This window comes from Pseudomonas aegrilactucae, from assembly GCF_019168305.1.
Classification (GTDB): Bacteria; Pseudomonadota; Gammaproteobacteria; order Pseudomonadales; family Pseudomonadaceae; genus Aquipseudomonas; species Aquipseudomonas aegrilactucae.
In genome coordinates, this window is the sequence record NZ_JAHTBI010000015.1 from 1 (window position 1) to 57671 (window position 57671).

Genomic DNA, 57671 nt, shown 5'->3' on the forward strand with positions numbered 1-57671 from the left:
CGCGGCGCTTCGCTGGCAAGGCGAGTCGTCGCACCGCAGCTCCCACATTTGCTGCAACGTGCCAGGGCCTGCAGGATCGGCGTTGTCAGCCTTTGTTTGCTCGGCTTCAGAGCTGCATTGCACCCATCAAAGCACCGCCAGCAACTCAGCCACCCCACCAAACTCCCGATCCACCCCCACCAACACCGGCCGCTTCAATATCAACACCGGCACCCCGCGCTCGCGCGCTACCTCCAATTTTGGCTCGGTGGCGCTGCTGCCACTGTTCTTGCTGATCAGCACATCCACCTGCCGACGCTCGAACAGCGCCCGTTCATCCTCCAGCCGAAACGGCCCACGCGCGCCAATCACCTCGCAACGCGCATTCCCCGCGCACGCCTCCAACGCCCGCAAGGTCCAGAATTGCCCCGCCGGTATCTCGTGCAGATGCTGCAACGGCTCGCGGCCCAAGGTGAACAACGGCCGGTGAAACGCCTGCAACGCCCTCATCAACTCGGCCCAGTCCGCCACCTCGCGCCAGTCATCCCCCGCCTGGGCCTGCCACGCCGGCCGGCGCAAGGCCCAGCACTCAACCCCGGCCAACCGCGCCGCCTGCACCGCATTGGCGCTGATCTGCGCAGCATACGGATGGGTGGCATCGATCAGCAGGCCGATGTTCTCTGCACGCAGATAGGCAGCCAGCCCCTCGGCCCCCCCATACCCGCCAACCCGCACCTGGCACGCCAGGTCGGTCGGCACCCGGCCGATGCCCGCCAGGCTGTAGACATGCTGCGGGCCCAGGTCACGGGCGATGAGCATCGCTTCGGTCACGCCGCCCAGCAGCAGGATGCGCCGGCTCATTGCACACCCGCCCGGCCGACGATGCCGCCCTGGCGATCGATGGCAAACACCTCTACCTGCACCTGCGCCGGGACCACGCTGCGGGCAAATGCCAGGGCGTGCTCGCACACCGCATCACCCAGCGCCACGCCGGCCGCGCTGGCCAGCGCCAGCGCCTGCTGGCTGGTGTTGGCGCCAATGATCGCGGCCTGCAACGGCGCATCGGCACCCACCGCCGCAGCCCATTCGGCCAACTGCGGCAGGTCGATGCTCGAGTGTCGACTGTGCAGGTCCATGTGCCCGGCGGCCAGCTTGCTGATCTTGCCAAAGCCGCCACAGATGCTCAGCTTGCCCACCGGCACCTTGCGCAGGTGCTTGAGCACCGCACCGACAAAGTCGCCCATCTCGATCAGGGCAATGTCCGGGATGCCGTAGACCCGGCGCATGGTGTCTTCGCTGGCATTGCCGGTGCACGCGGCAATGTGCTCGTAGCCGTTGGTACTGGCCACGTCGATGCCCTGGTGGATCGAGGCGATGTAGGCCGCGCAGGAGAACGGCCGCACGATGCCGCTGGTGCCCAGGATCGACAGGCCACCGAGGATGCCCAGGCGCGGGTTCATGGTTTTCAGCGCCAGGCTGGCGCCGTCCTGCACGTTCACGGTCACTTCAAAACCGCCCGCATAACCGCACTCCAGCGCCAGGCGCTGCAAGTGTTCGGTCATCATGCGCCGCGGCACCGGGTTGATCGCAGGCTCACCCACCGCCAGCACCAGCCCCGGCCGGGTCACGGTGCCGACGCCGATGCCCGCGACAAAACGTACGCCGGGTTCCTCAAGCAGGCGCACGTGGCTGTAGAGCAACGCGCCATGGGTCACGTCAGGATCGTCACCGGCATCCTTGAGCGTGCCGGCTTCGGCACCGCTGTCGGTCAGGCGGCAGAACTCCAGGCGCATCTGCACCTGCTTGCCCTTGGGCAGGGTGATCTGCACCGCGTCGTTGTGCTGCCCGCTCAGCAGCAGGCGCGCCGCAGCCAGGCTGGTGGCGGTGGCGCAGCTGCCGGTGGTCAGGCCGCTGCGCAGCGGCGCCGGCTGTTCGGCGCTCTCGTCACGCATCAAGGGGCTTGACCACGTCGAGCAGGGTGATCGGCAGCGCCTGGCGCCAGGTATCGAATTCGCCCAGCGGCTGCGCCTGGGCCACGTGGATGCGCGTCAGCTCGCCGCCATGCTGCGCACGCCAGCTCATCAGCAGGGTCTCGCTCTGCAGGGTCACGGCATTGGCCACCAGGCGCCCGCCCGGGCGCAACTGCGCCCAGCAGGTGTCGAGCACGCCTTCACGGGTGACGCCGCCGCCAATGAAGATCGCATCGGGCCGCTCCAGACCCTGCAAGGCCTCGGGGGCCGCACCACGTACCAGCTGGAGGCCGGGCACACCGAGTGCCTCGCGGTTGCGTTCGATCAACTGCTGGCGCCCCGTGTCGGCCTCGATAGCCAATGCCCGGCACGCGGGGTGGGCACGCATCCACTCGATGCCGATCGAACCGCTGCCGGCACCCACGTCCCACAGCAGTTCGCCGGGCTGCGGGGCCAGGCGGGCGAGGGTGATGGCGCGCACGTCGCGCTTGGTGATCTGGCCGTCATGGCAAAAGGCGCTGTCCGGCAAGCCGGCCAGGGGGGACAGGCGTGGCGCCTCGGGTGCGGCCTGGCAGTCGACCGCCACCACGTTGAGCGCTGCGATGTCGTCCGCCTTCCAGGCATCGGCCACGCCGTCGATACGCCGCTCGGCAGCGCCCCCCAGGTGCTCCAGCACACTCAGGCGGCTGGGGCCGAAGCCGCGCTCGCGCAGCAGCGCGGCAATGGCGGCGGGGCTGTCGCCATCGTTGCTCAGCACCAGCAGGCGCTGGCCGGTATAGAGGTGGGCGGCGATGGCCGCAACCGGGCGCGCCACCACCGACAGCGTGACCACGTCCTGCAACGGCCAGCCCAGGCGTGCGGCGGCCAGCGAGCAGGACGAAGGCGAGGGCAATAGGTGCATGTGTGCCGCATCGAGCTGGCGCGCCAGGCTGGCGCCGACCCCGTAGAACATCGGGTCGCCGCTGGCCAGCACGCACACCGCCTGGCCCTGCAGCGCCAGCACCGGGGCCAGCGCAAACGGGCTCGGCCAGGCCAGGCGCTCGGCCTTCAGGCAATGCGGCAGCAGGGCCAGCTGGCGCGGGCTGCCGAACACCTTCACGGCCTGCAGCAGGGCGCGCCGCGCCTGTTTGCCCAGGCCGTTGAAGCCGTCTTCGCCAATACCTACTACCGTCAACCAGGGCGCCATGCCGTTCCTCTTTTACTCGCCTATCCGACCGGCAGGCTTATCCTGCCGGCGGACAAAGCAGGCATAATACCGCGCCTTTGTGCTACCAGCGCCTTTTGACGATTGCCGGGTGATCCCTTGAGCCAGTCCCAGCCCCCAGTTGCCCTTCGCCCCTCGGCTTGCCCGGGGTTGTGGCGCATCGTCCAGGCGCTGGACGGCGGTATCTCGCGCATCAAGCTCGATGCCGGCACCTTGAGCGCGGCGCAGGCCGAGGCGGTGGCCCATGCCGCGGAGCGCTTTGCCGGTGGCGTGATCGAGGTGACCAACCGCAGCAACCTGCAGATTCGCGGTATCGGCAGCGACCACGCCGGGTTGATCGAGTGCCTGCTGGGCGCCGGCCTGGGCCCGCGCCAGGCGGCCGGCGACGATGTGCGCAACCTGATGCTCAGCCCCACGGCGGGCCTGGACCGCGCCCAGTTGTTCGATTGCCGCGCGCTGGCCGGGCAGGTTCTCGAGTCGCTGCAGACCACGGAGCGCTTCCACCAGCTGTCGGCCAAGTTCGCCGTGCAACTGGACGCCGGGGAAGACCTGGCGATGCTCACCCACCCGCACGACCTGTGGCTGTCGGCGCTGCGTCTGGACGGCCAGGTGTGGCTGGCGTTCGGCCTGGCCGGCTGCCCGGCCCACAGCGCGCCGCTGGGCGCGGTGCCATTGGCCGACGGGCATGCGCTGGTGCTGGCGGCGTTGCAGCGCTTTCTCGACCTGGCCAGCCCGCAACAGGCACGCATGCGCCAGTTGCTGGCCGACTGCACCGGCGAAGCGTTCGTGCAGGGCCTGGGGCTGGCGGTACGGCGCGATGACGCGGTACTCGGCTGGCGCCGCCCGCTGCGTGACCTGGCGCTGCATCTGGGAGTCTACCCACAGTTGCAGCCGGCCACGGTCGCGGTCGGCGCCGCCGCCCCGCTGGGCCGCCTGAGCGCGGCGCAACTGCGTGGCGCGGCACGGCTGGCCGCGACCCTGGGCGATGGCAGCCTGCGCATGACGCCCTGGCAAAGCCTGTTGCTGCCCAACATTGCAGCCCGCCGGGCCGACACGGCGCTGCAGGGGCTGCATGCGCTGGGCCTGTTGTGCGACCCGCGCCAGGCACTGGCACGCATGGTCGCCTGCACCGGCTCAGCCGGGTGCGCCAAGGCCCTGGCCGACACCAAGGCCGACGCCCTGCAACTGGCCGCGCTGCTGCGTGAGCCGGGCGCGGTGGCGGGCATTCACCTCAGTGGCTGTGCGCGCTCCTGCGCGCTGGCCCACAGCGCCCCGGCCACCCTGCTGGCGGTCGGGCACGCGCGTTACGACCTGTATTTTCACGACCCGGCGCAGCCGGGCCTGGGCGTCCTCACCGGGCGCAACCTGACATTGAAAGAAGCGGGCACGCAACTCGACGCCCGCCCACGGAGCAACCCCGATGATTGATTACATCCGCGACGGCCAGGAGATCTATCGCAACTCCTTCGCCATCATTCGCCAGGAGGCTCGCCTGGAGCGGATCCCGGCCGACCTGGAAAAACTCGCGGTGCGGGTCATTCATGCCTGCGGCATGGTCGAGGTGGTCGATGCGCTGCGTTTCAGCGACGGCGCCGGCAAGGCCGGACGCGAGGCGCTGGCCAACGGTGCGCCGATCCTGTGCGATGCGCGGATGGTCGCCGAAGGCATCACCCGCGCCCGTCTGCCGGCCAACAACCCAGTGATCTGCACCCTGCGCGACGACAGCGTGCCGGCGCTGGCCAGGGAGCTGGGCAACACCCGCTCGGCGGTGGCGCTGGAGCTGTGGCGGCCGCACCTGGAGGGCAGCGTGGTGGTGATCGGCAATGCGCCCACCGCCTTGTTCTACCTGCTCGACATGATCGACGCCGGTGCCCCGAAGCCTGCGTTGATCCTCGGCTTCCCGGTGGGCTTCGTCGGCGCCGCCGAGTCCAAGGCGATGCTTGCGGCCGACAGCCGCGGGGTGCCGTTCGTGATCGTCGAAGGCCGCCTGGGCGGTAGCGCGATGGCGGCAGCGGCGGTCAATGCGCTGGCCACGGAGGTCGAATGATGCAGGCACGCGGACGACTGCTTGGCCTGGGCGTGGGCCCCGGCGACCCGGAACTGATCACCGTCAAGGCCCTGCGCCTGCTGCGCGAAGCCCCGGTGGTGGCCTACTTCGTGGCCAAGGGCAAGCGCGGCAATGCCTTCGGCATCATCGAGGCGCACCTGCAGGATGCACAGACCCTGCTGCCGTTGGTGTACCCGGTGACCACCGAGGTGTTGCCGGCGCCGCTGTCGTATGAACAGGTGATCAGCGACTTCTACGACCAGGCCAGCCTGGAAGTGGCCACGCACCTGGATGCCGGGCGCGACGTGGCGGTGATCTGCGAAGGCGATCCGTTCTTCTATGGCTCCTACATGTACCTGCACGACCGCCTGGCCGAGCGTTACGAGGCCCAGGTGATTCCCGGCGTGTGCTCGATGCTCGGCGGCGCGTCGGTACTCGGCGCGCCGCTGGTGTACCGCAACCAGAGCCTGTCGGTGCTGTCCGGCGTACTGCCGGCCGAGGAGCTCAAGCGCCGCCTGGCCGATGCCGACGCTGCGGTGATCATGAAGCTGGGGCGCAATTTTCCCAAGGTACGCGACGTGCTGGCCGAGCTGGGCATGGCCGAGCGAGCGCTGTACGTGGAGCGCGCGACCATGGCCAACCAGAAGATCGTGGCGCTGGACGCGGTCGACCCGCAGTCCTCGCCGTACTTCTCGTTGATCATCGTGCCGGGTGAAAGGTGGCAGGGGTGATGAGGCACAACGCACCGGCCATCGTCATTCTGGGCAAGGGCAGCCTGGCCACTGCGCGCAGGCTCCAGCAACTCTACCCCGACGCGCTCATCCATGGCCTGGCCGGGCGTGTCGAGGGCGTGGACCGCAGCTATCAGGCGTTCGGCGCCACGTTGCGCCAGCTGTACCAGCAGGACACCCCGATCATCGCCCTGTGCGCCGCCGGCATCGTGATCCGCAGCCTGGCCAGCGTGCTGCTGGAAAAGGGCGCAGAACCCCCGGTGCTGGCCGTGGCCGAAGATGGCAGCGCCGTGGTGCCGCTGCTCGGCGGGCTGGGCGGGGTCAACACCCTGGCCCGCGAAATTGCCGCCGGGCTTGGGGTCGCCCCGGCCATCACCACCAGCGGCGAGCTGCGTTTCGGCACCTGCCTGCTCAACCCGCCCAGCGGTTATGCGCTGGCCGACCTGGAGCTGGGCAAGCGTTTCGTCTCTGACCTGCTGGCCGGTGAGCCGGTGCGTATCGACGGTGACGCGCCGTGGCTGGCGCAGGCACAGTTGCCGCACAGCGAGCAGGCGCAACGAGCGATTCACGTCGGCTGCGATGTACGCGAGGCCGACGCCAACGAGCTGGTGATCTACCCGCGTTGCGTACTGGTGGCGGTGAGTGCCCAGGTGCCGGCGCTGGCCACGGCAGTACGTGAGGCGCTGCGCAGCGCCAGGATCGCCGAACCTGCCCTGGCCTGCCTGCTGGCGGCCGACAGCGAGATGGCCAGCCCGGTGTTGCACGCGGCGGCGGCCGAGCTGGGCGTACCGCTGCGCTTTGCCCCGGCGGGCGGCAGTGTCGCCGAGCTGGCGGCGCAGGCCTGGCCGCAATTGCTGGCGCCACAGTGCGTTGGCGAAGGTGTGGCGATTGCGGTGGCCAACCAGCCCATCGACCCGCAGCAGATCGGTTGCGCGCGCGGGCGTCTGGCCGTGATCGGCCTCGGGCCGGGGGCTGCCGACCTGATGGTACCGGCGGTCAAGGCCGAGCTGGCGCGCGCCGACGATGTGCTGGGCTATGAAACCTACGTGCGCATGGCCGGCCCGTTCCGGGCTGACCAGGTGCTGCACTGCACCGACAATCGCGAAGAGATGCAGCGCGCCCGCCACGCCTTCGAGCTGGCGGCGCAAGGTCGCTCGGTGGTGGTGGTGTCGTCGGGCGATCCGGGTGTGTTCGCCATGGCGGCCGCCGTGCTGGAGGCCCTGCACGAATCGACGGACCCGCAGTGGCACAGCGTCGACCTGCAGATGCTGCCGGGCGTGTCGGCCTCGCTGGCCACTGCCGCGCAAGCCGGTGCGCCGCTGGGGCATGACTTCTGCGTGCTGTCGCTGTCGGACAACCTCAAGCCCTGGGACATCATCGAAAAGCGCCTGGACCTGGCCTGCCAGGCCGACCTGGCGCTGGCCTTCTACAACCCGATCTCACGCTCGCGCCCCTGGCAACTGGGGCGTGCGCTGGAGATCGTGCGCCAGCACCGCACGCCAGATACCCCGGTGGTGCTGGGGCGTGATATCGGCCGCCCCGGTCAGACCCTGCGCACCACCTCCCTGGGGGCGCTGACGCCGGAGCAGGTCGACATGCGCACCATGGTGCTGGTGGGGTCGTCCACCACCTGTACCTTCCCGCGTGCCGCAGGCGGGGAGTGGGTGTATACGCCACGTTGGTACGGGACCCGGCCGGCGTAGCCAGGGACAGCCCGATGGGTGCAAAGGTTGCGCTTGGGTGCGAGTGCAACTTTTCTCGCTGGCCGAGGGTAAGTTGCTGGCGGTTTGGCCCGGGGCCATCTGTGCGGTGCGTGTAGGCAGTATCCGTTGTTCAGGCCAATGAGTGGCGGTGTGCAGGTGTTACCTGGCGCAGCGCCAAGTAAGAAGAATGCAAAGCTGTTGTTTTTAAACGAACCTGAATGTCCGCGGGTGTCACGTAATCTGTTTTCAACGAAATGCCTTGTTTCATCTGGCACGGCGTTCTGTCGTGGTGCGGTGATAGTTTTAAGTTGCCTGGCTGTACAGCGGCAAATTAAACCTGAACAAGGATGATGTTATGGATAACGTGAACCTGTTTCCCTGTGCGGAAAAAAGCGAAGAGTTTTTCAGCAAACTGCAAGTGCCTGAGCGCCAGCCTGTTCCGATGTCGATGCTCGGCTTGATGTCGGCTGAGGGGCTGGACGACGAAACGGGCGAAGTTGCGCTGATGACCAGCGAAGGCCCGACGATTCTGACGTTTGCCGACAAGCTGTCTGCGGACAAGCGGCAGATGGCCAAGGATGCCACTCTATTCGCCGAGATGGTGGCAAACACCTCGGGCAACATCCAGGAGCAGCCCCTGCAATGGCTGGCGGCCTACCGGGAAGCCATGCTGCATGCCGGCTGGTTCATGGCCAGTTCCGATCGCCAGAGCTACAACACCAGCAAACGCGACATCACCATGGACAGCGTGGTGTTGGAGATTGTCGCTTCGGTGTCCGGTGGCAACGCCGCGGCAATGATCCCGCTGGTCTCCAGGGCCCTCGACAAACTCAAGGGTGACGAGGACATGATTACCCTGTTCAACAACAACAGCACGGGTGCAACCAAGGACAGTTGCCGCATTCTGCCGTGTCTTGAAACACCCAACGGCGAGGCCGTGACGCTGTTTATCGGGCTTGAATACAACAGGCGTACCGATAACGGCGGTGCGCTGTTCTGGAAGTGGGATGTCGAAACAATGGACATTACTCAAGTTGCCACGATGGTGAATTGGAATGAGCGCGTCTATCAACGCAACAAAGAGGAAATCCATGATTACATGGGTGTCTCTTCGGATAACTTCTTCAAGAAAATAAAGAGGAAGTAACTTCTCATCGGCATCGGTGCCATGGCGCCGGTGTCGCTATCCTCAAGGAGTCGAGGTATGGAAACGCAGTACCAAACATGGGTCAACGGCGCGCAACTGATTTCATTTCCAGCAGGCGTGAGCGCGTCGGCCGCCAATGATGTCTTGAACTCTCACTTGCTGGCGCAGGTCTGCGCCAATCAGGATGGCGTCGTCACGGCCAATCCCCGGGCGTGGTTCCAACGCAGTGTGGACGGGCTGGCTCAGCTCATGTGGAGTACCCAGAGCACGCAATCCGATGTTTCCAGGTTCGGCAATCTGGATGACCTGAGCATCGTTGCGCTGGTGGCAAAACACCTCAGGAAAAAGTTGCCCACGGTCATCTTCAAGCAGATGACCGGCATGCTGGAACAGATTTGCGAGTTGGACTACGAGCATCCGGCCCGTCAGCTGTTCCGCACCCAGGTGCTCGACCGCAACGTCGGCGCGCATGGCACGAAACGAACGGCCATCAACTTCCAGCTGAGTGCGTGCACCGCGCCAGACCAGGTGTTCAGCCTGTTTGTAAGCCTGACACTGGCCGTGCCGCTGCAGCAGGACTTCCTGCACCAGGCGTTCTACGGCGTTGACAGCCCAGGCGACGGCCTGTTTTTCTACAGCCACAAGGAGCTGTCCGTTGCACGCTATGCGCGACTGCGCGAGATGACGGTCGCTGCCCTGGCGGGCGATGCCGTTTCGCTCAGGCAGCGTTTGCCCGTCGTCACGGCAACACCCGCCACGCTGGAAGGGGGCGCCAATGGCCGCGTATGAACGCTCACAGATGGTCGGCGACAACCGCGTTTCTTTTGCTGATGGCATGGCCCCTGGTGACAGGCAGGACATGATGGACTTGATGGTGTACGCCGAGATGTACGCCAGCAAGGCGGTTGGACAAGACGCGCAGCCTGAAGCCTGGAACGAGTTTCACCATGCTTGCCTGCTCAGGCACGGTTGCCGCCTTATCAGCTTTCTGTCCTCGGTCACCCGCCCTGCTCATGACCTGGCAGAGGTACGCGCATTCGAGGTCACGGTGGTGCAGCGCGACGCCGAAGCGTTGTTTCACGACGTGATCAGCCAGTCGCTGCGTGATCTCGATCTGGAGGCGAAGGCCAAGCGCCACTTCGACTCGTCAGCCATGCCCAGGCGTGAGTCCGATAAGGCAACGCACTGCAAGGTCACGCCTTGCTTTACCGACCGGCGCAACCAGCCATTGCTGTGTTTCTGCGGGCTGGTGATGCGCTTTGAAGTCGACGTGGAGCACGGCTTGCTGACCGACACCTACCGGCGCTATGTGACCTTGACCCCCCATGGTGGCTGCTACCTGTTCGACCGCCAGGCGTATGCAAGCCATCGCGCATTCGTGCTGGAGCAGACCAGGGTGCTGTCGCAAGCGTTTTTCAGGGACAACTAAGGGCTACAGCACCAGGTAACCCTTGATCCCGGTAAAGATGATCTGCGCCGCCAGAGCGCAGACGAACAGGCCCATCAGGCGGCTGACGATCTGCAGGCCCTGATCGCCCAGAATGCGTTCGATACGGTGCGAACCGTACAGCACCAGGCCGACGGTGAAGCTGGCCAGCGCGATACTGATGATCGCCAGCAGCTTGTCGTCCCAGTGCGGCTGACTGACGCCCATCACCAGCAGTGCGCCGATGGTGCCGGGGCCGACGGTCAGCGGGATGGTCAGCGGCACGATGGTCACGTCCTGCTGCACATTGTCGGTATTGACCGCCGACTTGCCCTGGGCCATGCCCAGCGCCGAAATGAACAGCACGCTGCCGGCGCCGATGCGAAAGGCGTCGGCGGTGATGCCGAAGATGCCGAAGATCGCCCGCCCGAACAGGTACAGCAGCACGCTGGCGATCAACACCGCCAGGGCCACGCGCCAGGCCAGTTGCTTGCGCTCCTTGCTGGAGTGGCCACGGGTCAGGCTGATGAAGCACGACAGGACGAAAAAGGGGCTGTAGAGCACGAGCATTTTCAGGTAGACGCTGAACAACTCATGAAGCATGGCGTGGGCTCGCGGCAAGTAGGGGCGTTGGGCAAGTGTATCAGTGGGTGATCGGGGTGTTCAGCGGTTGCTCGGCGGGCACGCGGTGCGCGACCCAGTACTCGATCAGATCGCGCAGTTGCGACAGCTCCACCGGCTTGGCCATGTGGCCGTCCATGCCGGCCTGGCGTGCACGTTCCTTGTGTTCGGCGAGGATATGCGCCGTCAGGGCCACCACCGGGGTGTGCGGGCACTGGCTCTCGGCCTCCCAGGCGCGCAGCTGCTGGGTGGCCGAGAAGCCGTCCAGCACTGGCATCTCGCAGTCCATCAGCACCAGGTCGTAGCGCCGCGCCTTCATGGCCTGCAGTGCTTCTTCGCCGTTGCTGGCGGTGTCGGGCTCAAGGTTGAGCTTGCCGAGCATGCCGCGGATCACCTTGGTCGAAATGCTGTTGTCTTCGGCCACCAGGATGCGGAAGTCGCCGGGCAGGTCCAGTGGCGCCGTGAGGTTGGGCGCCGGGATGCTCACGGTGTGGCCTTTGCTGCGCTGGGCCAGCTCTTCGGCCAGGGTGGTCTTGAGGGTGTAGCCGGCCACCGGTTTGGCGAGGATGCGCTTGACCCCGGCGTTGCGCGCGATGACCTTGCTGGGGGCGTTGGTGATGCCGGTGAGCATGACGATCAGGATGTCATGGTTCAGGCTCGGGTCTTCCTTGATCTTGGCGGCCAGCTGCATGCCGGTCATGCCGGGCATGTTCTGGTCGAGCAGCACCGCATCGAAGTAGTCGCGCAGGTGCGCCTTGGTGCGCAGCAGGGCCAGCGCCTCCTTGCCCGAGGGCACCGCGCTGACGTTCATGCCCCAGGCGCTGCATTGCTGCACCAGCACCTTGCGGCAGGTGTCGTTGTCGTCCACCACCAGTACCCGTGCATCGCGCAATGGGCCGTCCAGGTCGGTGGCGGGTTGTTCGAGGCGCTGCGGGTCCAGCGGCAGGGTCATCCACAGGGTATTGCCCTGGTTGTGGCTGGTCTTGATGCCGAACTCGCCCTGCATCAGTGCGATCAGTTGCTTGGCGATCACCAGGCCCAGCAGCCCGCCGAGCTTGTTGTTGGAGAGAAAGTGCTGGCTGTGCAGCTCGGCCTGCAGCAGCGCGTCGCGCTCGCTGGCCGGGATCGGTTCGCCGCTGTCCTGCACTGCCAGGCGCAGGCGCGGGCTGCTGCCGCGCTGGTCCAGTGCCACCACCAGCAGGATTTCGCCCTGGTCGGTCTTCTTCAGGGCGTTTTCCAGCAGGCTGAGCAGGGCCTGGCGCAGGCGCGTGGGGTCGCCGCTGATCACTCGTGGCACTTGCGGCTGGGTGAAGCTGATCAGTTCGATGTTCTGCTGCTCGGCCTTGGCGCGGAAGATGCTGAGGCAGTCTTCGATCAGGGCATTGAGGTCGAATTGCACGTCGTCGAGTTCGATCTGCCCGGATTCGAGCTTGGAAATGTCGAGAATCTCGTTGATCAGGGTCAGCAGCTCGTTGCCGGCGCTGTGGATGGTCTGCACATAGTCGCGTTGCTTGACCGACAGCGGGGTGCCCAGCAGCAGCTCGGTCATGCCCAGCACGCCGTTCATCGGGGTGCGGATCTCATGGCTGATGCGCGCCAGGAACTCGGCCTTGGCGTTGATCTCGGCGTTGCTGGCGGCCAGCTCGCGGCTGGCACTGACGTGCGCTTCGTTGATGCTGCGCAGGCGCTCGCTCAGGGCCAGGTTGAGCAGCGTGCCACTGAAGGCGGTGAGTGCCAGCAGGATGAACAGCAGCCATTCGGTGGGCGTGCGGGTCAGCCCCAGCAGCGCTGGCAGCACCACCAGGCAGCCGAGGTTGAACACCAGCATGGCCAGGCTGAACAGGCGGGCCGGGGCAAAGCCCCTGAACCAGTGATAGCCGGCCACCAGCAGCATGCTCAGGCTGCCCAGGGCGACCAGCGCATAGGTCACCAGGTTCAGCGGCAAGGTGTCGACGAACAGCAGCACCAGGCCACAGATACCGATCAGCAGGATCTCGCCCTGCAGCAGGCGCGCCAGCCGCGGTTGTGCCAGCGGGGCGAAGAAGCGCAGGGTGAAGGCCAGCCCGCACAGGCTGGCCAGCAGCGCCACCAGGTAGGCAGCCGGCGTCTGCGCGGCATGCCACAGGTTCCACGGGCCGCTCAGGTTGAGCAGGATCATCGCGCTGAACAGCATCAGGCTGTGATAGCCGGCCAGCCACAGGCTGCTGGCCGAGCGCGAGTAGGCAAAGCGGACCAGGTTGTGCACCACCAGCATGCCCAGGCAGCCGAACAGCAGGCCGAACAGCAGCGGCTGGCGCTGGTCGGCGGCGGCGGTCACGGCGGGCATCAGGCTGACGCCGGGGCGCAGTTGGTGTTCGGAGACCAGGCGCAGGTACACCTCCTGGGCCTGGCTGCTGCCGGGTACGGCCAACACGTGGTTGTTCAGGCTCAGGTCCAGCACGCCGCGCTCATCCTGGCGCCCGTGATGGGTCTGCTGGCTCAGTGTGCCGCCTGCGAGCACGTACAGGTCCAGGCGCGACAGGTCCGGTGCGAACAGGCGCAGCACGTGCTCAGGCTGGTTGGGGGGCAGTTGGTAGTGCAGCCAGAGCGCCTGGTTGGGCTCGGCGGCATCGAGCTGGTCGAGCTCGATGGGACTGAATTGGTTGCGATACCGCTCGGAACGCACATCGCTCAGTTGCAGGCTGGCCTGATCGTCGAGCAAAACCGCCCAGCCACTGCCAGAGTCGGCGGTTGCCGGCAACAGGCAGAGCAGGGTCAGCAGGCTGACGGTGAGACCAATGGCAATCCTGAGCCAACGCACGACGATATCCCTTCTTAGCTGAATGCCGGTGTACCACTATGCGCGGCGCGCCAAGCCGAAGGCAAGGCCCCGTGGGGGCCTCGCCGTGGCTGATTACTCGTGGTGCTCGCCACGTTCGCGGGCGATGGCGCGATAACCGATGTCGGTACGGTAGAAGCTGGCGTCCCACGCGATCTCGGCGGCCAGGCGATAGGCCTGCTGTTGCGCAGCCTCGACGGTTTCACCCAGCGCGGTGGCGCACAGTACGCGGCCGCCGCTGGTCACCACCTGGCCATCCTTGAGCGCGGTGCCGGCATGGAAGACCTTGCCGGTCAGCTTGGCTGCTGCGTCCAGGCCGTTGATCGGGGCGCCCTTGGCGTAGTCGCCCGGGTAGCCACCGGCCGCGAGCACGACGCCCAGGCTCGGTTGCGGGTTCCACTGGGCTTCGACCTTGTTCAGGGCCTTGGCGAACGCTGCTTCGATCAGCAGCACCAGGCTCGACTCAAGACGCAGCATCACCGGTTGGGTTTCCGGGTCGCCGAAGCGGCAGTTGAACTCGATGACCTTGGGGTTGCCGGCCTTGTCGATCATCAGCCCTGCGTACAGGAAGCCGGTGTAGACGTTGCCTTCGGCGGCCATGCCGCGCACGGTCGGCCAGATCACCAGGTCCATCACGCGCTGGTGCACTTCGGCGGTCACCACCGGGGCTGGGGAGTAGGCACCCATGCCGCCGGTGTTCGGGCCGCTGTCGGCGTTGCCGACGCGCTTGTGGTCCTGGCTGGTGGCCATGGGCAGCACGTTTTCGCCGTCGACCATGACGATGAAGCTGGCTTCCTCGCCGTCGAGGAACTCCTCGATCACCACGCGCGAACCGGCTTCGCCGAACGCATTGCCGGCGAGCATGTCGCGCACGGCGTCTTCGGCTTCGGCCAGGGTCATGGCCACGATCACGCCTTTGCCGGCGGCCAGGCCGTCGGCCTTGATCACGATCGGTGCGCCTTTTTCGCGCAGGTAGGCCAGGGCCGGCTCGACTTCGGTGAAGTTCTGGTAGTCGGCGGTCGGGATCTTGTGGCGGGCCAGGAAGTCCTTGGTGAAGGCCTTCGAGCCTTCCAGCTGGGCGGCGCCGGCGGTGGGGCCGAAGCAGTCCAGGCCGCGGCTGCGGAACAGGTCGACGACGCCGGCCACCAGCGGGCCCTCGGGGCCGACGATGGTCAGGGCGACGTTCTTTTCAGCGAAGTCGGCCAGTTGTTCCAGGGCGCTGACGTCGATGTCGACGTTCTCGCACTTGGCTTCGGTGGCGGTGCCGGCGTTGCCGGGGGCGACGAAGACTTTCTCGACGCGTGGGTCCTGAGCGACTTTCCAGGCCAGGGCGTGTTCACGGCCGCCGCTACCGATGATCAAAACGTTCATGTCAAAACCTCGATGACGCTAATTCTTCAATCAGGAGGCAAAGCCTCCTGCGCTTGTGCTGTCTACGCACTGCAGCAGACGCCTGCTTCAGTGCGGCCGTTGTCGGTCAATGACGGAAGTGGCGCATGCCGGTGAAGACCATGGCGATGCCGGCTTCGTCGGCCGCGGCGATGACTTCGGCATCACGCATCGAACCACCCGGCTGGATCACCGCAGTGATACCCACTTTAGCCGCATTGTCGATGCCGTCACGGAACGGGAAGAACGCGTCCGATGCCATGACCGCACCCTGTACCTGCAAACCGGCGTGTTCGGCCTTGATGGCAGCAATGCGTGCCGAGTTCACACGGCTCATCTGGCCAGCGCCGACACCGATGGTCTGGCGGTTCTTGGCGTAGACGATGGCGTTGGACTTGACGTACTTGGCGACTTTCCAGGCGAAGATCAGGTCGTGGATTTCCTGCTCGGTCGGTGCACGCTGGGTGACCACTTTCAGGTCATCGGCGCCGATCATGCCGATGTCGCGGCTCTGCACCAGCAGGCCACCGGTGACGCGCTTGTAGTCCCAGGCAGCGGCACGCTCGGCCGACCACTGGCCGCACGCCAGCAGGCGCACGTTGGCCTTGGCCGCGACCACCGCACGGGCCTCTTCGCTCACGCTCGGGGCAATGATCACTTCGACGAACTGGCGCTCGACGATGGCCTTGGCGGTTTCGGCATCCAGTTCGCGGTTGAACGCGATGATGCCGCCAAACGCCGATTCGGTGTCGGTGGCGTAGGCCAGCTCATAGGCCTGGCGAATGCCGCCTTCGGCGTCCGGGCTGACCGCCACGCCGCACGGGTTGGCGTGCTTGACGATGACGCAGGCCGGCTTGACGAAGCTCTTGACGCATTCGAGCGCGGCGTCGGTGTCGGCCACGTTGTTGTACGACAGTTCCTTGCCCTGCAGTTGGGTGGCGGTGGCGATACCGGCTTCGGCCGGCTTGGCCTCGACATAGAACGCCGCGCTCTGGTGCGGGTTCTCGCCGTAGCGCATTTCCTGGGCCTTGACGAACTGGCTGTTGAAGGTGCGCGGGAACTGGCTGCGGTCTTCGGTCGACAGGGTGTCGGCGGCCTGGTTCACGGTGCCCATGTAGTTGGCGATCATGCCGTCGTAGGCGGCGGTGTGCTCGAACGCCTTGAGCATCAGGTCGAAGCGCTGGGCGTAGGTCAGGCCGCCGGCCTTCAGGCCTTGCAGCACGTCGGCGTAGTCGCTGGCGTTGACCACGATGGCCACGTCCTTATGGTTCTTGGCCGCCGAGCGAACCATGGTCGGGCCGCCGATGTCGATGTTCTCGATGGCGGTCGGCAGGTCGCAGCCCGGCGTGGAGATGGTGGCTTCGAACGGGTACAGGTTGACGGCGACCAGGTCGATCGGCTTGATGCCGTGCTCGGCCATGATGGCGTCGTCGGTGCCGCGACGGCCCAGGATGCCCCCGTGGATCTTGGGATGCAGGGTCTTGACCCGACCGTCCATCATTTCGGCAAAGCCGGTGTAGTCGGCAACTTCCACCGCGGCGACGCCATTGTCCTGGAGCAACTTGAAGGTGCCACCGGTGGACAGGATCTCGACGCCGAGCTGTTCCAGCTCACGGGCGAATTCGAGGATTCCGGTCTTGTCGGAAACGCTGATCAAGGCGCGGCGGATCGGCAGGCGGGTAGTCTGGTCGGTCATTTCAGATTCCATAACGCGGTGGAGTCAGCAAAAAAGGCGACCTCATCGAATGGGAGCCGCCTTTTCTGGTGTGGATTCGGGTGTTACAGCAGATCGTACTGCTTGAGTTTCTTGCGCAAGGTGCCGCGGTTCAGGCCCAGCAGCTCACTGGCCTTGGTCTGGTTGCCCTTGACGTAGTTCATCACGCTTTCGAGCAAGGGCGCCTCGACTTCAGAGAGCACCAGGTTGTACACGTCCGTGACAGCAGCACCTTCGAGGTGCGCGAAATAGTTGTGCAGCGCCTTCTCCACACTCCCGCGAAGGGTCTGGCCCTCTTCGCTCGGGGTGTTCAGGTGCTGTTTCAGGTTGACGTTGTCGCTCACGGGCGTTGTTCCACTCACTAAAGTCTCGGTCATCATCGTCATGCGGCCACCCCTTGTCCGTCCTCTGTCTCAAGGCTCTGTTCACGCTCGCGGAAAAACGCGCGAACGTCGGCGCACTGCGCGTGTGTCTCATCCAAACCATTGAAACGGGCGCGAAACTCCTTGGCGCCCGGTAACGTTGCCAGGTACCAGCCCACGTGCTTGCGGGCGATACGCACACCCATCACATCGCCATAGAAGGCGTGCAGCGCGGCCAGATGTTCCAGCAGAATTCGTTCCACTTCAGCCAATTGCGGTGCCGGCAGCAGTTCACCGGTACGCAGGTAATGCTCGACCTCGCGAAAGATCCACGGCCGCCCCTGGGCAGCCCGGCCAATCAGCAAACCGTCGGCGCCGGTGGCGTCGAGCACCTGTCGGGCCTTGTGTGGCGACGTGATGTCACCGTTGGCGAATACCGGTATCGACACCGCCTGCTTGATCGCGGCGATGGTGTCGTACTCGGCATCGCCCGTGTACAGGTCGGCACGTGTGCGGCCATGCACGGCCAGTGCCTGAATGCCTGCCTGCTCGGCGATCTTCGCCACGCTCAGGCCATTCTTGTTGTCCCGGTCCCAGCCGGTACGGATCTTGAGGGTGACTGGCACGTCCACTGCGGCGACCACCGCCTGGAGGATCTCGTTGACCAGTGCCTCATCCTTCAATAAAGCAGAGCCTGCGGCTTTGTTGCAGACTTTTTTTGCCGGGCAGCCCATGTTGATATCGATGATCTGCGCGCCCGCCTCGACGTTGGCCCGTGCGGCTGCAGCGAGCATCTGCGCGTCACCGCCGGCGATCTGGACCGAGCGGGGCTCGGGATCACCGTCGTGAATCATGCGCAGACGCGACTTGCGGCTGTTCCACAGGCTCATGTCGCTGCTGACCATCTCCGACACCACCAGGCCTGCACCCATTCGTCGGCACAGCTGACGAAAAGGCTGGTCCGTGACCCCGGCCATCGGGGCAAGGATCAGGGCGTTCTGCAGTGTGTATGGGCCGATGCGTACCGCCGACATAGGAGTTCCCTGTTGTGGGGGCCGATCTTAGAGTTCGAAAAAGGGTGGGCATGATACCCGCTCTCGGTGACCGGATAAAGGTCGATTTGGATAAAATCTGAACAACTGTGGCTTTATGCCAAGCAGTTCTGGGCGCTCGGCTGGCGCCGGAAATCGGGCGCCAGGCCGCGGCTTTACTCCGGCGAGCGGAAGCTGAGGCTGTAATTGACCGCCTTGGTGCCCGGGTCGAGGATGTCCAGGGCGATGTGGATCGGCGTCTGGCTGGGCATCTCGGCCTTGCCCGCCAGCTCACCGCTGAGGTATTCGCCGGGCTTGAAGCGACGGCTGGCGATGAGCTGGCCGTTGAGGTCGGCAAAGCGCAGCTCCAGCAGCGGGAAGGGCTGCGAGAAGGGCGCGCGGTTGTAGATGATCGCGTCGACGATCAGCGCGCCGGCGAACTCCGGGTGGCTGCGCACCACCAGGTTGCTGCTCTTGATGCGGGCGATGTCGACCTTGGACGGCACCTCGCAGCCCAGGCTCGGGCACAGTTGCTGGAACCACGGCCGGTACTGGTCCTGGCGCGCCAGTTCGTCGAAGTGGTAGGCAATGTACTGGCCGGCCAGGGCCGCGGCGGCCAGCAGGATCAGCAGCGACCACAGCAGGCGTCGGCCCCAGTGGCTGCGCGGTTTCTGCCAGTCGAGCTGCAACGGGTCGTCGACGATGTCGACCAGCGTTTGCTTGCGCCCGCCGCGCCCGCCCGGCAGCGTGCCCAGGCCAGGCTCCTGGCGGCTGTGTGGGTCGTGCTCGGGCTCATCCTCAAGCGTGTCGTCGGGCTCGCGGGCCGACAGGCGCTCGGTCGGGGGCTCGGGGTCGTGCCGGGGCTGCTCGCGCAGCGGGGGCTCGTCGTCCAGGGGGGCGAGGTCGAGCGAGAACGACGGCTCGGTGCGTTCGCCGGGCGCGGGCGCGACATCGAGCACCGTTTCGCTCACCAGCGGTGGCTGCGCGAATGGCTCGGGCGCAGGCTCGCGCTCGGCGGCCGGGCTGCTGAACAGGCTGTCGGGGAACTGCGTGTCGTCGGGCCCGTCGCGCTGGGCGCTGAGGCTGTCTTCGCGACGCGGGGCCAGCTCGAAGTCCTGCGCCTCGCTGCGCTTGAACTCGGTGATCGGCTGGATCTCGCGTTGTTCCAGGCGTGCCAGCTCCTGGTCGAGGTCCAGTTGATCGAGGTCGAGCTCGGTGGCGCTCCACTCATGCTGGCTGAGCGGCACCGGCGCCTGGGGTACAGGTGCCTGGGCGGCGCTCGGCGACAGCGGCGTGTCGGGCGTGCTCGCCTGTTGCGCGGCGCTCTGCTCCAGCAGTTGCTTGGCGGCGTTGAAAACCTGCAGGCAATTGCCACAACGGACCACTCCGCGGGCCACGCTCAATTGAGTGTGGCTGACGCGAAAGCTGGTCTGGCAATGCGGGCACTGGGTGACGAAACTGTCGGTCATGCGGCGGTCCGGGTTGTGCAGACGTGTAGTCTAGGCGCAGTTAGCGCCGGCGACCACTGATGCGTACCCAGCCATCGCGTACGGCGATCGGGTCCAGGTCGAAATCCTTGGCGTAGGCGGCCGCCACTTCGTCGCCTTGTTCGGCGAGGATGCCCGACAGCGCCAGCAGGCCACCCGGGCGCACCAGCCCCGACAGTTGCGGGGCCAGCGAGACCAGCGGGCCGGCGAGGATGTTGGCCACCAGCACGTCGGCCTGCATGGCCGGCATGTCTTGGGGCAGGTACAGGTCGAACAGGGCGTCGGCGATGCCGTTGCGCCCGGCATTGTCGCGCGAGGCTTCGATGGCCTGCACGTCGATGTCGGTGCCTACGGCCTTGCGTGCGCCGAGCAGCAGCGCGGCGATGGCCAGGATGCCCGAGCCGCAGCCGAAGTCGAGGACTTCGGTGCCCTTGAGGTCCTGGCCATCGAGCCATTCCAGGCACAGTGCGGTGGTCGGGTGGGTGCCGGTGCCGAAGGCCAGGCCCGGGTCGAGCAGCAGGTTGACCGCCTCGGGCTCGGGGGCGGCGTGCCAGCTGGGCACGATCCACAGGCGCTGGCCGAAGCGCATGGGCTTGAAGTTGTCCATCCAGCTGCGTTCCCAGTCCTGGTCTTCGATCACTTCGGCCTGGTGCTCGGGCAGTGCGGCGCCGGTCAGCAGTTGCAGGTGGGCGAACACCGCCTCCGGTTCGGCGTCGGCTTCGAACAGGGCCAGCAGGTGGGTGTGCGACCACAGCGGGGTGGTGTTCAGGTCCGGTTCGAAGATCGGCTGATCTTCGGCGTCCATGAAGGTGACGGAGACGGCGCCGACGTCGAGCAGGGCGTCTTCGTAGGTTTCGGCTTGTTCCGGGCTGATGGCCAGACGTACTTGCAGCCAGGGCATGGCGGGCACCTTTGGGTAGTTCGTGAAGGGCAGCCGCTGGGGCTGCGCGAAGCGCGCCAGTTTACTTGAGTGCGAGGGGTTTGTATCGGGGCGCGCCGGCCCCTTCGCTGGCAAGCCAGCTCCCACAGGGATAGCGGTGATCTTGAGTGCGGTGCAGAACCTGTGGGAGCTGGCTTGCCAGCGAAAGATTCAACGCCGACCCAAGCCTACAGCCGCGACGGCGACACGATGATCTTCACGTTGTGCTCCTTGTTGTTCACCAGTTCCTCGAACCCTTCGCCCACAATCCCCTCCAGGCCGATACGCCCGGTCACCAGCGGGCTGATATCCAGCCGCCCGTCGGCAATGAACGCGATCACGTCGGCAAACTCGCCGTTGTACGCCAGTGCCCCCATTACCTGCTTCTCGGTGGACACCCGTTCGAAGAAGTTGAACGCGCTGGGTTCCTCGAAAATCCCCACCAGCACGCACTTGCCCGCCTTGCGGATCACGTCGATGGCCAGCTTGGCGGTGTGCTTGTTGCCGATGCATTCAAAGCTCACATCCGCCCCCAGCCCACCGGTGAGTGCACGGATCTCGGCCAGCGCGTCGCACTGTTTCGGGTCCAGCACCACGCTGGCGCCCACCTCCAGCGCAATCACCCGCGCCGCGCCCGCCGCCCTGGCGCACATGATGGTGCACAAGCCGATGGTGCCGGCACCGACCACCACCACGCTCTGACCGAGCAGGTTGCCGGCCTTTTTCACTGCATGCATGCATGCCCACCGCCACCGGGTCGCCCACCGCATAGCCCTGTACCCCTTCGCCGAGCTTGAGGGTTTCGCCGCAGAACTCGTGGCCCAGGATGCACTGGCCCTGGATGCCGGCGCGGCGGTTGTCAGTGCGCGCGCAGGAATGCCAGCAGGCGTGCGTTGACCTGTTCGGCAGCCTCCAGCTGCACCATGTGGCCCTGGCCCGGAAAAATCTCGACCTCGGCTGGCAGGCCGTCGACATGGGTGGCCGGGATGATCGCGTCGTCACTGCCCCACAGCACCAGCGTCGGTTGCTGCGCCACCACCGGGCGCAGGTCGTGGCGCTGCACGTCGCCGTTGGCGAGGGCGGCGGCCTGTTGGTGCAGGGCACTCTCGACGCCTTCGAGGCGCTTGAACTTGAGCATGTCTTCGAGCATCTGCCGGGTCACCAGGCCGGGGTCGGAGAACAGTTGGCTCATCTGCGGCTTGAGGGCGTTGCGGTTGGCGGCGGCGACGATGCCTTGCAGGTAACCGCCATTGATCTCGCGCCCCAGCCCGGCGCTGGCGATCAGGCACAGCGACTGCACCCGGGTCGGCGCCAGACGCGCCAGGTTCAGCACCACGGCGCCGCCCATGGAGTGTCCGGCCAGGTGCACGCGGCCCAGGTCCAGGTGGTCGAGCAGGGCCAGTACGCTGTGGCTCAGTTCATCCACGTCACCGCCTTGCAGTTGCTTGTCCGACTCGCCATGCCCCGGCAGGTCTAGGGCAATCACCCGGCGCTCGGCCGCCAGCGCCGGGTGATTGAACATCCAGTTGTTCAGGTCGCCGCAGAAGCCGTGCACCAGCACCAGTGGCGTGCCGCCCTCGCCAAGGTCGAAGTAGCGCACGCGGCGCCCGTCCAGTTCGAGCTTGTGCGGTGCCGGGCCGCTGTCTTGCTCGGCACCGTCGCCGGGCACGAATTCGGCCTGGAAGCGCTGCACCACGGCGTCGATCTCGTCGTCGCTGGCCTCGCCCTCGACCACCACCGCCAGCAGCGCGCCGACGGCCAGGGTTTCATCGGGCTGGGCGATCTGGCGGCGCAGCACGCCGCTGAACGGCGCCTCGACGCTGCTGGAAATCTTGTCGGTCTCCACGTCGAGCACTTCGTCGCCCTTGCTGATGTGCTCGCCTTCCTGCTTGAGCCAGGTGTCGATGCGCCCTTCGGTCATCGACAGGCCCCACTTGGGCATGGTCAGGGTATGAATCTGGCTCTGGCTCATGCCGCGTCCCTCCCTTTCATCACCGTGTGCACGGCAGCCTCGATCTTCGCGGCGGTGGGAATGTAAAGGTCTTCCAGCGCATCGGAGAACGGCACCGGGGTGTGCGGCGCGGTGACCATTTCGATCGGGCCCTTGAGCGCGGCAAAGGCTTTTTGCGCCACCAGTGCACTGATGTCGGTGGCCATCGAGCAGCGCGGGTTGGCTTCGTCGATCACCACCAGGCGGCCGGTTTTTTCCACGCTTTCGAGAATGCTGTCTTCGTCCATCGGGCTGGTGGTGCGCAGGTCGATCACCTCGCAGTCGATACCCTGGCGCGCCAGGTTGGCGGCTGCTTCCATCGCCAGGTGGACCATGCGCCCGTAGGTCACCAGGGTGATGTCATCGCCGTCGCGCAGGAAGTTCGCCTCGCCGAACGGCACGCTGTACACCTCTTCCGGTACCTCGCCCTGCATGCTGTAGAGCAGCTTGTGCTCGCAGAAGATCACCGGGTCGTTGTCGCGGATGGCCTGGATCAACAGGCCTTTGGCGTCATACGGCGACGACGGGCACACCACTTTCAGGCCGGGGATGTGGGTCCACAGCGAGGTGAGCATCTGCGAGTGCTGGGCGGCGGCGCGCAGGCCGGCGCCGACCATGGTGCGCATCACCAGCGGGGTGACCGCCTTGCCGCCGAACATGTAGCGAAACTTGGCGGCCTGGTTGAGGATCTGGTCCAGGCAGCAGCCGGCAAAGTCGACGAACATCAGTTCGCACACCGGGCGCAGGCCCTGGGTGGCGGCGCCGACAGCTGCGCCGACATAGCCGATTTCCGACAGCGGGGCGTCCAGTACACGGCCGGGGAACTGGCCGTAGAGGCCCTTGGTGACGCCGAGCACGCCGCCCCAGGCGTCGCTTTCGCCCGGCGCACCGGCACCGCCGGCGACGTCTTCGCCAATGATGAACACCGTGGGGTCGCGGCGCATTTCCTGGGCCAGGGCTTCGTTGATGGCCTGCTGGTAGCTGATTTTTCTCGCCATGATGATTCTCCGATTGTTCTTGTTGTAAGGGCAGCGGGCTCAGGGGTACGAGACGTACACGTCGCTGAGCAGGTCGGCGGGCTGGGGTTTGGGGTCGGACTTGGCGCGGCGCACCGAGTCTTCGATCAGGTCGGCGACCTGAGCGTCCACCTGGTCCAGTTGCGCCTTGCTGAGCAGCCCGCCGCGGGTGGTGCGTTGGCGGAACTGCATCAGGCAGTCGCGGGTTTCGCGCAGGTTCTTCACCTCGTCCGGCGCGCGGTAGGTTTGCGCGTCGCCCTCGAAGTGGCCGTAATAGCGGGTCAGCTTGACCTCCACCAGCGACGGCCCCTGGCCGCTGCGGGCGCGTTCGATGGCAGCGCCGGCGGCCTCGTGCACGGCAAAGAAGTCGTAGCCGTCGATGGTCACCCCGGGCATGCCGAAGCCGGCGGCGCGGTCGGCAATGTGGTCGCACGCCACCGACCAGTTGGACGCGGTGGCCTCGGCGTAACCGTTGTTCTCGGCGACGAAGATGCACGGCAGGTTCATGATCGCGGCCAGGTTCATGGCTTCGAACACCGCGCCCTCGTTGGAGCCGCCGTCACCGAAGAACACCACCGCCACGTCGTCGGTGCCCTTGAGCTTGGCGGCCAGCGCGGCCCCGGCCACCAGCGGCGCGCCGGCACCGACGATGCCGTTGGCGCCGAGCATGCCTTTCTCCAGGTCGGCGATGTGCATCGAGCCGCCCTTGCCGCCGCACACGCCGGTTTTCTTGCCGTAGATCTCGGCCATCATGCCGTGCACGTCCACGCCCTTGGCGATGCAGTGGCCGTGGCCGCGGTGGTTGGAGGCAATGCAGTCGCTGTCGCGCAGGTGCGCCATGACCCCGGCGGCCGACGCCTCTTCGCCGGCATACAGGTGCACGAAGCCGGGGATCTCGCCGGTGGCGAACTCCACGTGCAGGCGTTCTTCGAAGGCGCGGATGGTACGCATGACCTGATAGGCATGCAGGAGTTGCTGGGTGCTCAGGTGAGTGGACATCTTGTTGTTCTCCGGGGTTGTCTCAGCACGGATGGTTCGCAGGGTGTTGCGGATGTTCGCGGCCCACGGCCAGCAGGCGATGGCGTGCGGCGTAGGCCAGCACCGCCTCCACGTCTATGCTCAGCGGGCCGTGGGCGTCGAGGGTGACGGTGGGACGGTCGTGTTCGCAGAACTCGATTTCACGTTCGCCATCCAGCGCCAGGGTGCCGCTGGCCAGGCTCAGGGAATACGCGACGCCGGGCGTCAGCGGGCCGGCGGCGGTGATGCCGCAGCCTTGCAGCAGGCCGGGTGCCAGCGGCGCCAGCAGTGCCTGTTCGGCCTGGCTGTTGAGGCGTACCCAGGCGCCTTCGGGCGCCTGGCGCGACACCGGGCACCACAGCCCGCACAGGGCCGAGAGGCCGATGGCATGCGGTTCGGCAAAGCTGGCGAACACTTCGGCGAGGTCTTCGGCGCGGCTCAGGGCGCGGGCGCCGATGAAGCGTTGCGGCGATACCGCCACTTCCACCAGCGCCCATTCGCACAGTTCGCGGGCCGGGTCGCGCACCAGCAGACGTTTGTTGCGGCGCAGGCCGACCTGGGGCGGGATGCGCCCGACGGCGAACAGGCCGCCGGCCAGCCCGGCGCTGGTGGCTTCGCGCAGTTCGGGGAAGGCATTGTTGGTACCGGTGGACAGGGTCAGCAGCGGGATATCACCGACCTCGGCGGCCACCGCCTTGTGGGTGCCGTCGCCGCCGAGCACGGCGATCAGCGCGACACCCTCGGCGGCCATCTGGCGCGCCGCCAGGCGGGTGTCCTCCACGGTCTGGCGCAGCGGCATGTAGAGGATGCTCAGGTGCGGCCAGCGCTGGCTGGCGGCGTGCGGGCCGTGGCTGGCCTTGAGCACGGCGGCGGCGATGCCGGTCATGTCCGGCGGCAGCAGCACCTGGCGGATGCCGGTGGCGGCGAAGGCGGCCAGCAGGCGTTGCACGGCCGAGGCCTTGTCGGTGCTGGAGTACAGGCCGGCGCTGGCGGTGAGCCTGCGCAGGTCGCGGCCCGAGGCCGGGTTGACGATGATGCCCACGGTGGGGGCGGGATGGCTCATGGCGCACCTCTGGTTCTTGTGTGCCAGGGCTTGAGCAAGGGTGGTGCCAGGTAGACTTGAATGCCCGACGCAGAGCCATTGCACAGGCCTTTCGAGCAGGGTTTGCGGGGCCGCGACAAGACGCTGCGTTGCAGCGCAGCCAGCTCCCACGCGAGACGCCGAGACGCTGCGTCTCAGCGCGGCGAATGCCCAGGTGGTGCTTGTCGGGGCCTGGCAATCGGCGCTTAATGGGCCGCATAACGACAAGAACACGAGAACCGGAGGCCCCATGCTTGCCGCGAACTCCAGAGCCCACGTCGACTGTGTCAGTCGTGTGCTGAAAAACGCCGATCGCCAGCCCCAGGCGCCGGTGCCGCCGTTGATCCTCGATTCCTGGCGCCGCTCGATGGAGCAGCACCGCCTCGACCCTTCCTCGCAGCAAGGGCCGCGCATCCTTTCGCAAACCCTGCTCAACGAGTGCCGCGAACGCGCCGAGCTGTTCATGCGTATCGCCAGCGAGGCGGTGGCCCGCCTGCACCAGGGGGTACGCGGCGCCGACTACTGCGTAATGCTCACCGATGCCCTGGGCCGCACCATCGACTACCGCGTCGACGCCACACTGCGCAACGACTGCCGCAAGGCCGGCCTGTACCTGGGCACCTGCTGGTCGGAAGGCGAGGAGGGCACTTGCGGGGTGGCAGCGGTGCTGACCAGCAAGGTGCCGGTCACGGTGCACAAGCGCGATCACTTTCGCGCTGCGTTCATCGGGCTGACCTGTTCGGCGGCGCCGGTGTTCGACCCGCAGGGCGAGTTGCTGGGGGTGGTCGACGTGTCGGCGCTGCAATCGCCGGACGATCGGCGCAGCCAGCACCTGATCCGCCAGTTGGTGGTGCAGACCGCGCGCGAGATCGAGAACGCCTTTTTCATGCACAACGCCCAGGCCCATTGGGTGCTGCGGGCGCACAGCGCGCCGGGGTACGTGGACAGCCAGCCGGACTATCTGCTGGCGTGGGACGCCGACGGGCGCTTGCAGGCGCTCAACAGTCTGGCGCGTTCAGCGTTGTTGTCGCGTTACGGCGAGCTGCCGGCGCACATCGGCCAGTTGTTCAACCTGGACCAGTTGCGTGCGGTCACCGATGAGTCGGCGCAACGCCTCAGTTGGAGCGGCGATGGTGATGCACTGCATGTGCGTGTCAGCTCGCCGCAACGCCCGGCACGGGTGGCGGCGCCGGGTGCAGTGGACAGCCGCATTGAAGAGAGCCTGCGCCTGGCGGTGCGGGTCAAGGATTGCAACCTGGCCGTGCTGGTGATGGGCGAGACCGGGGCGGGCAAAGAGGTGTTCGCACGCCAGTTGCATGAGCGCAGCGCGCGGGCGGCCAAGCCGTTTGTGGCGCTCAATTGCGCGGCGATTCCGGAGAGCCTGATCGAGAGCGAGCTGTTCGGCTATGTCGCCGGGGCGTTCACCGGGGCTTCCAGCAAGGGCATGCGCGGGCTGTTGCAGCAGGCCGATGGCGGCACGCTGTTCCTCGACGAGATCGGCGACATGCCGCTGGCCTTGCAGACCCGCTTGCTGCGGGTGCTGGCCGAGGGCGAGGTGGCGCCGTTGGGTGCGGCCAGGCGCGAGCGCGTGGATATCCAGGTGATCTGTGCGACGCACCGCGACCTGGCGGCGCGGGTGGCGGACGGGCGCTTTCGCGAAGACCTGTACTTTCGCCTAGCCAATGCACGCTTCGAGCTGCCGCCGCTGCGTGAGCGCAGTGACCGGCTGGCGTTGATCAACCGCTTGCTGGTGGAGGAGGCGGCGGCTTGCAGGGTGAAGGTGGGCTTGAGTGCAGCGGCGCTGGAGTGTCTGCTGGTGTACCGCTGGCCGGGCAACCTGCGTCAGTTGCGCCAGGTGCTGCGCTATGCCTGCGCGGTGTGCGCGGGCGGCACGTTGCAACTGCAGGACTTGCCGCAAGATGTGCGCGGGGCGCAGGTACAGGGTGAAGTGCAGGCCAGTGTGAGCCCGCAGCGCCAGGTGCTGCTGGAGGCGTTGATGCGCCATCGCTGGAAGCCGGGGGAGGCGGCCAAGGCGCTGGGGATTTCGCGGGCAACGCTGTATCGGCGGGTGCATTTGCACGGGATCGAGATGCCGCGCATGGGCAGTAGATAGGCGGTGGCGCTTTCGCTGGCAAGCCAGCTCCCACAGGTATATCACCGCTCTGGAGGGCGCTGAACTGCCTGTGGGAGCTGGCTTGCCAGGGAAGGCCGCACCGCCATAGCAATGTGCACACAAAAAAAGACCCCGGCACAGGGCCGGGGTCTTTTTCACATCACACCTGCACTCACTCGTCGTTGGCGAGCTTATGTTCCAGGTAGTGAATGTTCACGCCACCCTTGCAGAAACCTTCATCACGCACCAGGTCGCGGTGCAGCGGGATGTTGGTCTTGATGCCGTCGACGACGATCTCGTCCAGCGCATTGCGCATGCGCGCCATGGCTTCGTCACGGTCCTTGCCGTACGTGATCAGCTTGCCGATCAGCGAGTCGTAGTTCGGCGGTACCGCATAGCCACTGTACAGGTGCGAGTCGACGCGAACGCCGTTGCCGCCTGGGGCGTGGAAATGCTTGACGGTACCCGGGCTTGGAATGAACTTCTTCGGGTCTTCGGCGTTGATCCGGCACTCCAGCGAGTGACCGCGAATCACCACGTCATCCTGGGTGAACGACAGCTTGTTGCCAGCGGCGATGCTGAGCATCTCCTTGACGATGTCGATACCGGTGACCATTTCCGAAACCGGGTGCTCCACCTGAACACGGGTGTTCATTTCGATGAAGTAGAACGCGCCGTTCTCGTACAGGAACTCGAAGGTGCCGGCACCCCGGTAGCCGATGTCGATGCACGCCTTGACGCAGCGGGCGAAGACTTCCTGGCGGGCTTTCTCGTCGATGCCCGGGGCCGGCGCTTCTTCGAGAACCTTCTGGTGACGACGCTGCAGCGAGCAGTCGCGATCACCCAGGTGCACCGCGTTGCCCTGGCCGTCGGACAGTACCTGGACTTCCACGTGACGCGGGTTGGTCAGGAACTTTTCCAGGTACACCATCGGGTTGCCGAAGGCGGCACCGGCTTCGCTGCGGGTCAGCTTGGCGAAGTCGATCAGGTCTTCTTCCTTGTGCACCACGCGCATGCCGCGACCACCACCGCCACCGGCGGCCTTGATGATCACCGGGTAGCCGACTTCACGGCCGATGCGCAGGGCTTCTTCCTCGTCTTCGGGCAGTGGGCCGTCGGAACCTGGAACGGTCGGTACGCCGGCCTTGATCATTGCGTCCTTGGCCGACACCTTGTCGCCCATCAGGCGGATGGTGTCGGCTTTGGGACCGATGAAGGCGAAGCCGGAGTTCTCGACCTGCTCGGCGAAATCGGCGTTTTCCGCGAGGAAACCGTAGCCTGGGTGAATGGCGGTAGCGCCGGTCACTTCAGCGGCCGCGATGATCGCCGGGATGTGCAGGTAGGAGTGGGTGGCCGAAGCCGGGCCGATACAGACCGATTCGTCGGCCAGGCCCAGGTGCATCAGCTCGCGGTCGGCCGTGGAGTGCACGGCGACGGTCTTGATGCCCATCTCTTTGCAGGCGCGCAGGATCCGCAGGGCAATTTCCCCACGGTTGGCGATCAGGACTTTTTCCAACTTGGCTGGCATCGTTGGCTCTCCGCGGTTCAAACGATGGTGAACAGCGGCTGGTCGAACTCAACCGGCTGGCCGTCTTCTACCAGAATGGACTCGATCACACCGCTGGTTTCAGCTTCGATGTGGTTCATCATTTTCATGGCTTCGACGATGCACAGGGTGTCGCCTTTCTTCACGGTCTGGCCGACTTCAACGAAGGATGGCGAGGTCGGCGAGGCTTTGCGGTAGAAGGTACCGACCATTGGCGAGCGTGCCACGGTGCCGTTGAGCTTGGGCGCGGCTGGCGCTTCGGCGGCAGCCGGTGCAGCGGCGGCGGCAGGGGCGGCGACCGGTGCGGCAGCCATCGGGGCTGGCGCGTAGTACTGCTGCGCTGGGGTCTTGCTGTGGCGGCTGATACGGACGGACTCTTCGCCTTCCTTGATCTCCAGCTCGTCGATGCCAGACTCTTCCAGCAGTTCGATCAGTTTCTTGACTTTACGGATATCCATTAATCATCAACTCCCAAGGGTCGGTCAGGGGCGTATAAACGTGAATTTAAACGTTCGTACATGGCCCGGCCTGCGGCCAGGCTTCAGTTATCAGGGTTTTGCGTGAGCTGCCAGCTGTTCCAGGGCGGACTCCAGGGCCAGTCGATAGCCGCTGGCGCCGAGGCCACAGATCACCCCTACGGCGACATCTGAAAAGTAGGAGTGGTGACGAAAAGGCTCGCGCTTGTGCACGTTGGACAGATGCACTTCGATGAATGGGATGCTCACCGCCAGCAATGCGTCACGTAATGCGACGCTTGTGTGCGTGAAAGCCGCCGGATTGATCAGGATGAAGTCCACGCCCTCGTTGCGTGCGGCGTGGATACGGTCGATCAACTCGTACTCGGCATTGCTTTGCAGGTACTGCAGATGGTGGCCGGCGGCGCGTGCGCGCTGCTCCAGGTCCTGATTGATCTGGGCCAGGGTCACGGCGCCATAGACGCCCGGCTCCCGGGTACCCAGCAGGTTCAGGTTGGGGCCATGCAGCACCAGTAGCGTTGCCATCTGCGGTTCCTTTTATTGTCGGGCATGAACGTAGCGCGGCGACTATGCCGCAAACTGCCGAGCACTGTCCAGTTGCCTGCAATAGCCAGCACGATGACCGAGATTCACGCAAAATATATGACTATTTTATTAATCTCGGTCATCGGCGGCGCTTTTTCGGCGCCTCAGCAGTTATAGACCCACTTCGGCGCGGATGCGCGCCAGATGTTCGGCGAACTGCGCGGGTTTTACCTCGCCTATCAGCCTTCTGTCGGTTTTTTCACTGCCGTTCGCGGCAAACAACAGGAACGCGGGCGGGCCGAACAGCTGGTAGCGGTCGAGCAGGGCACGTTGTTCGGCGCTGCTGTCGGTGATGTCGAAGCGCAGCAGGCGATAGCCCTGCAATTGCGCCTGGACCGCCGGGTCGCCGAGCACTTCATGCTCCATCACCTTGCAACTGATGCACCAGTCGGCGTACCAGTCCAGCAGCACGGGCTGGCCAGCGGCCTTGGCCTCGGCCAGGGCGCTGTCGAGGGCGGCGGGCGTGTTCACCGTCTGCCAGGCGCTGGCCGGCTGGGCAACGCTGGCTGCAGCGGCGCCGGGCAAGGGGCGTCGCGGGTCGGTCTGGCCGCTGAAGGCGCCGTACCAGCAGGCCAGCGCGTATGTCAGCAGCAACAGGCCGAGCAGTTGCGCCAGGCGTTGGCGGGGAGGCTTGGCGACGAACTCCAGCGCGCCGAGGAACAGCGCCACACCGGCACTGAGCAGGCCGATCAGCAGCAGGGTCAACTGGCCGGGCATCACGCGGCTGAGCAGGCCGATGGCCAGGGCCAGCAGCAGTACGCCGATGGCGTTCTTTACCGTGACCAGCCAGGGCCCGCTCCTGGGCAGCCAGGCGGCGCCGCCGGTGGCGACCAGCAGCAGTGGCGCGCCCATGCCCAGGCCCAGGGCGAACAGCTTGAGCGCGCCGCCCAGCGCATCGCCACTGGCACTTATATACAGCAGCGCCCCGGCCAGCGGCGCGGAGACGCAGGGCGACACCAGCAGGCTGGAAACCACCCCCAGCACCGCCGCGCCCAGCAGCGAGCCGCCCTTGGTCTGGTGGGCGACGCGGTCCAGGCGGCGGCTGATGAACTGCGGCAGCTTCATTTCGAACAGGCCGAACATGGCCAGGGCGAACACCACGAAGAACGCCGCGAAGGGCACCAGCACCCAGGCCGATTGCAGTCGCGCCTGCAGATTGAGCTGCGCGCCGAACAGGCCCATCAGCGCGCCGAGCAGGGCGAAGCAGGCGGCCATCGGCAGCACATAGGCCAGCGACAGGGCCAGGCCACGCCCGCCGCCGACCTGGCCGCGCAGCACCACGCCGGAGAGGATCGGCAGCATCGGCAGCACGCAGGGGGTGAAGGTCAGGCCGACACCGGCGAGGAAGAACAGCAGCATCTGCTGCCAGCTCCAGGCCGTGGCCGGGGCTGCGCCAGTGGGCGCCGCGGCGCTGCCGTCGATGCTCAGGCGTTCGGTTTCGGGCGGGTAGCACAGGCCCTTGTCGGCGCAGCCCTGGTAGCTCACCACCAGCGTGAACGGGCGCTGGTCGGCGGTGCGCGGCAGGTCGATGTCGAGAATGCCGTGGTAGACCTCGACGTCGCCGAAGTACTCGTCGTGCTTGGCTTCGCCGGCGGGCAGTTGCGGTGTGCCCAGGGCGATGTCGGCGGGCTCGGTGCGGAACTGGAAGCGGTGGCGGTAGAGGTAATAGCCTTCGGTGGTGACGAAGCGCAGCTTGATCGCCTGGGCGTCGCCCTGGATCAGGTTGAGCTTGAAGGCTTCGCGCACCGGCAGGAAGTCGGCGCTGTTGTTCAGACCGGGGGCGCCGAGGGTGGCGCTGGGGCGGCTGTCGAACAGGCCGGCACCGACGGCGGGCAGGGCCAGGGCCAGGAGCAGGAGGCAAAGCAGGCGACGCATGAGCGGTCTCGCTGGGGTGGACGTGCGGGCATGATAACGGAGTATGGCGTGGCCCGTACTGGCCCCTTCGCTGGCAAGCCAGCTCCCACAGGGGTTGCGCTGCTTTCAAGGCTTGCGCTGTCCCTGTGGGAGCTGGCTTGCCAGCGAAGGGGCACTTGGATCAGACGCGGAACGCCTGCACGGCGGTGTTCAGCTCGCCGCCCAGGCGCAGCAACTGTTCTCCCTGCTCGCGCCCCTCGCCAATGCGCTCCAGGTTGTCTGCGCCCAGTGCATGAATGCGTTCGCTGTGGTCACGTATCTCGCTCACCGCGCCACTTTGTTGCGCCGTCACATCGGCAATCCGCTCTGCGGTCTGCGCGATGGTCTGGATCGCCGTGACGATTTCGTCCAGCGCGCCATCGGCCGATTGCGCCTGCGCCGCCGTGGCCTCGGCATGCTCCAGCTGCGCCCGCATGCCCTCTACCGACTCGTGCGCTGCGGCCTGCAAGCGACCGATCAGGGTCTGGATCTCGCCGGTCGCCCCGGTGGTGCGCTGGGCCAGCGAGCGCACCTCTTCGGCCACCACCGCAAAACCCCGGCCCATCTCGCCGGCCCGTGCGGCTTCGATCGCCGCATTCAGCGCCAGCAGGTTGGTCTGCTCGGCAATCGAGCGAATCACCGTCAGCACGCCGCCGATGGTCGCCGATTCCTGGGCCAGGCCTTCGATCATCTGCGCATTGCCCTGCACCTCGTCCACCAGGGTACGCAAACCGGTCAGGCTCTGGCCGATCACCGCCTGGCCCTGTTCGACTGCCAGCCCCGCCTGGCGGCTGGCGTCGGCGGCCTGGCTGGCGTCACCCGCCACCTGCACGATGGTGGCCTCCAGCTCGCCCAGCGCGTCGCGTATCTGTGCGGTGTCGCCCGCCTGGCGTTCGGCGCCGTCGTGCAACGCACTGCTCATGCCGGCCAGCGCGTGGCTGCTGCCGGCGACCTGCTGGGCATTGCTGCGCAGGGTGCCCACCAGGTCTACCAGGTAGGCGCGCAGGCGGTTGAGCGAGTCCTGGATGTCGTGCATTTCGCGGTTGCTGCGGCCCAGCGTGATGGCCTGGCTGAAGTCGCCGCCGGCCCAGTGCGAAAGCGCCGGCGCCAGGTTGCTCAGCACCCGCGCCAGGCGCCGCTGCAAGGTGTCTATGAGCAGGGCGATGAGCAGAATCAGGCCGATCATCAGCCCCTGGATGACCCGCACCTCGCCCTGGATCTGCCCGTGCTGTGCGCGTACGCCCGGCTCCAGGTCGGCGATGGCCTGCTGCACGGCGGCCATGTGCGCCTGGGTGGTGGCCGCCAGCTGCGCACGGCGCTGGATCTGTTCACGGGTGCGCTGCAGCTCTGCCGGGTAGCGCCCCAGCAGGCTGCCCAGTTCCCGCTTGAGGGCGATGCCGACGTCTTCGGCATTGGCCGTGCTTTCGTTTTGCAGGCCCATCATGGCGGCAAAGTCGTCGGCGTTGGACTCTACCGCCGCGGTCACGCCCAGCAGTGGCAGCGTGTCGAGGGCCGCGGCCTGGGCCTTGATCAGCTGCAGTTCGCGGTCGACCTCGTCGGCCAGCTCGCTGCGCCCGCTGCTGACCAGTTTGTCGCGTGCCAGCGACAGGCGCCCCAGGTGCAGGCTGGCCTCGAGCAGCGCCGTCAGGTAGCGGCCGGCCTCGGCCTGGCCGCTGTCGTGGGCATAGCGCGCCAGTTGTTCCAGGTTGGCCCCCAGCTCACGTTCGGCCTGCAACAGCAAGGCTTGTGGGTCGCCGGCCAGCTTGCCGGCAGCCAGCAGTTCGTTGCCGGTGAAGGTTTGCAGGGTGTCCAGGCTGGGGCGCACTTGTGTGGCCAGTGCATCCGGCAGGCGGGCCAGTTCCTGTTGCAGGTCGTGGGTGCTTTGCAGGGCGGTGGCGTGGCGCAGCGCATCGCCGCTGTTGAGGTAGTCCTGGATGTTGCGCGCCACCTGGTTCTGGAACTGCTGGGACAGCCCCAGGTAGCGTTCCATCAACAGGTAGGGCTGCTGCAGGGCGCGCTGCGACCACCACAGGGTCGCCCCCAGCGCCACGCACACGGTTACCAGTAAAAGGGTGTTCAGATTGGTCAGCAACTTCAGGCGCATGAGCGGGCTCTGGCAACGGCTGGATGGCAAGTGCCTGAAGTTATTGCGTTTTTATGACGTGGTTATGACGAGCGAGGGCGATTTGAGGAGAAAAGTGGCCATCTAATGGCCCCTTCGCTGGCAAGCCAGCTCCCACAGGGTTCGGCGGCGTTCACAGAATCCTGTGGGAGCTGGCTTGCCAGCGAAGGGGCCGGGTCAGTCGACGCAGTGTTCAGGCTTCGACCCGCTGCACACAATTACGCCCCGCGCCCTTGGCCAGGTAAAGCGCCTCGTCCGCCGCGGTCGCCATGCTCAGCGCATCCAGCCCATCGCTCAACTGCACCACCCCGGCACTGAAGGTGCACGACAGATCACGCGGCTGCGCCGGGTAGTGAATCTCGGCAAAGCGCCGGCGAATCTCGTCCAGCACCTTGTGCGCGGCGTTCAGGTCGGTGTTGGGCATCACGATGGCGAACTCTTCACCGCCGTAACGGCCAATGAAGTCGGTCTTGCGCAGGCGCTGCTTGAGAAACAGCGCCAGGCTCTTGATCACCCGGTCGCCCATGGGGTGGCCATGGCTGTCGTTGACCTTCTTGAAGTGGTCGATGTCGAGCATGGCAAAGCTCAGCGGGCGCTCCTCGCGACGTGCGCGAAAGCTGCAATCCTCCAGCAACTGCAGGATATGCGTGTGGTTGTAGAGCCCGGTGAGGCTGTCACGCACCATCCGCGCCTTGAGGTTGCGCGCTCGTGCGGCGCGGTTGCGTACGGTGGTGATGAGGTGGCGCGAGCGGATCGGTTTGGTCAGGAAGTCGTCGCCCCCCTCGCTCATCGCATCGAGTTGCTTGTCCAGGTCGTCCTCGGCCGACAGGTAGATGATCGGCACGCTGACGTAGCGGTCGTTGTGGCGGATCACCTTGGCCAGCTCGGTGCCGGTGCAGGCGGGCATGTACATGTCGAGGATGATCAGGTCGGGCTGAAAGTCCGCCAGTTCGGCCATGGTCTGGATCGGGTCGGTCAGGGTGCGTGTGACGATGCCGGCGGTGTTGAGCAGGCGTTCGGTGTGCAGCGCCTGGGCCCGCGAATCGTCGATCACCAGCACCTTGAACGGCTCGTACTGGGTCACGCTGGTCAGCAGCTCGACTTTCTCCAGCAGGCTGGAGGCCTCCAGGGTGCCGGTGAGAAACTCCTGGCCGCCGGCGCGAACGGCCGCCAGACGTGTCGGCGTGTCGGTTTCATGCAGGCTGAAGAACAGCAGCGGCACCCGCAGCTCCAGCCCTTGCTGGGCCTGCGCAGCCAGGTGCAGGCCCTGGCCCGGCCCGCAGAAGTCGACATCCATGACGATCGCCGAGGGCAGGCGTTCGCTCATCGAGGCCTGGAACGCCTCGGCGCTGTACAGCGCCTCAACGCCCAGGCCAAAGAATTCCAGCTGCTTGGCCAGGCGCTCGGCGCGTTCGTGGTCCTGCAGCATCACGTAGACAGGCTTGCGCAGCGGCGGCAGCGCGGTGCGTTCGAGCTGGTCGCCCTGGCGCAGGCCGGTGCGCGACAGGCGCTGCATCAGCCGGTTGAGTTCATTGATCAGGTTGCTGCTCAGGCGCGCGCTGTTGGCTTCGACCGCCGCCAGGGTGTGGCCGATGGCGTCGGCCAGGTAGCTGTGCTCGGGTTGCTCGAAGCGTTCGGCATAGCGTTGCAGGCGCAGGTTGGCTTCGCTCAGTTCACCCAGATCGCAGGTGGTCCACTCGCTGCGCTGCAGGCGCTGCCAGATTTCGAGGATCTGTCGGGCCTGATGAATGACCCGCTGGGCAAAGTGTTGCTTGAGGCGCTCACGATTCGGGTCTTCTGGCTCGCTCATGTCCTGACTACTTCTTATAAGGGTGAGGCAAATCGAGTGATGGCTCTATGCTAGCACCACTTCTCCAGCAATCGAGTGCGTTGCATCAATTAACGCTTGATGGCGCCAAATTCAGTTCCTGACCCGATAGTCGCTTATGCGAACCGGCGTGCTTGATTTATAGTGCTTGCTTGATTGCCGCCTCCGGCAGCACGCGCCGGCGCTGATTGCCGGCAGGCGTGGGCACGAAGCCGGGGCCCTGCGGTCGAACCCTGGACATGACCTGACAGAAAGGACAACGCCATGCTGGACTGGAAAAACCGTACAGGCAAAGCCGAGGCACGCGAGCGGGTCGACGCCCGTGGCGCGGGCACCCGCAGCTACGTCGGCGGGCTGTTGTTCAGTCGCGCGCTGGGCACCCTGATCGGCCTGTACCTGCTGGTGGCCGTGGCACTGGGCTGGTACTGGAGCCAGGAACCGGCGCTGTTCCCGGTGCAGCAGAATGCCCAGGCCGCCGCCGAGCGCAACGGCCAGCAGATGGTGATCGGCTACACCACCGTCGAAACCCTCAAGACCGTGGTCAGTACACTGCTCGACAAGCCCGGTGGCTACATTTCCAACGATCGCTTCCCGCCTGGCCTGTGGATGGACAACATGCCCAGTTGGGAATACGGCGTGCTGGTGCAGGTGCGCGACCTGAGCCGCGCCCTGCGCAAGGACTTCGCCCGTTCCCAGTCGCAGTCGGCCGAAGACGCGGACCTGGCCAAGGCCGAGCCGCGCTTCAACTTCGACAACAAGAGCTGGGTGCTGCCTTCGAGCGAGTCCGAGTACCAGGAAGGCATCAACTCGCTCAACCGCTACCAGAAGCGCCTGGCCTCCCCAGACCAGCAAGGTGCGCTGTTCTACACCCGCGCCGACAACCTCAACAACTGGCTGGGCGACGTGGCCACGCGCCTGGGCTCGTTGTCCCAGCGCCTGTCGGCGAGCGTTGGCCGGGTCAAGCTCAACAGCACCCTGAAGACCGAGTCGGTCGCGCCGGGCCAGGTACCGCAGCTGGACGAGGAAGTGGTGGAAACGCCCTGGATGCAGATCGACAACGTGTTCTACGAGGCCCGTGGCCAGGCCTGGGCACTGTCGCACCTGCTGCGCGCCATCGAGGTCGATTTCGCCGACGTGCTGGCCAAGAAGAACGCCACCGTCAGCGTGCGCCAGATCATCCGTGAGCTGGAAGCCTCGCAAGAGCCGCTGTGGAGCCCGATGGTGCTCAACGGCAGTGGTTTCGGCATGTGGGCCAACCACTCGCTGGTGATGGCCAACTATATTTCCCGGGCCAACGCCGCGGTCATCGACCTGCGTCAGTTGCTGTCCCAGGGCTGATGGCTATCAGCCAGGCGGAGGCTGCGCACCGCGCCGCCTCCGACGCCGAACGCATTGCCTGGGTCGACGAGCAGGACAACCTGCTGGGCGACCTGCCGCGCGCCGAAGTGCGTGAGCGCGGGCTGATCGGGCGCGGCACCTACATCCTGCTGTTCAACAGCGCCGGCGAGCTGTGCGTGCATCGGCGCACCCTGAGCAAGGCGATCTACCCCGGCTACTGGGACGTGGCCGCCGGTGGCATGGTCGCGGCGGGGGAGAGCTACGCCGAGTCCGCCGCCCGCGAGCTTGAAGAAGAGCTGGGCGTGAGCGGCGTGGTACTCACCGCCCACGAGCGATTCTTCTTCGACCAGCCGGGCAACCGGCTCTGGTGTGCGGTGTTTTCGGCGGTCTGGGACGGTCCCCTGCGCCTGCAGCCCGAAGAGGTCAGCGAGGCGCGTTTCGTGCCCGTGGCCACGGCCCTGGAAGAACGTCGCACGCGGCCTTACTGCCCCGACTCGCTGGCGGCGCTGAACCGTTTCGTCGGGCGCCAGGCCTGACGTCGCGAAAGCTGTGCAAATTGGCGCAGTTTTGCACTTAGCAATCGGCCCGTTTGTGGTTACACTGCGCGGCCTTTTCACCCTGCCACGGCTTGCCCGCGGCAGGTGCGCTGCCCCTGCCAGAGTGGGGCTTCGCGGTCGGTACCTCGCCCCGGGGCATCGACCAGTTTTTGTCCTCAACGCAGAGGATCAAAAGTGGCCAAGAAAGCCGCCTCATTCGCCGCCCTCGGTGGCCTGGTGTTTTCCACCGACGCAGGCCGGCATTGCCCGGACTGCAGCAAACCCGTCGACGCCTGCATCTGCAAGCAGACGCTCATCCCCGAAGGCGATGGCATTGCCCGTGTGCGCCGCGAAAGCAAAGGCCGTGGCGGCAAGACGGTGACCACCATCAGTGGCGTGCCGCTGCCCCTGGATCAGCTCAAGGAACTGGCCACCACGCTCAAGCGCCGGTGTGGCACAGGCGGCGCGTTGAAAGACGGCGTCATCGAGATCCAGGGCGACCACGTCGAGTTGCTGCTGGCCGAGCTGATCAAGCAAGGCTTCAAGGCGAAAAAATCCGGCGGCTGAGGGCCACGGCGGTTTTTTTTTTCGGCACTTTCTAAACGCGTTCCCTGGGCAAGGGTCTATGCCTGAACAGGGAAAATCGTCATTTTCATTTTTTACACTGGCCATCACGCTCTGGTCGGTGTTCATGACTTTCTTTATAGGGGACTTCGATGTCCGTACGACGCACACGCAAAGACGATGGCAGCCAATGGACCGTGGCCGACAGCCGCAGTGTTTACGGGATTCGCCATTGGGGCGCGGGTTACTTCGCGATCAATGACGCCGGGCGCGTCGAAGTGCGCCCCAACGGCCCCCAGAGTGCCCCGATCGATCTGTTCGAACAGGTCGACGAGCTGCGCAAGAGCGGCCTGTCGCTGCCGCTGCTGGTGCGCTTCCCCGACATTCTGCAAGACCGCGTACGCCAGCTGACCGGTGCCTTCGACGCCAACATCGCGCGCCTGGAGTACCAGAGCCAGTACACCGCGCTGTACCCGATCAAGGTCAACCAGCAGGAAGCGGTGGTGGAAAACATCATCGCCACGCAGAACGTCTCGATCGGCCTGGAAGCCGGTTCCAAGCCCGAGCTGCTGGCGGTGCTGGCGCTGGCGCCCAAGGGCGGCACCATCGTCTGCAACGGTTACAAGGACCGTGAGTTCATCCGCCTGGCACTGATGGGCCAGAAGCTGGGCCACAACGTGTTCATCGTGATCGAGAAAGAGTCGGAAGTGGCGCTGGTGATCGAAGAGGCCGCCGAGCTCAAGGTCAAGCCGCAGGTCGGCCTGCGTGTGCGCCTGTCGTCGCTGGCCTCGAGCAAGTGGGCCGACACCGGTGGCGAGAAATCCAAGTTCGGCCTGTCGGCCGCGCAACTGATCTCGGTGGTCAAGCGCTTCGCCGATGCGGGCCTGGACCAGGGCATCCGTCTGCTGCACTTCCACATGGGGTCGCAGATCGCCAACCTGGCCGACTACCAGCACGGTTTCAAGGAAGCCATCCGTTACTACGGCGAACTGCGTGCGCTGGGCCTGCCGGTCGACCATATCGACGTGGGCGGTGGCCTGGGCGTGGACTACGACGGTACCCACTCGCGCAATGCCAGCTCGATCAACTACGACATGGACGACTACGCCGGCGTGGTGGTGGGCATGCTCAAGGAGTTCTGCGACGCGCAGGGCCTGCCGCACCCGCACATCTTCTCCGAAAGCGGCCGTGCCCTGACCGCCCACCACGCCATGCTGGTGGTGCAGGTCACCGACGTCGAGAAGCACAACGACGAAGTGCCGGTGATCGAAGACAAGGAGAACCTGCCCGAGACCGTGCAGTGGCTGGCCGACCTGCTGGGCCCGACCGATATCGAGATGGTCACCGAGACCTACTGGCGCGCTACCCACTACATGAGCGACGTGGCCGCGCAGTATGCCGACGGCAAGATCACCCTGGCCCAGAAGGCCCTGGCCGAGCAGTGCTACTTTGCCGTGTGCCGGCGCCTGCACAACTCGCTCAAGGCGCGCCAGCGTTCGCACCGCCAGGTGCTGGACGAGCTCAACGACAAGTTGGCCGACAAGTACATCTGCAACTTCTCGGTGTTCCAGAGCCTGCCCGACACCTGGGCCATCGGCCAGGTGCTGCCGATCCTGCCGCTGCATCGCCTGGAAGAAGAGCCGATGCGCCGTGCCGTGCTGCAGGACCTGACCTGCGATTCCGACGGCAAGATCAACCAGTACGTCGACGAGCAGAGCATCGAGACCAGCTTGCCGGTGCACGGCATCAACGAGGGCGAGGACTACCTGCTGGGGATCTTCCTGGTGGGCGCGTACCAGGAAATTCTGGGTGACATGCACAACCTGTTCGGTGATACCGACTCGGTGAACATCTACCAGAACCCCAATGGCAGCGTGTACCACGCCGGTATCGAGACCCACGACACCATCGAGGACATGCTGCGCTACGTGCACCTGTCGCCTGAAGAACTGATGACCCATTACCGCGACAAGTGCGCCAGCGCGAAGATCACGGCGCGTGAGCGGACCCAGTTCCTGGATGCCTTGCGCCTTGGGCTGACCCGTTCGTCCTACCTGTCCTCCTGACCGCTTTCGCTGGCAAGCCAGCTCCCACAGGGTTTTGTGTGTACCGCCAAACCCTGTGGGAGCTGGCTTGCCAGCGAAGAGGCCATCCGCTACTGCACAAACCACCCGTCCCTACGCTGCAACCGCCACCCCATCACCCCCAGCGTCACCGCCCGCAATCCCATGAACAGCAGAAAGCCCAGCCACAGCCCGTGGTTGCCCAGCCCGCTGGCGGCATAGGCGAACGGCAGCGCGATTGCCACGCTGAGCAGCATCCCGTTGCGCATCTCACGCGCCCGCGTCGCCCCGATGAACAGCCCATCGAGCAGGTAGCTCCACACCGCCACCAGCGGCAGCAGCGCCAGGTATGGCAAATACTCGAACGCCGTCTCGCGCACGCTCGGGATATCCGTCTGCAACTGGATGAACCCGTGCCCACCCAGCAGGAACACCCCGGCAAAGCCCAGGCTGACGATCAGTGACCAGCCACACGCCACGGTCATCGAACGGCGCAGCGCCGGCCGATCCCCCGCGCCGATGGCATGCCCGCACAGTGCCTCCACCGCATGCGCCAGGCCGTCCAGCGCATACGCCGTCAGCAGCAGGCCGTTGAGCAGCAGCGCATTGGCCGCCACCGTCGCCTCGCCCATGCGCGCGCCCTGCACCGTGATCAGGAAGAACACCGCCTGCAGCGCGAGGCTGCGAATGAAGATGTCGCGGTTCACGCTCAGCAGCGGGCGCCAGCTCTGCCAGCGCTTGAGCAGCGCCCACGCCACCTGCCCAGGGTAGGCGCGCAGGGCCGGGCGGGTCAGCGCCAGGCCCAGCAGCGCGGCGGACCACTCGGCGATCACCGAGGCGCGTGCCGAACCGAGCACGCCCCAGTCCAGCCCCAGCACGAACCACAGGTTGAGCACGATGTTCAGCACATTGGTGGTGAGCAGTATCGCCAGCGGCGCCCGGGCGTTCTGCGTGCCCAGGAACCAGCCCACCAGGGCGAAGCTGGCCAGCGCTGCCGGCAAGCCCAGCAGGCGGGTCTGGAAGAACGCCAGGGTGCTCTGTTCCAGCGCCGCGCTTGGTTGCATCAGGCCCAGCGCCAGGTGGCTGAATGGTATCGCCAGCATCCCCAGCAGCAGCGCGAACAGCAACGCCAGCAACAGCCCCTGCACCAGCACCTGGCGCAGCGCGGCGCCATCGGCGCGCCCGGCCGCCTGCGCGGCAAACCCGGTGGAGCCCATGCGCAGAAAGCCCATCAGGTAGGCCAGGAAGGTGTACAGGCTCGCGCCGACCGCCACCGCGCCGAGCTGGTGCGCATGCGGCAGGTGGCCGATCACGGCGCTGTCGACCAGCGCCACCAGGGGCACCGAAATGTTGGACAGTATCATCGGCGCGGCCAGCGCCCACACCTTGCGGTGGGTCGGGCGGTCGCGCCAGTCGGTCAGCAGACGGGACATGCAGGCTCCTTGAGAGCGGGCATTGTAGCGGGCGGGGCACCAAAGCAGGTGAACGCTGTCTCACCTCGCGCGTGTCGATCAGCGATGCGCGCAGGCTTGCTATATAGTGCTTGCCTTAGACCCTGCTACCAGAAGAGTTCCCCCCATGCTCAACAAAGGACTGTGGCTGGCGTGCGCGATGGCGCTGCTCAGCGCTTGCGATGCGTCTTCTGACAAACCGGCCCCGGCCCCCGCTGCGACGGAGCAGGCCGCCCCGGTTGCCCCTGCACCGACCCCGGCCGAGCCGGCAGCGCCTGCTGCACCCGCCGCCACGCCGGCTGCCGTGCAGGCCCCGGCGCCCACCCAGACGACCCTGGCGCAACGCTACGCCGGTCGCGAGCTGGTGGTGGTAGACGTCTCCGAGTTGCAGGTCGACGGCGCGAGCGCCTTGTCGGTGACCTTCTCGGCGCCGCTGGACAAGGAGCAGGCCTTCGCCGAACGCCTGCATCTGGTCGACACGGTCAAGGGCAAGGTCGACGGCGCCTGGGAACTGAGCGAAAACCAGATGGAACTGCGCCTGCGCCACCTGGAGCCGCAGCGCAAGCTGGTGCTGACCGTTGATGCCGGCCTGCTGTCGGTGAACGGCAAGAAGCTCGCCGCCGAGTACGTCAGCCGCCTCGAAACCCGCGATGTGCAACCCAGCGTCGGCTTCGCCAGCCGTGGTTCGCTGCTGCCCACCCGCCTTGCCGAAGGCCTGCCGGTGATCGCGATGAACATCGACAAGGTGGATGTGGAGTTCTTCCGCATCAAGCCCGAGTCGATGTCGAACTTCCTCGCGTCGTGGGGGCGCAACACCTCGCTGGAGTACTACAACTCGCAGGACATGCTGAACATGGCCGAGCTGGTGTATGGCGGCCGGTTCGACCTGAACCCGGCGCGCAACACCCGTGAAACCCTGTTGCTGCCGATTGCCGGGATCAAGCCCCTGCAGGAACCGGGCGTGTACCTGGCGGTGATGCGCGCCTCGGGCCGCTACGACTATACGCAGCCCGCCACGCTGTTCACCCTGAGTGACATCGGCGTGTCGGCGCACCGCTACACCAACCGCCTGGACGTGTTCACCCAGGCGCTGGAGGGCGGCAAGGCGCTGGACGGGGTCAACCTCGAACTGCTCGACAATGCCGGCAAGCTGCTCGCCCAGGCCAAGACCGACGGCACCGGCCACGCGCAACTGCCGCTGCCGCCCAAGGCCGAGCTGATGCTGGCCAAGCAGGGTGTGCACACCACCCTGCTGCGCCTGAACAGCGCCGCGCTGGACCTCTCCGAATTTGCCCTCACAGGCCCCCAGGCCAACCCGTTGCAGTTCTTCGTGTTCGGCCCGCGCGACCTGTATCGCCCGGGTGAAACCGTGCTGCTCAACGGCCTGCTGCGGGACCAGGACGGCAAGCCGGTCAATGCCCAGCCGGTGACCGTGGAAGTGCGTCGTCCCGACGACCAGGTCAACCGCAAGTTCGTCTGGGAGGCCGATGCCAGCGGCTTCTACCAGTACCCGCTGCAGCTCGCCAGTGAAGCGCCGACCGGGCGCTGGCAACTGGTGTTCGACCTGGGAGGCGGCAAGAAGCAGGTCCACGAATTCCTCGTCGAAGACTTCATGCCCGAGCGCATGGCCCTCGAACTCAAGGGTAGCCAGACGCCGTTGAGCCCCGACGAAACCGCCCAGATCCAGGTCAATGGTCGCTACCTGTACGGTGCCCCGGCCTCGGGCAACCGCCTCAGCGGCCAGGTCTACGTGCGCCCGCTGCGTGAAGCAGTGCCGGCCTTGCCGGGCTACCAGTTCGGTTCGATCACCGAAGAAGACCTGAGCCACGACCTGGAGCTGGAAGAAACCACCCTGGATGCCGCAGGTGATGCGACCTTGAGCATCGAGAGCAAATGGTCCGAGGCACGCTCGCCGCTGCAACTGAGCGTGCAGGCCAGCCTGCAGGAGTCCGGCGGTCGCCCGATCACCCGTCGCCTGGACCAGCCGATCTGGCCGGCCGACCGTATGCCGGGCCTGCGCGGCCTGTTCGACGGTGAGGAGACCGACGGTGGCGTGCCGGTGGAGATCGAACTGGTGATGGCCGACCGCGAGGGCAACAAGCTCGCCGCCAGCAACCTGCGGGTGCGCCTGATCCAGGAGCGCCGCGACTACTACTGGAACTATTCGCAGAGCGACGGCTGGAACTACAACTTCAACGAGAAATTCCTGACCCAGTCCGAAGAGACGGTCAGCGTGAAGGCCGGCAGCACCACCAGGATGAGCTTCCCGGTGGAGTGGGGCCCGTACCGCGTCGAGGTCCAGGACCCGTCCACCGGCGTGACCAGCAGCCTGCGCTTCTGGGCCGGTTGGCGCGCCCAGGACAACACCGACGGCGGCGCCGTGCGCCCCGACCAGGTCAAGCTGGCGCTGGACAAGCCGGCCTACGCCGATGGCGCCACCGCCCAGGTCACCGTCACCCCGCCTGCCGCAGGCAAGGGTTACCTGATTGTCGAGGGCAATGACGGCCCGCTGTGGTGGGAAGAGATCGATGTGCCGGCCGAAGGCAAGACGTATGCGCTCAAGCTCGACCCCAAATGGGCGCGCCACGACCTGTACGTCAGTGCCCTGGTGATTCGCCCGGGCGAGCGCAAGGCCAACGCCACGCCAAAACGTGCCGTGGGTGTGTTGCACCTGCCGCTGGACCGTGCCGAGCGCAAGCTGGCGCTGACCCTCAAGGCACCGGAAAAAATGCGCCCCAAGCAGCCGCTGACCGTCAAGGTACAGGCACGCAATGCCGATGGCAGCGTACCCAGGCAGGTGCATGTGCTGCTGGCCGCGGTGGACGTGGGCATTCTCAACATCACCAGCTTCGCGACGCCTGACCCGTTCACCGGCATGTTCGGCCGCAAGGCCTACGGTGCCGACCAGCTGGATATCTACGGCCAGTTGATCGAAGCCGGGCAGGGCCGCCTGGCCAGCCTGGCCTTCGGTGGCGACGCGGCCATGGCCAAGGGTGGCAAGCGCCCCAACACCAGCGTGAACATCGTCGCGCTGCAAAGTGCGCCGGTGACCCTCGATGCCAAGGGCGAAGGCCTGGCGACGGTGGACATCCCCGACTTCAATGGCGAGCTGCGGGTGATGGCCCAGGCCTGGACCGAGGACCGCTTCGGCATGGCCGAGGCCAAGACCGTGGTGGCCGCGCCGTTGATCGCCGAGCTGTCGGCGCCGCGCTTCCTTGCTGGCGGTGACCGCACCGAGCTGGCGCTGGACCTGTCGAACCTGTCGGGCAAGGCGCAGAAGTTCACCATCAAGGTCACCACCGAAGGCCAGTTGAACCTGCTCACACCCGCCGAGCAGCCGTTGAGCCTGCGTGACGGTCAGCGCGTCACCTCGCTGCTGTCGGTACAGGCCGTGGGCGGCCTGGGCCAGGGCAAGGTCAAGGTGCAGGTCAGCGGCCTGGTGTTGCCGGGCGAGCCGACTACTGCGTTCAGCCGCGAATGGACCCTGGGCATTCGCCCGGCTTATCCGGCGCAACTGAAGCACTATCGTGTGGCCCTCAGCGACCAGCCCTGGACCCTGCCCGCCGAAGACCTGGCCACCTTCGAGCCGCAAGGCCTGGAGGCCATGCTGTCGCTGTCGAGCCGTCCGCCGCTGAACGTCGCCGAGCAGATCCGTGCGCTCGAAGCCTATCCATATGGCTGCCTGGAGCAGACGACCAGTGGCCTGTACCCGTCGCTGTATGCCGATGCGGCAACGCTCAAGCGCCTGGGCATCAGCGGTGAAGACGCCAAGGTGCGCCAGCGCAAGATCGAAATGGGCATCGAGCACCTGCTCGGCATGCAGCGCCACAACGGCAGCTTCGGCCTGTGGGGCCCGGACGACAGCGAGGAATACTGGCTGACCGCGTACGTCACCGACTTCCTGCAACGCGCCCGCGAACAGGGTTATGCAGTGCCGGCCGAGGCCCTGAAAAAGGCCAATGAGCGCCTGCTGCGCTACCTGCAGGAGCGCAACCTGATCGAGCCGTCCTACACCCGCAATGCCGAACACAGCCGCTTTGCCGTGCAGGCCTACGCCGCGCTGGTGCTGGCACGTACCCAGCAGGCGCCGCTGGGCGCCCTGCGCAGCCTGTTCGAACGGCGCACCGATGCACGCTCGGGCCTGCCGCTGGTGCAACTGTCGATCGCGCTGGACAAGATGGGCGACAAGCCGCGTTCGGCGCAGGCATTGCAGGCGGGCCTGGCAGCCAAGCGCGCAGACGAGTGGCTGAGCGATTACGGCAGCCCGGTGCGTGACGAGGCGCTGATCCTGGCCTTGCTCGAAGAGAACAAGCTGGCCACCGACAAGCTTGACCAGCGCCTGTTCGAGCTGTCGGACAAGATGGCGAGCAGTTGGTACCTCTCGACCCAGGAGCGCAATGCACTGTTCCTGGCCGGCCGCGCCATGCTCAAGCAGCCTGAAGGCAGCTGGAGCGCACGCCTGGACAGCGCCGGTGAACAACGCGAGCTGGGCCCGACGCAACCGGGCCTCAAGCTGGAAGGCCCGTTGCTGGCCTCGCCGCTGACCGTGACCAATGGCAGTGACAAGACCGTGTACCAGCAGTTGACCGTGTCGGGCTACCCGCGCCACGCGCCGCGTGCAGTGGGTACCAACATGAGCATCTACCGCGAGTTCCTTGGCATGAACGGGCGACCGCTGAACATCAAGGCGCTCAAGAGTGGTGACCTGGTACTGGTGCATATCGGCATTCGCGCCAACGAGCGGGTGCCGGATGCGTTGATCGTCGACCTGCTGCCGGCGGGCCTGGAGCTGGAAAACCAGAACCTGGCGCAAAGCGCGGCCAGCCTGGACAACGCCAGCAGTGCGGTGAAGGAGTGGCGTGACGCGATGCAGAACGCCAACGTGGTGCACCAGGAGTTTCGCGATGACCGTTACGTGGCGGCGATGAGCGTCGACCCGTATGACGTCACGCACCTGCTGTACCTGGCGCGTGCGGTGACGCCGGGCACTTACCGGGTGCCTCCGGTGCAGGTGGAGTCGATGTACCGGCCGAACTGGCAGGCGGTGGGCGAGTCGCCGGGCGAGATGGTGATTCTGGGGCGCTAGTCAGGGCCCCTTCGCTGGCAGGCCAGCCCCCACAGGTTTAGCGGTGCACACAAAACCCTGTGGGAGCTGGCTTGCCAGCGAAGCGTCTAACGCACCACCCAGCTCAACACCCACAACCCCAGCATCAGCCAGATGATCCCCATGATGATCGAGGCGCGCATGAACGCGCGCACCGCCGAGTACAGCAACAGCAGCCCGACGATCAGCATCAGGATGCTGATCAGCGAGGTGTCCATGCCCAGTGCGCGGGCCAGGCCATCGATAAAATCACCGCCCGCATTGGCCAGCAGATTGAACAGGCCACTGAAGGCCTCGACGATGAAGTGGATCAATCGCCCCAGTGCGTTTCCCAACCAACCGAAAAAATCTTCTACATGCATAGTCACTTCCTGATGACGGCTGATGTGCCGTGCCCTGAACGTTGGTCACTGTCGGCCCCGGTCGGTTCCTTGCCCATGGGAAAAGGTGCCCGTAGGTGAGGTTCAGCTTAGCCCGCCCCCGCACCCGACGCGCCAGGCTGCTGTGTGCCCTGGTCGCCGGCAGCGCGTTGCTGTGTGCCCTGCTGTGGCTGGCCGACCGCCTGTGGCCGCTGCCGATGCCCGCCGACGACCTGGCCCGTGTGGTACTGGCCGAAGACGGCACCCCCTTGTGGCGCTTTGCCGATGCCCAAGGGGTGTGGCGTTACCCGGTGAGCGCCGAGCAGGTCTCGCCGTATTACCTTCAGGCGTTGCTCACCTATGAAGACCGCTGGTTCTACCGCCACCCCGGGGTCAACCCGCTGGCCCTGGGCCGCGCCGCCTGGCAGAACCTGAGCGGCGGGCGCGTGCTGTCCGGCGGCAGCACGCTGTCAATGCAGGTGGCGCGTCTGCTCGACCCGCATTCACGCACCTTGCCGGGCAAGCTGCGCCAGCTGTGGCGCACCCTGCAGCTGGAATGGCACCTGTCCAAACAGCAGATCCTGGAGCTGTACCTCAACCGCGCCCCGTTCGGCGGCACCTTGCAGGGGGTGGCGGCGGCAAGCTGGGCCTACCTGGGCAAGTCGCCCCTGCACCTGACGCCGGCCGAGGCGGCGCTGCTGGCGGTACTGCCCCAGGCGCCGAGCCGGCTGCGCCCTGATCGCCACCCCGAGCGGGCGCGTCTGGCCCGCGACAAGGTGCTGCAACGCCTGGGCGACTATGCCGTGTGGCCGGCCCAGCGCATCGCCGAGGCGCAGGAGGAACCGCTGCTGCTGGCGCCGCGCCAGGAGCCGGCACTGGCGCCGTTGCTGGCCCGGCGCCTGAACCGCGCCGACAGCCCACCCTTGATCCACACCACCCTGGATGCCAGCCTGCAGCGGCGTCTGGAGGACCTGTTGCTGGGCTGGCGTACACGCCTGCCCGAACGGACCTCGGCGGCGATCCTGGTGGTGGAGTCGCAGAGCATGGCGGTGCGCGCCTACCTGGGTTCGGTCGACCTGAACGATGAGCGCCGTTTCGGCCATGTGGACATGATCACCGCGTTGCGTTCGCCCGGGTCGACCCTCAAGCCGTTTCTGTTCGGCATGGCCATGGATGATGGGTTGATCCACTCCGAATCCTTGCTGCAGGACGTGCCGCGCCGCTATGGCGACTATCGCCCCGGCAACTTCTCGCAGGGGTTCAGTGGCCCGGTGGCGGCCAGTTCGGCCCTGGCACTGTCGCTCAACCTGCCGGCGGTGCAGTTGCTCGAAGCCTACGGGCCCAAGCGCTTTGCCGCGCAGATGCGCATGGGCGGCATGCCCCTGATCCTGCCGCCGCTGGCCGAGCCCAATCTGTCATTGATCCTGGGGGGCGCCGGCAGCCGGCTCGAAGACCTGGTCAGCGGCTACAGTGCCTTCGCCCGCGATGGCAACAGCGGCACCTTGCGTCTGCAGCCAGATGCGCCGCTGGTGGAGCGGCGCCTGTTGTCGCCGGGGTCGGCATGGATCATCCGGCGCATCCTCAGCGGCCAGGCACGCCCTGATCGCGACCCCAACGCCGAACTGGTGCAGCGCCCGCAACTGGCCTGGAAGACCGGTACCAGCTACGGCTTTCGCGATGCCTGGTCGATCGGCGTGGGCCCGCGCTACCTGATCGGCATCTGGATTGGCCGGCCCGATGGCACTCCGGTGCCGGGGCAGTTCGGCCTGGCGTCGGCGGCGCCGCTGATGCTGCAGGTGCACGATGTGCTGAGCAACCGCGACAGCCAGCGCGGCATCAGCGTGCCGGTGCCGGCGGTGCCTGGCAATGTCGGGGTGGCGGCGATTTGCTGGCCGCTGGGTCAGCCCTTGAGCCGGCAAGACCCCAACTGCCGCCGCCAGCGCTTTGCCTGGACCCTGGACAACACGACGCCACCGACCCTGCTGGCGCAGGACCAGCCGCTGGGTGTGGGGCTGCTGGAAAAGGTCTGGGTCAATGCCCAGGGCCTGCGGGTGGATGCGACCTGTGCGGGCGCCACGGCGCGTGATATCGCCCTGTGGCCTGCGCCGCTGGACCCGTGGCTGCCGCGTGCAGAGCGGCGCGCGGCGCGTCTTGCGGCCATCGACCCGAGCTGCCCGCCGCAGGTACCGGTCAGTGCGGCGCCGCTGTCGATCGTCGGCATTCGCGCGGGCGACCAGTTGCGCCGGCCGGCCGCCAGCCGGGACGTATTGCGCCTGACCGTCTCGGCGCTGGGCGGCAGTGGCCAGCGCTGGTGGTTCCTCAATGGCGCGCCGCTGGGCGAGACCCAGGCCCAGGCCAGCCTGCAGGCACGTCTGGAGGAACTGGGCCGCTACGAACTCAGTGTGCTCGATGCCAGCGGCCAGACTGCGCGGGTCGAGTTCCAGGTCAACGACTGACCCGCCACGTACCAAATGGATATAACGCGAAAGACGAATGGCCGCTGCTGCGGCCTTTCGTCGTTTCCAAGTGCCTGATGATCAAGGTCTTTCCGGGCGGTGCCAGCGTATATAGGAAGGGGTTAATACCAAGCTCAGAATTGTTCCACCTTGCCCCGCGCGCTCAGATGGCTGCAACGGACGTGGAGCCACCGTTGTTGCGGTGCCATCCACCTATAAAAGCAGCGGCAGCGGTAGCAAGGAGTCGCCATGAAAACTCAAGCGTGGATCAAAGCGAGTACGGCAGTGATGCTGGTGTTGAGCATCGGCCTGGCCGGGTGCAGCAGCGGTGGTGGCGGCTCCAAGAGCCGTGTGAGCAGTTCGTCGCCCGATGCGGCGACTGACGGTGGGGCCACCGATGGCGGCGCTGGCGGTGGAACGGGGGGCGGCACGGGCGGTGGTACAGGTGGCGGAACCGGTGGTGGCACTGGCGGCGGTGACGGCGGGACAGGTGGTGGCACCACCTCGACGTCGGTTATCGGCCAGGTGGTCACCCAGGTCGGCACCGGCGTGTCCGGCCTCGGTACCGGGGTGTCTGGCGTGGGCGAAACGGTCAGCGGCGTGCCGGTGATCGGCAGCACCGGCGCCGGCGACCTGGTGACGGCCACCGGCACCGCAGTCACCAGCATCGGCAATGGCCTGAGCACCGGCCTGGGCCAGATTGGCACCGGCGGCAATGCCATTGGCGAAACGGTCAAGGGCGTGGGCAATGGTGTGTCCGACCTCGGCGGCGGGGTTCAATCGCTGGCGGGCAGCCAGTTGATCGAGCAGATTCCGCTGGTCAACGGTGTGGTGGACAAGGTCGGTGATGTGGTGGTGATGCTCGGCGATACCTTGAGTACGCAGAGCACGACCGGGCCCTTGGGCAACCTCAACCAGCAGTTGAGCAATCAGGTGGTGAACGTGGTGTCGCTGGTGGAGACGGCCACCGGCAAGGTCGGTGACTCGACAGGCCTGGCTGGCCCGGTCGATTCGCTGCTGAGCAAGGTGGGCGGTGCCGTCGACGGTGTGGGTGACAAGGTCACCAGCGCCGGCAACGGCAACCCGCTGACCACGGCGGTCGGTGGCCTGGTGAGCAACGTCGGCAGCGCCGTCGGCACGGCGGGCGGGCTGGTCAACACCGGCACCGGTACTGGCAGCGGCCCCAGCGCGCCAGGTGCAGGGTTGCTGGAGACGGCCGGTGGCGCCGTCGCCGGCCTGGGCAACGGGCTCAATGCGGGGAGCAGCAACGGCGTGCTCAGCGCGGCGGGCAATACCGTCAATACGCTGGGCCGGACGGTTGCCTCGCTCGGCCCGGTGCTCGGCGGCAATGGGGTGGCCAGCGTGCCGGCCGGTGTACCCACCGCCGCCCTGGGCAACAGTGTCGGCACGGGGATTACCCCGGTGGTGAGTGGCGTGGCCAGTATCACCCGGCAGGTCGGCGTGGCGACGGGTATCGGCGCTCCGGTCAACGGCCTGGTGAACACTGTCGGTGGCGCAGTCAGCAACCTCGGCGGCCAGATCGCTGCCAGTGGCAGCAACCCGGTGACCACCCAGTTGGGGGGCACGGTCACGGCGGTGGGTGGCACGGTTGCCCAGGTCGGTGGCCTGGTAACGTCGGGTAACGGGCAGGCCGCCGGCGGTGGCGTGGGCGGCCTGGTCAATGGGCTGGTCGGTGGCCTGAAAGGCGGGCTGGGGGCGAGCAAGTAAAAGGCCATCATCGATTAGACGATTTTACGGGCAGCACCTACGCTTGAGTCTGACGAGGGAACCGTCCTGGTTTCCTCGTATTTTTCAGGATCATGGAGTGTCCTATGCGATCGATGCTCGTCGCGTTATTGGGTCTGTCCTGGGTGACCTCGCTCCACGCCGAGCCCCTGCCGAGTTTCCTCAACAGCAACGACACCGAACGCAACCTGCCGGCTCCCAACCTGCCCGCCGACGCCTTTCGCCCCGCCACCCCACGCCTGAACGTGCCCGCCCCCGAGGCCAGCCAGCAGCAACCCTTGCTGATGAGCACCCGCGTGCAGGTGCGCCGGGTGCGCATCGAGGGGGGCACGGTGTACCCGCTGAGCGAACTGCGCGACAACTACCAGGGCCTGCTCAACCGCGAGGTGACCCTGGGCGAACTGATCGAAGCCACCCGTCGTCTTACCCAGCGCTACCAGGCGGACGGCTACCTGCTCTCGTATGCCTACCTGCCGCCGCAGGACTTTGCCGAAGGGCGCCTGCGCGTGGTGCTGGTGGAAGGCTACATTCGCGATTTCGAATTGCAGGGCGATGTGGGCCCGGTGTCGGGCTACCTCGACAAGCTGGTGAACAAGCTCAAGGCCGAGCGCCCGCTGACGCGCAAGACCTTCGAACGCTACACCTCGCTGATGAGCCGGGTGCCGGGCCTGACCCTGCAGGCGCAGGTGCCGCCACCGGGCACCACTGACGGCGCGACGCGGCTGATCGCGCAGGCTTCACGCAAACCGTTCACCAGCACCTTGAGCCTCAGTGATGGCAACCGCGAAGACACCCAGGCGCTGATAGGGCTGAACAGCAACGCGCAGACCGGGGTGGCCGAACAACTGAGCTTCAGTGCGCTGTTCCCGCCGGGGCAGGACGACGAGCGCTACTACCGCCTCGACTACTCGCAGTACCTGGACACCGAAGGTACCCAGCTCAACCTGTCGGCGTCGCGCTATCGCAGCGACCCGGCGGCGCGGGTGCGCCTGCAGAACGGCATCGACCTGAAGCAGCACCGCGAGAACGACCGCTACTCGATCGGCCTGAGCCAGGCGCTGATTGCCTCGCCGACTGAATGGCTGAATGTGGCGGCGCGTTTCTATGCGGTGGATGACAGCACTGACTACCGCGTGGTGGGGGCACCGATCAAGGTCAGCACCCGCACCGATGTACGCGCCTTCGCCTTCGAGGCCGACTGGAGCCAGTCAGATGCGCGGCAATTGCGCATCCTCAGTGCCGGGGTGTACCAGGGCCTGGACCGGCTGGGTGCCAGCACCGACAGTGACTACGACCTGGACTTCCTGCGCCTGCGCGTGTCGGGGGTACAGAGCGACCGATTCTTCGAGCGCTGGCAGGGCGTGGCGTCGGCAGCGCTGTACTGGACCGACGACAGTTTGCCGGACAGCGAGCGGGCGGTGTTCGGTGGGCAGAACTTCGGCCGCGGTTACCCGAGCGATCAGGCGTCGGGCGACAAGGGCTGGGGGGCGGCGTACGAGGTCAACTACAGCTTCAGGCGCGAGGGTGACTGGTTGAAGGTGGTGCAGCCTTATGCGGTGCTGGATGCGGCGCGCACCTGGTTCAACGAATTGGCGGTGCGTGACTCGCAGCTGTCGTCGGTGGCGCTGGGGGTGCGTTTTGGTGATGCGCGTTACTACAACATCTCGCTGGAGGCGGCCAAGCCGATGTCTGACATCGCGCTGGACAGCTTCAATCGGCGCCCGCGCTATACCTTGAGCTTCAGTTATCAGCTGTGAGGCTGACGGCCCCTTCGCTGGCAAGCCAGCTCCCACAGGGTTTTGTGTGCAGCGCAAAACCTGTGGGAGCTGGCTTGCTAGCGAAGCCGTCAGTTGACCAGTTGCAGGCGCGGTTTGGGAAACAGGTTGTCGAGGGTCTCGAGCAGGCGCACGTGGTAGATCGGCTTGCGAAACAGGTCCAGCACCTGCAGGCGCAGCAGGTCGCTGACGGCATCCATGTCGGCATGCCCGGAGGTGACGATCACCGGCAAGTGCTGGCGCGCGGTGTGTTCACGCAAGCGCCTGATCAGCGAAATGCCGCTCTCCTGCGGCATGTTCAGGTCGGTGATCACCAACGCGATGTCCGGGTGGCGGGTCAACTGCTGCAGGGCGAGTTCGACCGACGTTGCCGTACGGCAACAGAAGCCCTCACCCTCCAGCAATTCGGCCAGTTCCAGCAAGGCGTCCTCTTCGTCATCCACTAGCAGCAACTGTTCGCGTGGGTGGCAGGGCGGCATGTTTCGTTCCTGTGACAGAGGGCCAGTGACGCGGGTTGGGGATCAAGAAGTCAACGCGGTAACGACACCGCTCAGCACACCGGTGACGGCGTTGCCGACGCTATCGGACACCGTGATGATCGCCACTGCGACCATGGCCGCCACAACGGCGTATTCGATACCCGAGGCACCGTCGGTACGCTGCAGGAAACGTTTGCACTGCTTGAGAACACGGGAAAGGACCATGGTGCAGCTCCTTGCGCCAAGGGCGCGGGTAGGGGGCCCGGAAGCGGTGATTCCCCTTTGCCACCACAGCATCGTCAAGCGCGCCTGAACCAGCAAATGTAAGAAGGCATTAATACTTAAGTGATAGCTAAAAGCCGACGCCAATAAGCTGTTGTTTTCAGGGGGTGTCGGCTTACCGGCGCAAATAAATCTGACGGGTAATGGCATTTTGTCCTAGCTGCGCTACCGTCCAATAGCGAAATAGTTACTTGCAAATGCAACGGTGTGGACCCGTTCTCAAACGCAACAGCGGGATGGTCGGGCAGGCAGAAGGAACGCCGACATGAGCAGTCGCATCACCATGATCCTTGCCGTGCTGTTCCTGTTCGGGGCCTTGTTGGCCGGTTACTGGGGGCTGGTGCTCAGCCGCACCGCCGATCAGCCGGCCCCCGCCGCTGCCGCGCCCGCCCCCGCGCCGGTTGGCGCCGATCCTGACAGCGGCGCCTTGCGCCAGCCTGTGCTGGTGCTGCGCCGCGATGTGGCGGCCTACACGCCGCTGACCGCCGAGGATGTCGGCGTGGAGCAGTTGCAGGTGGCGCCGGCCGGCAGCCTGCAACGCCCCGCACAGGTGCTGGGGCGCAGCAGCTGGCGTGCGCTGGCTGCCGGCACCTGGCTGGAGGAAAGCAGTTTCGAGGAGGGCGGACCGCTGGCACGCATGATCCAACCGGGTGAGCGCGCGCTGGCCGTGGCCGTGGACGAGGTGGTCGGCGCCGCCGGCCAGTTGCGCCCCGGCGACTACGTCGATGTGCTGCTGTACCTGCGTGAAGAGAATGCCAACCCGCAGGCCTCCGCCCAGGTCGCAGTGCCGGCCCTGCGCCTGCTCAGCGTCGGCGAGCAACTGGGGCTGGGCAGCGACGGCAAGCCGGTCGAGGCTGCCCTGGATGCCAAAACCGCCCAGCAACAGCGCAGCGTGATGGCGCGCACCGTGGTGCTGGCGGTGCCGCAGGCGCTGACCAGCCGTTTGCTGCTCGCGGCCCAGGCCGGCAGCCTGCGCCTGGCCGTGCGCAGTGCGCAGGAGCAGCGCCTGGCGCGCTACTGGGCCGACCCGCAAGCCGCCGCGCCTGCGCTGCAAAGCGCCAACCGCGACCTGTTCCGTTTCAGCCAGCTGGCCCTGTCGCCCGCTGGTGCAGCCCCTGTCAGTGCCGCGCCGCAGGCCGCGATGCAGATCATCCGTGGCCCGCAGGCAGCACCGCCCACCCCGTGATCGACGCAAGGATGCCCTTTGATGAGCAGTGGTTCGCTGGTATTCAAGCGTTCATTCATGACCCTGGTGCTGGCGGGCCTGCCGGTCGCCGGTGCCTGGGCGGCGGCCTCGGGCTGCTCGGGGCTGAGCCCGGTGCCGTCGGCCATCGAGATCGACCAGGGCCTGCAGCAGGAGATACGCCTGCCGGTGGCGATTACCCGGGTGGCGGTGGGCGACCCCAACATCGCCGATGTGCAGGCCAGTGGTGAGCGCGCCATCGTGCTCAGCGCCGTGGGGCCCGGTGCCACCAGCCTGATGCTGTGGACCGGCTGCGCGAGCGCACCGCGCCAGAGCATGATTTTCGTCAAGGGCCGGGCCACCGCCGAGATGACCGAACGCGCCCAGCCGCCCAGCCTGGACCCGTTGCTGCCGAGCCAGGTGCAGGCCGACATCCGCTTTGTCGAGGTCAGCCGCACCAAGCTCAAGGAGGCCGGCTCGCGGCTGTTCTTCAAGGGCTCCAACAATTCGCTGTTCGGTTCGCCGGGAACCGTACCGAGAACAACCGTCTCTCCCGATTACGTGCCCGGCGCTGTCGCCCGGCCGGATGGCAACGGCGTCGGCGCGTTGGTGGACGTGCGGCCGAGCATCCCGCTGATAGATAGTGCCTTCAACATCGTCTGGGGCGGTGGCAGCAGCCGTTTCCTGGCCGCCATCGACGCCCTGGAGAGCAGCGGTTTCGCCTACACCCTGGCGCGTCCCAGCCTGGTGGTGCTCAGCGGCCTGACCGCCAGCTTCCTGGCCGGTGGGCAGATCCCGATCCCGGTGCCCAGCACCGGCAGCGACACGGTGACCATCGAGTACAAGGAGTTCGGTATTCGCCTGGCGCTGTCGCCGACGGTGATCAGCCGCGACCGCATCACCCTCAAGGTGGCCCCCGAGGTCAGCGAGCTGGACTACAACAATGCGGTGAACATCGGCGGGGTGGCGGTGCCGGGCCTGACCGTGCGGCGTACCGACACCAGCGTGTCGCTGGCCGATGGCGAGAGTTTCATCATCAGTGGCCTGATCAGCAGCCACGCACGCTCGGCGGTGGACAAGTTCCCGGGGCTGGGCGATATCCCGATCCTCGGCGCGTTCTTTCGCCAGTCGTCGGTGCAGCGCGAAGAAACCGAGCTGCTGATGATCGTCACCCCGCACCTGGTCCAGCCCCTTGCGGCCAACGCACGGTTGCCGGAGCTGCCCGGCGAACGCCTGCGCAACTATGACCCCAGTTGGGGGCGGCTGTTCTTCCTCGAGAATGGCAACTTCGAACAGCGCAGCGGGTTGAGCCAATGAGCCAGAACCTGAGCCAGACCTTTCTCGCCATCACCCGCAACGAGGGTGACCTGCAGTGGCTGCAGACCGCGCTGGCGCCGCTGGGGCAGGTGGTGGGCGCCGGCAGCGGCAGCCTCGACGAACTGCTCGCGCTGGTGGATGTGACCTTTGCCAACCTGGTGTTCGTGGGCCTGGACCGCGAGCAGGTGGTGAGCCAGTGCGCCATGATCGAAGGGGTGCTGGAAGCCAAGCCGATGCTGGCGATCGTCGCCCTGGGCGACGGTATGGACAACCAGTTGGTGCTCAACGCGATGCGTGCCGGTGCGCGCGATTTCGTCGCCTATGGCTCGCGCTCCAGCGAAGTGGCCGGGCTGGTGCGGCGGCTGAGCAAGCGCCTGCCACCGGTGACCAGCAACCCGCACCTGGGCAGCCTGACGGTACTCTACGGCACCCAGTGCGCCGCAGATGGCGCGCTGCTGACCAGCCACCTGGCGCGGGTGGTGCAGGGCAGCGGCCAGCAGACCCTGCTGCTGGACCTTGGCCTGCCGCGTGGCGACAGCCTGGCGCTGCTGGGGCTGGAGGCCTCGTTTCACTTTGGCGACGCGTTGCGCCACCTGCGCCGGCTCGATGCCACGCTGATCGGCAGTGCCTTCGCGCTCGACCCGTCGGGCTTGCGCCTGCTGGCCTACGCCGAGACGGACGAACCCCTGGAACGCACCAGCGCGGCGGAGCTGTACATGCTGCTCAGCGCCTTGCGCCAGCACTTCCAGCACATCGTGGTGAACCTGGCCGGGCAACCCGACAGCGATGCCCTGCGCACCTTC

General features: G+C 66.4%; 44 protein-coding genes and 1 pseudogene (1 of these 45 running past the window's edge). 19 read left to right on the plus strand and 26 right to left on the minus strand.

The annotated features are described in order from the left end of the window. Nucleotides 1–126: 126 nt before the first annotated feature. From KUO17_RS05660 to cbiE, 3 genes are read right to left on the minus strand one after another with little or no spacing between them, the layout of a single operon-like run. A complete protein-coding gene (locus tag KUO17_RS05660) occupies nt 127–840 on the minus strand; it encodes a cobalt-precorrin-6A reductase (protein WP_217974190.1) in 714 nt (237 codons plus the stop codon). Beyond that, on the minus strand, nt 837–1931 hold the full coding sequence (locus KUO17_RS05665; protein WP_217974191.1) for a cobalt-precorrin-5B (C(1))-methyltransferase: 1095 nt from the start codon (nt 1929–1931) through the stop codon (nt 837–839). Before KUO17_RS05665 ends, KUO17_RS05660 begins: the two co-directional genes overlap by 4 nt. Then, nucleotides 1924–3135: a precorrin-6y C5,15-methyltransferase (decarboxylating) subunit CbiE gene (cbiE, locus tag KUO17_RS05670; protein ID WP_217974192.1), complete on the minus strand. Its 1212-nt coding sequence runs from the start codon at nt 3133–3135 to the stop codon at nt 1924–1926. The genes KUO17_RS05665 and cbiE overlap by 8 nt, the downstream gene beginning before the upstream one ends. A 102-nt stretch (nt 3136–3237) precedes the next feature. On the opposite strand from cbiE, the gene cobG reads away from it, so the two are divergent. The 7 genes from cobG to KUO17_RS05705 all read left to right on the plus strand — a co-directional run bounded on the left by cobG (nt 3238) and on the right by KUO17_RS05705 (nt 10210). Then, the gene (gene cobG / locus KUO17_RS05675) at nt 3238–4581 is read left to right on the plus strand and encodes a precorrin-3B synthase (RefSeq protein ID WP_217974193.1); all 1344 of its coding nucleotides are present in this window, start codon (nt 3238–3240) and stop codon (nt 4579–4581) included. Continuing rightward, nucleotides 4574–5200 (plus strand): precorrin-8X methylmutase, encoded by a 627-nt coding sequence (locus KUO17_RS05680; protein WP_217974194.1) that lies wholly within the window; start codon nt 4574–4576, stop codon nt 5198–5200. The genes cobG and KUO17_RS05680 overlap by 8 nt, the downstream gene beginning before the upstream one ends. Continuing rightward, nucleotides 5200–5931: a precorrin-2 C(20)-methyltransferase gene (locus KUO17_RS05685; protein ID WP_217974264.1), complete on the plus strand. Its 732-nt coding sequence runs from the start codon at nt 5200–5202 to the stop codon at nt 5929–5931. The genes KUO17_RS05680 and KUO17_RS05685 overlap by 1 nt, the downstream gene beginning before the upstream one ends. After that, the gene (gene cobJ, locus KUO17_RS05690) at nt 5931–7634 is read left to right on the plus strand and encodes a precorrin-3B C(17)-methyltransferase (RefSeq protein WP_217974195.1); all 1704 of its coding nucleotides are present in this window, start codon (nt 5931–5933) and stop codon (nt 7632–7634) included. Before KUO17_RS05685 ends, cobJ begins: the two co-directional genes overlap by 1 nt. Before the next feature lie 355 nt (nt 7635–7989). Further along, nucleotides 7990–8781: a hypothetical protein gene (locus KUO17_RS05695; RefSeq protein ID WP_217974196.1), complete on the plus strand. Its 792-nt coding sequence runs from the start codon at nt 7990–7992 to the stop codon at nt 8779–8781. A gap of 57 nt (nt 8782–8838) precedes the next feature. After that, a complete protein-coding gene (locus tag KUO17_RS05700; protein WP_217974197.1) occupies nt 8839–9570 on the plus strand; it encodes a hypothetical protein in 732 nt (243 codons plus the stop codon). Then, the gene (locus KUO17_RS05705; RefSeq protein ID WP_217974199.1) at nt 9557–10210 is read left to right on the plus strand and encodes a hypothetical protein; all 654 of its coding nucleotides are present in this window, start codon (nt 9557–9559) and stop codon (nt 10208–10210) included. The genes KUO17_RS05700 and KUO17_RS05705 overlap by 14 nt, the downstream gene beginning before the upstream one ends. 3 nt (nt 10211–10213) lie before the next feature. On the opposite strand, the gene KUO17_RS05710 is transcribed toward KUO17_RS05705, so the two are convergent. From KUO17_RS05710 to KUO17_RS05770, 13 genes and pseudogenes are all read right to left on the minus strand, one after another. Then, on the minus strand, nt 10214–10810 hold the full coding sequence (locus KUO17_RS05710) for a MarC family protein (protein WP_217974200.1): 597 nt from the start codon (nt 10808–10810) through the stop codon (nt 10214–10216). Nucleotides 10811–10850: 40 nt separating this feature from the next. Further along, a complete protein-coding gene (locus tag KUO17_RS05715) occupies nt 10851–13628 on the minus strand; it encodes a hybrid sensor histidine kinase/response regulator (RefSeq protein WP_217974202.1) in 2778 nt (925 codons plus the stop codon). 93 nt (nt 13629–13721) lie between these two features. Beyond that, nucleotides 13722–15017 carry a phosphoribosylamine--glycine ligase gene (purD, locus tag KUO17_RS05720; protein ID WP_217974204.1) on the minus strand — a complete coding sequence of 432 codons (1296 nt, stop codon included), beginning with the start codon at nt 15015–15017 and terminating at the stop codon, nt 13722–13724. A gap of 106 nt (nt 15018–15123) precedes the next feature. Beyond that, nucleotides 15124–16731, minus strand: a complete 1608-nt coding sequence (gene purH / locus KUO17_RS05725) for a bifunctional phosphoribosylaminoimidazolecarboxamide formyltransferase/IMP cyclohydrolase (protein WP_217974206.1) — start codon at nt 16729–16731, stop codon at nt 15124–15126. Nucleotides 16732–16814: 83 nt separating this feature from the next. Next, a complete protein-coding gene (gene fis / locus KUO17_RS05730) occupies nt 16815–17135 on the minus strand; it encodes a DNA-binding transcriptional regulator Fis (protein WP_003186237.1) in 321 nt (106 codons plus the stop codon). Then, nucleotides 17132–18145 carry a tRNA dihydrouridine synthase DusB gene (gene dusB, locus KUO17_RS05735; protein ID WP_217974208.1) on the minus strand — a complete coding sequence of 338 codons (1014 nt, stop codon included), beginning with the start codon at nt 18143–18145 and terminating at the stop codon, nt 17132–17134. The genes fis and dusB overlap by 4 nt, the downstream gene beginning before the upstream one ends. A 173-nt stretch (nt 18146–18318) precedes the next feature. Continuing rightward, on the minus strand, nt 18319–19611 hold the full coding sequence (locus KUO17_RS05740) for a DUF3426 domain-containing protein (RefSeq protein WP_217974210.1): 1293 nt from the start codon (nt 19609–19611) through the stop codon (nt 18319–18321). A 40-nt stretch (nt 19612–19651) separates the two neighbouring features. Further along, nucleotides 19652–20530, minus strand: coding sequence for a 50S ribosomal protein L11 methyltransferase (gene prmA / locus KUO17_RS05745; protein WP_217974211.1), 879 nt, complete (start codon nt 20528–20530; stop codon nt 19652–19654). A gap of 206 nt (nt 20531–20736) precedes the next feature. Further along, a pseudogene (locus tag KUO17_RS05750) lies at nt 20737–21394 on the minus strand (zinc-binding dehydrogenase); the annotation flags it as partial. 13 nt (nt 21395–21407) lie between these two features. Next, the gene (locus KUO17_RS05755) at nt 21408–22520 is read right to left on the minus strand and encodes an acetoin dehydrogenase dihydrolipoyllysine-residue acetyltransferase subunit (RefSeq protein WP_217974212.1); all 1113 of its coding nucleotides are present in this window, start codon (nt 22518–22520) and stop codon (nt 21408–21410) included. After that, a complete protein-coding gene (locus tag KUO17_RS05760; protein WP_217974213.1) occupies nt 22517–23536 on the minus strand; it encodes an alpha-ketoacid dehydrogenase subunit beta in 1020 nt (339 codons plus the stop codon). The genes KUO17_RS05755 and KUO17_RS05760 overlap by 4 nt, the downstream gene beginning before the upstream one ends. Before the next feature lie 39 nt (nt 23537–23575). After that, nucleotides 23576–24553 carry a thiamine pyrophosphate-dependent dehydrogenase E1 component subunit alpha gene (locus KUO17_RS05765; protein ID WP_217974214.1) on the minus strand — a complete coding sequence of 326 codons (978 nt, stop codon included), beginning with the start codon at nt 24551–24553 and terminating at the stop codon, nt 23576–23578. A gap of 22 nt (nt 24554–24575) precedes the next feature. Further along, a complete protein-coding gene (locus KUO17_RS05770) occupies nt 24576–25634 on the minus strand; it encodes an ATP-NAD kinase family protein (RefSeq protein ID WP_217974215.1) in 1059 nt (352 codons plus the stop codon). 268 nt (nt 25635–25902) lie between these two features. Here KUO17_RS05770 and KUO17_RS05775 point away from each other — a divergent pair, with 268 nt between their 5' ends. Beyond that, a complete protein-coding gene (locus KUO17_RS05775) occupies nt 25903–27765 on the plus strand; it encodes a sigma-54-dependent Fis family transcriptional regulator (protein WP_217974216.1) in 1863 nt (620 codons plus the stop codon). Nucleotides 27766–27937: 172 nt separating this feature from the next. On the opposite strand, the gene accC is transcribed toward KUO17_RS05775, so the two are convergent. The 6 genes from accC to KUO17_RS05805 all read right to left on the minus strand — a co-directional run bounded on the left by accC (nt 27938) and on the right by KUO17_RS05805 (nt 36197). Beyond that, nucleotides 27938–29293 carry an acetyl-CoA carboxylase biotin carboxylase subunit gene (gene accC / locus KUO17_RS05780; RefSeq protein ID WP_163973046.1) on the minus strand — a complete coding sequence of 452 codons (1356 nt, stop codon included), beginning with the start codon at nt 29291–29293 and terminating at the stop codon, nt 27938–27940. Nucleotides 29294–29310: 17 nt separating this feature from the next. Then, nucleotides 29311–29769, minus strand: a complete 459-nt coding sequence (gene accB, locus KUO17_RS05785) for an acetyl-CoA carboxylase biotin carboxyl carrier protein (protein WP_217974217.1) — start codon at nt 29767–29769, stop codon at nt 29311–29313. 90 nt (nt 29770–29859) lie between these two features. Beyond that, nucleotides 29860–30312, minus strand: coding sequence for a type II 3-dehydroquinate dehydratase (gene aroQ, locus KUO17_RS05790; protein WP_116552323.1), 453 nt, complete (start codon nt 30310–30312; stop codon nt 29860–29862). 171 nt (nt 30313–30483) lie between these two features. Next, nucleotides 30484–32247, minus strand: coding sequence for a protein-disulfide reductase DsbD (locus KUO17_RS05795; RefSeq protein WP_217974219.1), 1764 nt, complete (start codon nt 32245–32247; stop codon nt 30484–30486). 160 nt (nt 32248–32407) lie between these two features. Then, on the minus strand, nt 32408–34369 hold the full coding sequence (locus KUO17_RS05800) for a methyl-accepting chemotaxis protein (protein ID WP_217974221.1): 1962 nt from the start codon (nt 34367–34369) through the stop codon (nt 32408–32410). 211 nt (nt 34370–34580) lie between these two features. Then, nucleotides 34581–36197, minus strand: coding sequence for a response regulator (locus KUO17_RS05805; RefSeq protein ID WP_217974222.1), 1617 nt, complete (start codon nt 36195–36197; stop codon nt 34581–34583). 282 nt (nt 36198–36479) lie between these two features. Between KUO17_RS05805 and KUO17_RS05810 the strand changes: the two genes are divergently transcribed. The 4 genes from KUO17_RS05810 (at nt 36480) to speA (ending at nt 40719) form a co-directional block, all read left to right on the plus strand. Beyond that, nucleotides 36480–37553 carry a DUF2333 family protein gene (locus KUO17_RS05810; protein ID WP_217974223.1) on the plus strand — a complete coding sequence of 358 codons (1074 nt, stop codon included), beginning with the start codon at nt 36480–36482 and terminating at the stop codon, nt 37551–37553. Further along, a complete protein-coding gene (locus KUO17_RS05815) occupies nt 37553–38089 on the plus strand; it encodes an NUDIX hydrolase (protein ID WP_217974224.1) in 537 nt (178 codons plus the stop codon). Before KUO17_RS05810 ends, KUO17_RS05815 begins: the two co-directional genes overlap by 1 nt. 195 nt (nt 38090–38284) lie before the next feature. Then, the gene (locus tag KUO17_RS05820; protein ID WP_043860455.1) at nt 38285–38656 is read left to right on the plus strand and encodes a translation initiation factor Sui1; all 372 of its coding nucleotides are present in this window, start codon (nt 38285–38287) and stop codon (nt 38654–38656) included. Between the two features lie 149 nt (nt 38657–38805). Next, the gene (gene speA, locus KUO17_RS05825) at nt 38806–40719 is read left to right on the plus strand and encodes an arginine decarboxylase (RefSeq protein ID WP_217974225.1); all 1914 of its coding nucleotides are present in this window, start codon (nt 38806–38808) and stop codon (nt 40717–40719) included. Nucleotides 40720–40808: 89 nt separating this feature from the next. On the opposite strand, the gene KUO17_RS05830 is transcribed toward speA, so the two are convergent. After that, on the minus strand, nt 40809–42149 hold the full coding sequence (locus KUO17_RS05830) for an MATE family efflux transporter (protein ID WP_217974226.1): 1341 nt from the start codon (nt 42147–42149) through the stop codon (nt 40809–40811). Between the two features lie 145 nt (nt 42150–42294). Between KUO17_RS05830 and KUO17_RS05835 the strand changes: the two genes are divergently transcribed. Continuing rightward, entirely contained in the window at nt 42295–47253 is a 4959-nt protein-coding gene (locus KUO17_RS05835) for an alpha-2-macroglobulin family protein (protein ID WP_217974228.1), read from the plus strand. 86 nt (nt 47254–47339) lie between these two features. Here KUO17_RS05835 and KUO17_RS05840 read toward each other — a convergent pair whose 3' ends face one another. Next, a complete protein-coding gene (locus KUO17_RS05840; protein WP_217974230.1) occupies nt 47340–47633 on the minus strand; it encodes a hypothetical protein in 294 nt (97 codons plus the stop codon). 95 nt (nt 47634–47728) lie between these two features. Between KUO17_RS05840 and pbpC the strand changes: the two genes are divergently transcribed. From pbpC to KUO17_RS05855, 3 genes are all read left to right on the plus strand, one after another. Beyond that, nucleotides 47729–50086: a peptidoglycan glycosyltransferase PbpC gene (gene pbpC, locus KUO17_RS05845; protein ID WP_217974232.1), complete on the plus strand. Its 2358-nt coding sequence runs from the start codon at nt 47729–47731 to the stop codon at nt 50084–50086. A 249-nt stretch (nt 50087–50335) separates the two neighbouring features. Then, nucleotides 50336–51814, plus strand: coding sequence for a collagen-like triple helix repeat-containing protein (locus tag KUO17_RS05850; protein WP_217974233.1), 1479 nt, complete (start codon nt 50336–50338; stop codon nt 51812–51814). 104 nt (nt 51815–51918) lie between these two features. Beyond that, a complete protein-coding gene (locus tag KUO17_RS05855; protein ID WP_217974235.1) occupies nt 51919–53589 on the plus strand; it encodes a ShlB/FhaC/HecB family hemolysin secretion/activation protein in 1671 nt (556 codons plus the stop codon). Between the two features lie 89 nt (nt 53590–53678). On the opposite strand, the gene KUO17_RS05860 is transcribed toward KUO17_RS05855, so the two are convergent. Together KUO17_RS05860 and KUO17_RS05865 are read right to left on the minus strand one after the other, a co-directional pair. Then, entirely contained in the window at nt 53679–54086 is a 408-nt protein-coding gene (locus tag KUO17_RS05860; protein ID WP_217974237.1) for a response regulator, read from the minus strand. 42 nt (nt 54087–54128) lie between these two features. After that, on the minus strand, nt 54129–54311 hold the full coding sequence (locus KUO17_RS05865) for a Flp family type IVb pilin (RefSeq protein ID WP_217974239.1): 183 nt from the start codon (nt 54309–54311) through the stop codon (nt 54129–54131). Between the two features lie 322 nt (nt 54312–54633). On the opposite strand from KUO17_RS05865, the gene cpaB reads away from it, so the two are divergent. The 3 genes in view from cpaB to KUO17_RS05880 are tightly spaced (at most 21 nt apart) and all read left to right on the plus strand, a layout consistent with a single transcriptional unit that may run on beyond the window. Further along, on the plus strand, nt 54634–55554 hold the full coding sequence (gene cpaB / locus KUO17_RS05870; RefSeq protein ID WP_217974240.1) for a Flp pilus assembly protein CpaB: 921 nt from the start codon (nt 54634–54636) through the stop codon (nt 55552–55554). A 21-nt stretch (nt 55555–55575) separates the two neighbouring features. Beyond that, the gene (locus KUO17_RS05875) at nt 55576–56868 is read left to right on the plus strand and encodes a type II and III secretion system protein family protein (RefSeq protein WP_217974242.1); all 1293 of its coding nucleotides are present in this window, start codon (nt 55576–55578) and stop codon (nt 56866–56868) included. Then, nucleotides 56865–57671 carry the 5' portion of a CpaE/TadZ family protein gene (locus KUO17_RS05880; RefSeq protein ID WP_217974244.1) on the plus strand. Its footprint extends 387 nt past the window's final position, so the window shows 807 of its 1194 coding nt (coding positions 1–807); it begins with the start codon at nt 56865–56867; the stop codon falls past the right edge of the window. The genes KUO17_RS05875 and KUO17_RS05880 overlap by 4 nt, the downstream gene beginning before the upstream one ends.

What these genes read in the sequence shown, in the direction of transcription:
- KUO17_RS05660 (WP_217974190.1), bottom strand. Translation starts at nt 840, where the DNA reads ATGAGCCGGCGCATCCTGCTGCTGGGCGGCGTGACCGAAGCGATGCTC.
- KUO17_RS05665 (WP_217974191.1), bottom strand. Translation starts at nt 1,931, where the DNA reads ATGCGTGACGAGAGCGCCGAACAGCCGGCGCCGCTGCGCAGCGGCCTG.
- cbiE (WP_217974192.1), bottom strand. Translation starts at nt 3,135, where the DNA reads ATGGCGCCCTGGTTGACGGTAGTAGGTATTGGCGAAGACGGCTTCAAC.
- KUO17_RS05680 (WP_217974194.1), top strand. Translation starts at nt 4,574, where the DNA reads ATGATTGATTACATCCGCGACGGCCAGGAGATCTATCGCAACTCCTTC.
- KUO17_RS05685 (WP_217974264.1), top strand. Translation starts at nt 5,200, where the DNA reads ATGCAGGCACGCGGACGACTGCTTGGCCTGGGCGTGGGCCCCGGCGAC.
- cobJ (WP_217974195.1), top strand. Translation starts at nt 5,931, where the DNA reads ATGAGGCACAACGCACCGGCCATCGTCATTCTGGGCAAGGGCAGCCTG.
- KUO17_RS05695 (WP_217974196.1), top strand. Translation starts at nt 7,990, where the DNA reads ATGGATAACGTGAACCTGTTTCCCTGTGCGGAAAAAAGCGAAGAGTTT.
- KUO17_RS05700 (WP_217974197.1), top strand. Translation starts at nt 8,839, where the DNA reads ATGGAAACGCAGTACCAAACATGGGTCAACGGCGCGCAACTGATTTCA.
- KUO17_RS05705 (WP_217974199.1), top strand. Translation starts at nt 9,557, where the DNA reads ATGGCCGCGTATGAACGCTCACAGATGGTCGGCGACAACCGCGTTTCT.
- KUO17_RS05710 (WP_217974200.1), bottom strand. Translation starts at nt 10,810, where the DNA reads ATGCTTCATGAGTTGTTCAGCGTCTACCTGAAAATGCTCGTGCTCTAC.
- purD (WP_217974204.1), bottom strand. Translation starts at nt 15,017, where the DNA reads ATGAACGTTTTGATCATCGGTAGCGGCGGCCGTGAACACGCCCTGGCC.
- purH (WP_217974206.1), bottom strand. Translation starts at nt 16,731, where the DNA reads ATGACCGACCAGACTACCCGCCTGCCGATCCGCCGCGCCTTGATCAGC.
- fis (WP_003186237.1), bottom strand. Translation starts at nt 17,135, where the DNA reads ATGACGATGATGACCGAGACTTTAGTGAGTGGAACAACGCCCGTGAGC.
- dusB (WP_217974208.1), bottom strand. Translation starts at nt 18,145, where the DNA reads ATGTCGGCGGTACGCATCGGCCCATACACACTGCAGAACGCCCTGATC.
- KUO17_RS05740 (WP_217974210.1), bottom strand. Translation starts at nt 19,611, where the DNA reads ATGACCGACAGTTTCGTCACCCAGTGCCCGCATTGCCAGACCAGCTTT.
- prmA (WP_217974211.1), bottom strand. Translation starts at nt 20,530, where the DNA reads ATGCCCTGGCTGCAAGTACGTCTGGCCATCAGCCCGGAACAAGCCGAA.
- KUO17_RS05755 (WP_217974212.1), bottom strand. Translation starts at nt 22,520, where the DNA reads ATGAGCCAGAGCCAGATTCATACCCTGACCATGCCCAAGTGGGGCCTG.
- KUO17_RS05760 (WP_217974213.1), bottom strand. Translation starts at nt 23,536, where the DNA reads ATGGCGAGAAAAATCAGCTACCAGCAGGCCATCAACGAAGCCCTGGCC.
- KUO17_RS05765 (WP_217974214.1), bottom strand. Translation starts at nt 24,553, where the DNA reads ATGTCCACTCACCTGAGCACCCAGCAACTCCTGCATGCCTATCAGGTC.
- KUO17_RS05770 (WP_217974215.1), bottom strand. Translation starts at nt 25,634, where the DNA reads ATGAGCCATCCCGCCCCCACCGTGGGCATCATCGTCAACCCGGCCTCG.
- KUO17_RS05775 (WP_217974216.1), top strand. Translation starts at nt 25,903, where the DNA reads ATGCTTGCCGCGAACTCCAGAGCCCACGTCGACTGTGTCAGTCGTGTG.
- accC (WP_163973046.1), bottom strand. Translation starts at nt 29,293, where the DNA reads ATGCCAGCCAAGTTGGAAAAAGTCCTGATCGCCAACCGTGGGGAAATT.
- accB (WP_217974217.1), bottom strand. Translation starts at nt 29,769, where the DNA reads ATGGATATCCGTAAAGTCAAGAAACTGATCGAACTGCTGGAAGAGTCT.
- aroQ (WP_116552323.1), bottom strand. Translation starts at nt 30,312, where the DNA reads ATGGCAACGCTACTGGTGCTGCATGGCCCCAACCTGAACCTGCTGGGT.
- KUO17_RS05795 (WP_217974219.1), bottom strand. Translation starts at nt 32,247, where the DNA reads ATGCGTCGCCTGCTTTGCCTCCTGCTCCTGGCCCTGGCCCTGCCCGCC.
- KUO17_RS05800 (WP_217974221.1), bottom strand. Translation starts at nt 34,369, where the DNA reads ATGCGCCTGAAGTTGCTGACCAATCTGAACACCCTTTTACTGGTAACC.
- KUO17_RS05805 (WP_217974222.1), bottom strand. Translation starts at nt 36,197, where the DNA reads ATGAGCGAGCCAGAAGACCCGAATCGTGAGCGCCTCAAGCAACACTTT.
- KUO17_RS05810 (WP_217974223.1), top strand. Translation starts at nt 36,480, where the DNA reads ATGCTGGACTGGAAAAACCGTACAGGCAAAGCCGAGGCACGCGAGCGG.
- KUO17_RS05815 (WP_217974224.1), top strand. Translation starts at nt 37,553, where the DNA reads ATGGCTATCAGCCAGGCGGAGGCTGCGCACCGCGCCGCCTCCGACGCC.
- speA (WP_217974225.1), top strand. Translation starts at nt 38,806, where the DNA reads ATGTCCGTACGACGCACACGCAAAGACGATGGCAGCCAATGGACCGTG.
- KUO17_RS05830 (WP_217974226.1), bottom strand. Translation starts at nt 42,149, where the DNA reads ATGTCCCGTCTGCTGACCGACTGGCGCGACCGCCCGACCCACCGCAAG.
- KUO17_RS05835 (WP_217974228.1), top strand. Translation starts at nt 42,295, where the DNA reads ATGCTCAACAAAGGACTGTGGCTGGCGTGCGCGATGGCGCTGCTCAGC.
- KUO17_RS05840 (WP_217974230.1), bottom strand. Translation starts at nt 47,633, where the DNA reads ATGCATGTAGAAGATTTTTTCGGTTGGTTGGGAAACGCACTGGGGCGA.
- KUO17_RS05850 (WP_217974233.1), top strand. Translation starts at nt 50,336, where the DNA reads ATGAAAACTCAAGCGTGGATCAAAGCGAGTACGGCAGTGATGCTGGTG.
- KUO17_RS05855 (WP_217974235.1), top strand. Translation starts at nt 51,919, where the DNA reads ATGCGATCGATGCTCGTCGCGTTATTGGGTCTGTCCTGGGTGACCTCG.
- KUO17_RS05860 (WP_217974237.1), bottom strand. Translation starts at nt 54,086, where the DNA reads ATGCCGCCCTGCCACCCACGCGAACAGTTGCTGCTAGTGGATGACGAA.
- KUO17_RS05865 (WP_217974239.1), bottom strand. Translation starts at nt 54,311, where the DNA reads ATGGTCCTTTCCCGTGTTCTCAAGCAGTGCAAACGTTTCCTGCAGCGT.
- cpaB (WP_217974240.1), top strand. Translation starts at nt 54,634, where the DNA reads ATGAGCAGTCGCATCACCATGATCCTTGCCGTGCTGTTCCTGTTCGGG.
- KUO17_RS05875 (WP_217974242.1), top strand. Translation starts at nt 55,576, where the DNA reads ATGAGCAGTGGTTCGCTGGTATTCAAGCGTTCATTCATGACCCTGGTG.